At 66.5% G+C, this 57,671-nt stretch carries 46 protein-coding genes and 1 pseudogene (2 of these 47 cut by a window edge); 4 read left to right on the top strand and 43 right to left on the bottom strand.

Going from position 1 to position 57,671, the window contains the following annotated elements:
• A protein-coding gene (locus tag ACERLL_RS09060) for a hydrolase 2, exosortase A system-associated (protein WP_373655754.1) crosses the window boundary here: on the bottom strand, positions 1–327 show its 5' end (the start). Its footprint begins 540 nt before the window's first position; 327 of the gene's 867 nt are visible here — the first part of the coding sequence; its start codon is at positions 325–327; its stop codon lies off the left edge, out of view.
• Positions 328–573, bottom strand: a complete 246-nt coding sequence (locus tag ACERLL_RS09055) for an acyl carrier protein (protein ID WP_373655753.1) — start codon at positions 571–573, stop codon at positions 328–330.
• Between the two features lie 416 nt (positions 574–989).
• Here ACERLL_RS09055 and ACERLL_RS09050 point away from each other — a divergent pair, with 416 nt between their 5' ends.
• Complete coding sequence (locus tag ACERLL_RS09050; RefSeq protein ID WP_373655752.1) at positions 990–1,709, top strand: tetratricopeptide repeat protein; 720 nt, start codon at positions 990–992, stop codon at positions 1,707–1,709.
• Positions 1,710–1,789: 80 nt separating this feature from the next.
• Here ACERLL_RS09050 and ACERLL_RS09045 read toward each other — a convergent pair whose 3' ends face one another.
• From ACERLL_RS09045 to ACERLL_RS08930, 24 genes are all read right to left on the bottom strand, one after another.
• A complete protein-coding gene (locus tag ACERLL_RS09045; RefSeq protein ID WP_373655751.1) occupies positions 1,790–2,506 on the bottom strand; it encodes a GNAT family N-acetyltransferase in 717 nt (238 codons plus the stop codon).
• Between the two features lie 27 nt (positions 2,507–2,533).
• Complete coding sequence (locus ACERLL_RS09040; protein WP_373655750.1) at positions 2,534–3,574, bottom strand: polysaccharide deacetylase family protein; 1,041 nt, start codon at positions 3,572–3,574, stop codon at positions 2,534–2,536.
• 1 nt (position 3,575) lies between these two features.
• Positions 3,576–4,925 (bottom strand): putative O-glycosylation ligase, exosortase A system-associated, encoded by a 1,350-nt coding sequence (locus ACERLL_RS09035; RefSeq protein ID WP_373655749.1) that lies wholly within the window; start codon positions 4,923–4,925, stop codon positions 3,576–3,578.
• Complete coding sequence (locus ACERLL_RS09030) at positions 4,918–6,105, bottom strand: glycosyltransferase family 4 protein (protein ID WP_373655748.1); 1,188 nt, start codon at positions 6,103–6,105, stop codon at positions 4,918–4,920. Before ACERLL_RS09030 ends, ACERLL_RS09035 begins: the two co-directional genes overlap by 8 nt.
• Positions 6,106–6,215: 110 nt before the next feature.
• Positions 6,216–7,733, bottom strand: coding sequence for a glycosyltransferase (locus ACERLL_RS09025; RefSeq protein WP_373655747.1), 1,518 nt, complete (start codon positions 7,731–7,733; stop codon positions 6,216–6,218).
• A complete protein-coding gene (locus tag ACERLL_RS09020) occupies positions 7,726–8,490 on the bottom strand; it encodes a class I SAM-dependent methyltransferase (RefSeq protein WP_373655746.1) in 765 nt (254 codons plus the stop codon). The genes ACERLL_RS09025 and ACERLL_RS09020 overlap by 8 nt, the downstream gene beginning before the upstream one ends.
• A gap of 44 nt (positions 8,491–8,534) precedes the next feature.
• A complete protein-coding gene (locus ACERLL_RS09015; protein WP_373655745.1) occupies positions 8,535–9,860 on the bottom strand; it encodes a polysaccharide pyruvyl transferase family protein in 1,326 nt (441 codons plus the stop codon).
• 129 nt (positions 9,861–9,989) lie between these two features.
• Positions 9,990–11,174 carry a glycosyltransferase family 4 protein gene (locus tag ACERLL_RS09010; RefSeq protein WP_373655744.1) on the bottom strand — a complete coding sequence of 395 codons (1,185 nt, stop codon included), beginning with the start codon at positions 11,172–11,174 and terminating at the stop codon, positions 9,990–9,992.
• 96 nt (positions 11,175–11,270) lie between these two features.
• Positions 11,271–12,746, bottom strand: coding sequence for a lipopolysaccharide biosynthesis protein (locus ACERLL_RS09005; protein ID WP_373655743.1), 1,476 nt, complete (start codon positions 12,744–12,746; stop codon positions 11,271–11,273).
• A gap of 72 nt (positions 12,747–12,818) precedes the next feature.
• Positions 12,819–13,730, bottom strand: a complete 912-nt coding sequence (locus tag ACERLL_RS09000) for a sulfotransferase domain-containing protein (protein WP_373655742.1) — start codon at positions 13,728–13,730, stop codon at positions 12,819–12,821.
• A complete protein-coding gene (locus ACERLL_RS08995; protein ID WP_373655796.1) occupies positions 13,730–14,989 on the bottom strand; it encodes a glycosyltransferase in 1,260 nt (419 codons plus the stop codon). The genes ACERLL_RS09000 and ACERLL_RS08995 overlap by 1 nt, the downstream gene beginning before the upstream one ends.
• A gap of 6 nt (positions 14,990–14,995) precedes the next feature.
• Entirely contained in the window at positions 14,996–16,165 is a 1,170-nt protein-coding gene (locus ACERLL_RS08990) for a glycosyltransferase family 4 protein (RefSeq protein WP_373655741.1), read from the bottom strand.
• Positions 16,166–16,203: 38 nt separating this feature from the next.
• Complete coding sequence (locus ACERLL_RS08985) at positions 16,204–18,144, bottom strand: XrtA/PEP-CTERM system amidotransferase (protein ID WP_373655740.1); 1,941 nt, start codon at positions 18,142–18,144, stop codon at positions 16,204–16,206.
• Entirely contained in the window at positions 18,144–19,346 is a 1,203-nt protein-coding gene (locus ACERLL_RS08980) for a TIGR03088 family PEP-CTERM/XrtA system glycosyltransferase (protein WP_373655739.1), read from the bottom strand. The genes ACERLL_RS08985 and ACERLL_RS08980 overlap by 1 nt, the downstream gene beginning before the upstream one ends.
• A complete protein-coding gene (gene xrtA / locus ACERLL_RS08975; RefSeq protein WP_373655738.1) occupies positions 19,343–20,923 on the bottom strand; it encodes an exosortase A in 1,581 nt (526 codons plus the stop codon). Before xrtA ends, ACERLL_RS08980 begins: the two co-directional genes overlap by 4 nt.
• Positions 20,920–22,182, bottom strand: coding sequence for a TIGR03087 family PEP-CTERM/XrtA system glycosyltransferase (locus ACERLL_RS08970; RefSeq protein ID WP_373655737.1), 1,263 nt, complete (start codon positions 22,180–22,182; stop codon positions 20,920–20,922). Before ACERLL_RS08970 ends, xrtA begins: the two co-directional genes overlap by 4 nt.
• On the bottom strand, positions 22,179–23,228 hold the full coding sequence (locus ACERLL_RS08965; RefSeq protein ID WP_373655736.1) for a FemAB family XrtA/PEP-CTERM system-associated protein: 1,050 nt from the start codon (positions 23,226–23,228) through the stop codon (positions 22,179–22,181). Before ACERLL_RS08965 ends, ACERLL_RS08970 begins: the two co-directional genes overlap by 4 nt.
• Entirely contained in the window at positions 23,225–24,082 is an 858-nt protein-coding gene (locus ACERLL_RS08960; protein WP_373655735.1) for an XrtA system polysaccharide deacetylase, read from the bottom strand. Before ACERLL_RS08960 ends, ACERLL_RS08965 begins: the two co-directional genes overlap by 4 nt.
• 6 nt (positions 24,083–24,088) lie before the next feature.
• Complete coding sequence (locus ACERLL_RS08955) at positions 24,089–25,051, bottom strand: XrtA/PEP-CTERM system-associated ATPase (RefSeq protein WP_373655734.1); 963 nt, start codon at positions 25,049–25,051, stop codon at positions 24,089–24,091.
• 9 nt (positions 25,052–25,060) lie between these two features.
• Positions 25,061–26,560, bottom strand: coding sequence for a TIGR03016 family PEP-CTERM system-associated outer membrane protein (locus tag ACERLL_RS08950; RefSeq protein WP_373655795.1), 1,500 nt, complete (start codon positions 26,558–26,560; stop codon positions 25,061–25,063).
• A gap of 88 nt (positions 26,561–26,648) precedes the next feature.
• Positions 26,649–27,509 carry an XrtA-associated tyrosine autokinase gene (locus ACERLL_RS08945; RefSeq protein WP_373655733.1) on the bottom strand — a complete coding sequence of 287 codons (861 nt, stop codon included), beginning with the start codon at positions 27,507–27,509 and terminating at the stop codon, positions 26,649–26,651.
• The gene (locus tag ACERLL_RS08940; RefSeq protein WP_373655732.1) at positions 27,506–29,119 is read right to left on the bottom strand and encodes an XrtA system polysaccharide chain length determinant; all 1,614 of its coding nucleotides are present in this window, start codon (positions 29,117–29,119) and stop codon (positions 27,506–27,508) included. The genes ACERLL_RS08945 and ACERLL_RS08940 overlap by 4 nt, the downstream gene beginning before the upstream one ends.
• Before the next feature lie 29 nt (positions 29,120–29,148).
• Positions 29,149–29,754, bottom strand: coding sequence for an XrtA/PEP-CTERM system exopolysaccharide export protein (locus tag ACERLL_RS08935; RefSeq protein ID WP_373655794.1), 606 nt, complete (start codon positions 29,752–29,754; stop codon positions 29,149–29,151).
• Positions 29,755–30,685: 931 nt separating this feature from the next.
• Positions 30,686–31,402 (bottom strand): PEP-CTERM/exosortase system-associated acyltransferase, encoded by a 717-nt coding sequence (locus tag ACERLL_RS08930; protein WP_373655731.1) that lies wholly within the window; start codon positions 31,400–31,402, stop codon positions 30,686–30,688.
• Positions 31,403–31,923: 521 nt separating this feature from the next.
• On the opposite strand from ACERLL_RS08930, the gene ACERLL_RS08925 reads away from it, so the two are divergent.
• Entirely contained in the window at positions 31,924–32,910 is a 987-nt protein-coding gene (locus ACERLL_RS08925) for a PEP-CTERM sorting domain-containing protein (protein ID WP_373655730.1), read from the top strand.
• A 75-nt stretch (positions 32,911–32,985) separates the two neighbouring features.
• Here the strand turns inward: ACERLL_RS08925 and ACERLL_RS08920 are convergent, their stop codons facing one another.
• The 14 genes and pseudogenes from ACERLL_RS08920 to ACERLL_RS08855 all read right to left on the bottom strand — a co-directional run.
• Positions 32,986–34,980 carry a ThiF family adenylyltransferase gene (locus ACERLL_RS08920; protein WP_373655729.1) on the bottom strand — a complete coding sequence of 665 codons (1,995 nt, stop codon included), beginning with the start codon at positions 34,978–34,980 and terminating at the stop codon, positions 32,986–32,988.
• Positions 34,981–35,013: 33 nt separating this feature from the next.
• Positions 35,014–37,812 (bottom strand): XrtA/PEP-CTERM system TPR-repeat protein PrsT, encoded by a 2,799-nt coding sequence (gene prsT, locus ACERLL_RS08915; RefSeq protein ID WP_373655728.1) that lies wholly within the window; start codon positions 37,810–37,812, stop codon positions 35,014–35,016.
• Positions 37,813–37,857: 45 nt separating this feature from the next.
• Complete coding sequence (prsR, locus tag ACERLL_RS08910) at positions 37,858–39,234, bottom strand: PEP-CTERM-box response regulator transcription factor (RefSeq protein WP_373655727.1); 1,377 nt, start codon at positions 39,232–39,234, stop codon at positions 37,858–37,860.
• A complete protein-coding gene (gene prsK, locus ACERLL_RS08905; protein ID WP_373655726.1) occupies positions 39,231–41,321 on the bottom strand; it encodes an XrtA/PEP-CTERM system histidine kinase PrsK in 2,091 nt (696 codons plus the stop codon). Before prsK ends, prsR begins: the two co-directional genes overlap by 4 nt.
• A 36-nt stretch (positions 41,322–41,357) precedes the next feature.
• Positions 41,358–42,755 (bottom strand): TIGR03013 family XrtA/PEP-CTERM system glycosyltransferase, encoded by a 1,398-nt coding sequence (locus ACERLL_RS08900; protein ID WP_373655725.1) that lies wholly within the window; start codon positions 42,753–42,755, stop codon positions 41,358–41,360.
• A 351-nt stretch (positions 42,756–43,106) separates the two neighbouring features.
• Positions 43,107–44,315: an EAL and HDOD domain-containing protein gene (locus tag ACERLL_RS08895; protein ID WP_373655724.1), complete on the bottom strand. Its 1,209-nt coding sequence runs from the start codon at positions 44,313–44,315 to the stop codon at positions 43,107–43,109.
• A 101-nt stretch (positions 44,316–44,416) separates the two neighbouring features.
• Positions 44,417–46,114 (bottom strand): sensor domain-containing protein, encoded by a 1,698-nt coding sequence (locus ACERLL_RS08890; protein WP_373655723.1) that lies wholly within the window; start codon positions 46,112–46,114, stop codon positions 44,417–44,419.
• Between the two features lie 327 nt (positions 46,115–46,441).
• Positions 46,442–48,433 carry an asparagine synthase (glutamine-hydrolyzing) gene (gene asnB / locus ACERLL_RS08885; protein ID WP_373655722.1) on the bottom strand — a complete coding sequence of 664 codons (1,992 nt, stop codon included), beginning with the start codon at positions 48,431–48,433 and terminating at the stop codon, positions 46,442–46,444.
• A 144-nt stretch (positions 48,434–48,577) separates the two neighbouring features.
• Positions 48,578–48,883 (bottom strand): hypothetical protein, encoded by a 306-nt coding sequence (locus tag ACERLL_RS08880; protein WP_373655721.1) that lies wholly within the window; start codon positions 48,881–48,883, stop codon positions 48,578–48,580.
• Positions 48,856–49,047 (bottom strand): hypothetical protein, encoded by a 192-nt coding sequence (locus tag ACERLL_RS08875; RefSeq protein WP_373655720.1) that lies wholly within the window; start codon positions 49,045–49,047, stop codon positions 48,856–48,858. Before ACERLL_RS08875 ends, ACERLL_RS08880 begins: the two co-directional genes overlap by 28 nt.
• An 80-nt stretch (positions 49,048–49,127) precedes the next feature.
• Positions 49,128–49,457: an ElaB/YgaM/YqjD family protein gene (locus ACERLL_RS08870; RefSeq protein ID WP_373655719.1), complete on the bottom strand. Its 330-nt coding sequence runs from the start codon at positions 49,455–49,457 to the stop codon at positions 49,128–49,130.
• Between the two features lie 234 nt (positions 49,458–49,691).
• Positions 49,692–50,492, bottom strand: a complete 801-nt coding sequence (locus tag ACERLL_RS08865) for an Fpg/Nei family DNA glycosylase (protein WP_373655718.1) — start codon at positions 50,490–50,492, stop codon at positions 49,692–49,694.
• Between the two features lie 20 nt (positions 50,493–50,512).
• On the bottom strand, positions 50,513–52,246 hold the full coding sequence (gene polX / locus ACERLL_RS08860; protein ID WP_373655717.1) for a DNA polymerase/3'-5' exonuclease PolX: 1,734 nt from the start codon (positions 52,244–52,246) through the stop codon (positions 50,513–50,515).
• A gap of 337 nt (positions 52,247–52,583) precedes the next feature.
• Positions 52,584–52,992: pseudogene (locus ACERLL_RS08855) on the bottom strand (NAD-dependent DNA ligase LigA); the annotation flags it as partial.
• Here ACERLL_RS08855 and ACERLL_RS08850 point away from each other — a divergent pair.
• Positions 52,948–53,361, top strand: coding sequence for a hypothetical protein (locus ACERLL_RS08850; protein ID WP_373655716.1), 414 nt, complete (start codon positions 52,948–52,950; stop codon positions 53,359–53,361). The pseudogene ACERLL_RS08855 and the gene ACERLL_RS08850 overlap by 45 nt on opposite strands.
• 250 nt (positions 53,362–53,611) lie before the next feature.
• Entirely contained in the window at positions 53,612–53,866 is a 255-nt protein-coding gene (locus tag ACERLL_RS08845) for a hypothetical protein (protein ID WP_373655715.1), read from the top strand.
• 202 nt (positions 53,867–54,068) lie between these two features.
• Here the strand turns inward: ACERLL_RS08845 and ACERLL_RS08840 are convergent, their stop codons facing one another.
• The 3 genes in view from ACERLL_RS08840 to ACERLL_RS08830 are tightly spaced (at most 39 nt apart) and all read right to left on the bottom strand, a layout consistent with a single transcriptional unit that may run on beyond the window.
• Positions 54,069–54,311 carry a sulfurtransferase TusA family protein gene (locus ACERLL_RS08840; RefSeq protein WP_373655714.1) on the bottom strand — a complete coding sequence of 81 codons (243 nt, stop codon included), beginning with the start codon at positions 54,309–54,311 and terminating at the stop codon, positions 54,069–54,071.
• A gap of 39 nt (positions 54,312–54,350) precedes the next feature.
• Positions 54,351–56,063, bottom strand: a complete 1,713-nt coding sequence (gene cysI / locus ACERLL_RS08835) for an assimilatory sulfite reductase (NADPH) hemoprotein subunit (protein WP_373655713.1) — start codon at positions 56,061–56,063, stop codon at positions 54,351–54,353.
• Positions 56,064–56,080: 17 nt separating this feature from the next.
• On the bottom strand, positions 56,081–57,671 hold the 3' portion of the coding sequence (locus tag ACERLL_RS08830) for an assimilatory sulfite reductase (NADPH) flavoprotein subunit (protein ID WP_373655712.1). 242 nt of this gene lie beyond the right edge of the window; only the last 1,591 of its 1,833 coding nucleotides appear in the window; its start codon lies beyond the right edge, outside the window — the gene reads right to left on this strand; its stop codon occupies positions 56,081–56,083.

Below are 57,671 nucleotides of genomic sequence, written 5' to 3'. Positions count from 1 at the left end.
GTAGACCGGGCCGCCGCACCACTCCCGCAGCCAGGCCCGGGCATCCGCCGCGTTCCGTAGCCAGATGGGCCACCGGGCCTCGCTGAAGTCCCCGTGGCTGTCCCCGGTACCGAACAGATCCGGGACCAGGGTGGTGAACCCCGACTCGGCCAGCGCGTGGCCAAGCCGCGCCATCATGCGCCGGGCCTTGTTCGCCTCCTCCGCCCAGGGGGGAAGGAAGAGCAGGCCCGGTCCGGGGCCGGGCCGGGGTCCGGAATGGAAGGCCGTGCAGAATATTCGGCCACCGGCACTGTCCAGGAAGAAGGGAGTGATCATGGGAGCGCGCATCTAAAGCTTGCTGTTTACGAAGTCCACCAGGCTTCCCACCGTTTCGAAGGTCTCGGCGGTGATCTCGTCGTCCTCGATGACCACACCGAATTGGTCCTCGATGGAAGTAATCACGGATACCACCGCCATGGAATCGAATTCCGGAATATTCCCGATCAGGGGAGTGTCCCGCTCGAGGGAGGTGGTCCGGTTCCCCAGCTGAAGGACTTCACCCACCACCTGACGGACATCCTCGACACTAGCCATGCTGTCTCCCTATGCGCCCGGTCTGCGTAGGAGCGGGACCGGACCTTTATCTAGAAATGGTTTTATCCTATTTGCTTGCTGCTTCGGGGACCGGGGCGCAGCCCGGAAAGCACTACCAAACCAAAGTATTATCAATCCGGCGCGCTTCCAAGGAATCCCACCGGGCGGGGTCAAGAGCACTCTGAAAAGCTGCGCATAACCTGCATTGAATGTGTCAAAAAATATTACTTTTTCAGGCTCACTAACCCTGTTATCGGATTTAAAACTATATGTTTTAGAAGATTGATCTGATATCAATCAAGTGACCGCCTATTTCCAGCAGCACCCGCTGCCCGTACCCGTGCGGGAAGTTACTATGGATTCAGGGGTGGACACCCCCGCCCGGCAGTAAACTTTCCCCGTAGAGGTGAACCCGCATGCATCTCCCAAGCGCCTATCGATCCCGAAGCCTCCGGCTGACCCTCCTCGGCTCCTTGTTCCTGGGCATGGGTCTGGCCTCCCAGGCCCATGCCCAGCAGAAAGCGGCTCCCTATGTCGGCCAAGCCTTGGACGGGCGTCCGTGCTCCAGTTTTCAGGGAACCACCCAGGGCTACGGGCCCTATGATTACCGGAAATACCGTTCCAAGGACCGCAAGCTGAAGATCGTGGAGGGCCACCACTTCACCACCGAGGTGAAGCGGTTGAAGGACGGAGAGAGCAGCGAGACGCCGGTGGGGGACCTGAACTACACACTCATGGCCTTTCCCAACCACCACCGGGCCCTGTATGCCATGATCCAGCTTCATACCGGCGGGGCCCGGGAAAAGTGGTCCTCGTTCAAGCAGTTCTCGGCCAGACCGACGCCCGAGTGCTTCCTGCAGCGGGCCGCCGCCTTCACCCCCGAGGACGCGGACGTATACCTCCTGTACGGCATCTACCTGCACCGGCTGGAAAAACCCCGCAAGGCCATCGAGAAATACCGGAAGGCCCTGGAGATCCGGCCGAAGTTCTCGGAAGCCTGGTACAACCTGGGCCTGGCCTACCTGGATGTGGGCAAACCGAAAGAAGCCCGGAAAGCCGCCCACAAGGCCTACGAACGGGGTTATCCCCTCCCGGGCCTCCGTAAGAAGCTCGCCGAGGCGGGATACGGACTGTAAGCCGCCACGCCCGCCGGCTCCTTGCCCACCCAGCCTCCCGCGCCGGGAGGCTTTCTTTTGGCCGGGCCGGCCACCGGAAATTAGGAGCCGTTCCGCTGTTCCACGGCGGGCGTGCCCTCCTCCTCGGATTCGGGCAGGGCGAGCCGGAAGATCGGCTCCCGGGAAAGGCTCAGGTGCAGATGGGGCCGATAGGAAGAGAGGGCGAGCTGCAGGCGCCCCAGGGCCAGAAAGGTCACCGAGCCGAGCTTGCGCCCGCCCAGGCGATACTGCGATGCCAGAGAAGCGGTATTGAAGGCGGAAATCCGGCTGAATGACCCCCGTACCCCCGCCCTGCGGAACCGGGCGGCGGCCTCGTCCCAGAGCTGGGCGAATACCGGGCTCAGGCGCCGGGCGGGATCCACATAGACGTCGTAATCCCAGACCGCCTCCCCACCGTCCGGCAGCCGGTAGGTGCACCGGGCCTCGTCTTCCCGATAGGCCTCCTCCGCATACCAGAGGAAGCCCGCCAGCTCCTCGCCCCGGAAGGCCCCGAGGCACCGGTCCCCGGAGCTCAGGCGCCGTTCCAGCACCTCCGCGGGCCGGGGCATCTGCTCCAGCGCCGGATCCCCCCGCCCGATGGGCCGCACCTCGAAGCGGCCCTTCCGCCCCGGGGGTGTGAGCTCCGCTTGCGGGGTGGGCTGCCAGAAGAGGTAATAGCGGATGAGCCGGGCCCGGTCTCCGGTCAGCCCGCCGAGTCCCCTGGAGAGCAAGTACAGGCCCCCCTCCAGGGGACCCAGCTGATCTCGAATGGAGCGCATCCGTTTCAGCATGCTTCCTCAGCTGGCTCAGTGACCCGGGGACCGGGTATCCTCCGCGGATCCCCGGACGGCCGGACCGGACGCCCCTGAGGCCACCGGCCCGGTTCCCCGCAGCAGATTGCGCAACAGCCCCAGGTAGAAGCCCTTGGGCGTCTCGTTCCAGGGGGTGAAACGGGGCAGCTGGTAGGGGCACGTCCTCCGGCCCGCCGCGCCCCATTGGGTGGATACGGCGGCCTCGAACCCGAGCTCCCGGACCATGCGCACGTGCTCCGCTCCGTAATCCCGCCCCGGGCATCCGTTGGGATAGGCGAACAGCCGGCAAGGTCCCCCCACCAAATCCTCCAGAGCGGCCCTGCTCCCGGCGATCTCCTCCCGGGCCGTGCCCGGTTCCAAGTTGGACAGGATCGGATGGCTGCGCGTGTGGGCGCCGATTTCCATGCCTGCACCAGCCAGCGCGCGCACCTCGTGGGGCGCCATCATCAGTCGGGGCTCTTGGGAGACATCAAGCATCTCCCACAGGGCTTTCACGTTCCGTTCCCGATCGTCGAAGGGGAGATACCGCAAGGCGTTGATGAGCCCCAGCCGGGCATCCCGGCGGGAACCGTCGTCCGCGAGTGACCAGTTCCCCAGCCCCATGGGCGTAAGGTCCATCCGAGAATTCGGCCAGCGGCGCACCGTCTCGGTGATCAGGTCGTTCCACATCCAGCGGCCGTGGAGATAATCCGTGGCGATGAAAAAAGTGGCGGGAAGTCCCCATTTCTCGAGCACGGGGAGTGCCACCGAGTAATTGTCCCGGTAGCCGTCGTCGAAGGTGATCGCAACCGCCCGCGGGGGCAGGGATCCCCGGACCAGCCCGCGAACCCCCTCCAGAAGGGAGACCGGGTGGAATTCCTCCGCCAGCAGGCCCATCTGCCAGTCGAAGCTGGCTTGGTCCGGGATATCGGGATCGAGCGGGTCCCGTTCCGGAAGCACCCTGTGATAGATCAGGATGGCCAGCCGGGCCTTGCCGCTGCCCGGCGAAGCCAGGGTGGTGAGGCCGCGCAATCCCAGGAGCTCGGGACGCTTCATGTCAGCCCTCCCGTGCCATCTGCGCGGGTGCTGGAGCGATCGGGCGGGTGGGGGCCCCCGGCGCGACCTTCTTGCTTCCCTCTGCCTGGGATGCGGCGGTATCCGTGGCCTCGGCGATCTCCCGGCGCATGATCCCCGCCAGGATCACGAACGTGTAGAACAGATCGAAATAGGCCAGGCTCAGGAAGGCCCCCGATATGGCGTAGGCCACGAGTCCAACTTGGAGCCCGTCGGCGTATTTCCGCATCCAGCCCAGCCCCACCCCGGGTGCCTGCTTCTTGATCTTGCGCAGGCTGTCAAAGGTGAAAAACAGCAACAGAAGGTACAGCCCAAGCCCCAGGAATCCGTGCTCGCCCAGCATCTGGAAGTAGTTGGAATGGGCGGCCCGGGAGCTGTCGAAATGCTCGTCCTGCCAGTTCGCGTATCTGAGCCACAGATCATTCGGGGCCCGCTCCAGCTTGAACCCGGCACCTACGAGCGGCCGTTCCACGGCGACGTTCCACCCCACACCCCAGGCCTGGATACGCTGCATGGCGGAGCGGTCCTGCTGGTAGTTTTCCATGGTCTCGGCCCGCTCGATGAGCTTGGTGGGGATCAGGTCCGGGGCCTTCACGGCAACCGGGATCATGAACAGGAACAGCAGGAGCTTCTTGTTCGCCTTGATGAGCATGAGCGGGATCACCACGGCCAGCCCTAGCAGGGCGCCCCGGGAGTAGGTGAAAACCGTGGCCACCACGGTCAGCGCCATGACCCCATAGATGGCCATGCGCGCCCATTTCCTTTCCACCTCCTGGGCCAACGCCGCCAAAACCGGAATCACCATGAGCATGGCCAGCCCGAGCGATGTATTGGCCCCGATAAAGGAATGCTCGGGCCCCTTGACCCGATACTGGCCCGCCGTTTCCACCACGAACGCGGCCCCCTTCACCCCGTAGAAAGCGATGGAGCCGGCCATGACCGCCATCAGGGCAACGATCCGCTTCTTGCCGTAGATGAGCATGCCGGTCACCAGAGCGAAGCCCAGGATCTTTATAACCTTTTCCCATTGAGGCCAAGCCGCGCTGGGTACCCATGCTGTGAAGGTGGTGACCGTGAAAAGGATCATCATAAGGACGATCAGGACCGTTTCCCGGGTGAGTGGCACCAGCTTGCGGTCCGACTGGAACCACATGGCCACCAGGGTCAGGGAGCCGAAGACCATGGCCACCGGAAGCTGGTCGGCTATGCCCCAGCCCAGGCGGTGGGGGTTCATGAAACCTATCCAGGACCAGACCAGGACCCCCGTCCAGGGCCGTACCAGAACCATAGGGATCAGGCTGGCGAAAATGATGATCAGTGCGACGTCACGCATACGCGCTTCGCTTTTCGTCCTTGGCAGCCACTTCCAGCATCACGGCTTCCAGCTCCCTGCCCTTCTGGTCCCAGGTATAGTGGCTAAGCACCGTTTGCCGGCCTTCCCGGCCGAGGGCCGCGCGCTTCCGCGGATCCCTGAGGAGTCGCACCACGGAGGCCGCCAGCTCGCTGGGCCCGTCCGCCACCAGCGCGTTCTCGCCCTCGCGGACCTGGAGACCGCCAAAGCTCAACCGGGTCCCCACCACCGGACGACCCATGGCCCAGGCCTGCAAAACCTTGTTCTTGATTCCGGCCCCCTTGCGCAGGGGCGACACGAAGACCGCCCCCTGCCGGATATAGGGACGCAGATCATCCACGAAACCGGTCACCTCCACTTCCGGTCCCTCCAGGCGCCGGATCTCCTCCGCGGGATCCTTGCCCACCACCAGGAACCGGGCCTCGGGAACCTCCTGCCGGATTCGGGGCAGGACCTTCCGGGCGAAGAAAAGCACGGCATCCACGTTGGGCGGGAAGGACATGTTCCCCTCGAAAACCAGGACGGGGTCCCTGGACTCGCCTTCCCGGGGGGCGAAGTACTCGGGATCCACGCCGTTCTTCACCACCCGCACCGGCATCCAGGGACAGATGCGGCTGAACATGCGGGCATCCGGCTCGGCAACCACCAGGCAGCCGTCCCCCTGACCGTAATACCGGCGTTCGAGCTGGAAGTGCATGAACGCCCGTTTAAGCGCCTGAAGACGGCGGCGGAGCGGCACGGAGCTCTTCGCCTCGCGCAGGAGGGTGAGCACGTTGTCGTCCACCAAGTCCATTAGGACAGGAATACGACGGAAAGGGACACTGGGGATCACCCGCTCCCCGGTCATCCAGATCAAGTCATAGTCGATTTCCGTCAGGAATTGTTGCAGACGGTCCGTAATGCGCTGATCCTCGGGAAGCATTTCCTCCAGGGCGAACCGCTCCCGCCAACCCCGCTTTGCGGACCGCGCCGGTTCCGTTGGCGGGATAGTTTCGATCCGTCGAAAGATCTCCTTCACCGGCTGCGGCAACGGACGGTCGTCCAGACACAGAAGATCGAATTCGTGGCGCTCGCCTAGCGTCCGGACATAGTGAAAGATGCGCAGGTGCTGACCGTGCGAAAGGGGATACGGCATCGCGTCCGCCAGTACCAGGATCCTCATGGCCGCTTCACCGGGAAGTTATCGAGCTGCATGCCGAGCCCTTTTTCGGAAATTGAGGGGCAGGATTTCATGGGTGATAAGCTGGCCGCAGACCGGCGCACCCGGCCGCATCAGCCATCGGCGCCCGTCACGGTGTCCAGCAGGCGGGCCAATTTCGCCGACAGCGCCCGCCGATCGAACTGCCGGATGTATTCCCAATTCGGATTCACCCGGGGCGATCCGGAGCCCCTTGCCAGCCACCCCAGGATTCCCTGGACCCCATCCGTATCTCGGTAATCGAAGATCCAGGCCATGTTCGCCGACCGGAGAAGCTGGGCCTGGATACCCGTTTCCGGGAGCATGGCGAGGACGGGCTTACCGGAGCGCATGTATTCAAAGGATTTTCCGGTGATGGTGTGCTGATGGCAGGGCGCGCTGAAGAGCAGTAGGACGTCCGCTTCCGCCTGCTCTTCCAGGCACCGCTCGTGGCTCTGCGGGCCGGATATCGCCACCTGCTCCTGAAGACCGTATTCCCGAACGATGGCGGCGAGCCGGTCTTTTTCGCTCTCCCCGTGGCCGATCAAGCGCACCTCGAAGCGCGCGACCGCCTCGGGGCTGCGCTGCTTGAACAGGCCGAGGGCCTCCAGGAAGGGCGCCGGGGACACCGAGGAATCCATGGCGCCCGTGTAGACGAACCGGATACCCGCCCCCGCGCCCCGCCTCTCCCGGCCCTTGTTCGGGACGCGGCTGAATGGATCCTTGGCAGGATCGTAGCCATTGGATACCCAGACCATCTTCTTCCGGACCCAGTCGCCGTAGCGCCGGACGAGCTCTTCCTCCCAGGCGGGGGAGGCTACGACCACTCCGTCCGCCTCCTGCAGCACCAGGGCCTCGAGGCGCCGGTCCCGGAGGGCATGGAACCGGGTTCGCAGCTCCCGGCCCGGCCGGTTGACCCAGAGATCACGGAAGTCCACCACCCAGGGGACCCCCGTACGCCGCTTCACCTTCAAACCGGCCACATGGCTGGAGTAGCTCGGACAGCTCGTAAGCAGCGCGTCCGGGGCCTCCTCCGCAATCACCCCCCTCGCCCGGTGGACCGCCGCGTCCGCCCAGGGGCGCGTGGAGTCCGGGATGTACCAACCGTAATCCAGGGCCATGAAGAGCAGACCGCTGATCACGCGCCGGCCCAAGGGGATCAAGCCGCGTGCGGATTTCCCCTCGTGCGGCCCATTCCCCGGATCCGGGCGATGGGCCTCGGCGGCATGGATATCCAACGGCCGCATACCCAGCCGCCTGCGGCGTACCGCGAAGGGATCGGGGCTTGGTACCCGGTCGACGATCACGGATTCGGGGATGTGCTCGAGCTCCCCGGAATCGATCCAGCCCATGTCCTCCACGGCCTGGGTAACCACCCGGCAGTTCCAGCCGAAGTCCGGAAGATGGCGCACGAAGCTCTGCACCCGCTGGGTATTGGTGCCGGTGAGCGGCGGGAAGTCCGATGCGATCACCAGGAGCCCTTTCGATGCCGACGGTCGGGCACCTTGCTCTTCGGGGAGCCGGGCGCCTCGCAGTTCGCCAGTACCGCTGTCCTCCGGACAGCCGGCATAATCGCGCCGGTGGGCCCGCGCGATATTCAGGTCCCTACCCATGGGGGGCTTCCCCCTTGAGGACGAACGCGTGGCAGACCAGGGCACCGAGGAAAGGCGTGCGGTCCAGGACGCGGCCCACCCAGTACCGGTTGAAGAAACGCTGAAGCCGATGCCACCCGGAGGGGAAAACCGGCACCCAGTACAGCTCGACCCTTTCGGCCCCGGCCCGCCGAAGCTCCTCCGCCAGACCCCGTGGCGACTCGAAACGCACGTTTTCCTCCTCGCCCCGCATCTTGCGGAGCGCTCGGGCCCAGAAATCCAAGGCGCACCCCCGGTTCAGCCCGTCGACCCAGACCTCGCCACCGCCCCGGACCACCCGGTTCAGCTCGGACACCAGGGGCCCGGATTCGGACAGGGCCTGGGTTACGCCGAAGCAGAGCACGCCGTCGAGGCTATTCCGCCGGAGGGGAAGCCGGGAGGCATCCCCCAGGGCCCAGTGGGCGCCGCCCCCCACCCTGGCCCGGGCCTTCTTCAAGGTGGGGAGAGAGTAATCCAGGGCCAGCACCTCCTTGCCGTTCTCACGCATATACCGGGTGTAGGTTCCGGCGCCACAGCCCACATCCAGCCAGAAGCCTCCCGGGGCTCCGGGACGCCAATGGTTCCTGAAATGGGAAAATCGGGCATCGAGGCCGTTCTCGCTCCAGCCGGCGATTCCGGCGTCATCCTCGTTGTCGGCGAAGCGCTCGAAGCGTTTCCGCCACTGACGCTCGAAATCCCGCGCAACCGGCTCCGTGCCGGATTCATCCGTCCGCCCCAACCGTTTGATTCTTTCCCACGACCTGTACACCGGCGTCCGACCTTCTAGGAGGATGCGAAAATTTGTGGAAACCGCCCTCCGGCAAGGTCCTCGCGGACCATATACGCGGGCATCCTGGCCCGGGCCGATTCCTCACGCGCGAAATCGAGCATGGTCCGCCGCAATGCGGGCAGCCTCTCGATGAACCGGTCGACCCGGCCGCAAAACGCGTCGTCCATATCCTCGATCCCGGTAACCCACTCGCCGAGCCCCATCCTTTCGAACAGCTGCGCGGTCTTGTATTCGTAGGCCACCGGGAGAACGGGGACTTCCATGGTCAGCGCCAGAATGGCCATGTGGAGCCGGGTGGCGATGACGAAATCACAGTCCGACAGCATCTCCCTGATTCCCTGCGCCGCAATGAAATCCGCATGCACGGACACCTGCCTCCGCTCTCGCTCTCCCAGCATGAGGACGATCTCCGTCGCCAGCTTCGCGTCATCGGTAGCGTACTGGGGCACACCCTGACAGGTGGACAGGAACAGCACTTCCGCCCCATGGTCAGTCACCAGGTGCGAAACCGCGTCCCGGATCGCCTTTTTATAGTTCTCCATTCCGGCCTCGCTGCCCAGGTGGGAGAAATTGCCCCATTCCCTTACCGAGACAACCACCTTGAAGCGGCCCGGTGGCGAAGGGGCTCGCTCCCCGGGCAACGGCGCCTGCTCCCGGAGCACGAAGGCGGCGTCTGCCGCCTGGACAAGCGGGGTTTCCAGCTTCCCCAGGCTTCTCACATGCTCCAGGGAGACCGGATCCCGGAGAAAGATGAGCCGGGCGTGCCGGAATGCCGCATACAGCTTTTTCCGGTTCCACGGGGACCGGAAGGGACCCATGGATTGCGTGAACAAATACAGGGGCTTGCCAAGGCGTATCGCGAGCCGGTAATCGAACAGCTGCGGCGCCATGGAGTAGCTTTCCACCAGATAGGTTCCCCCGGCGCTCACCACGGCGTCGGAATCGAGATAGGCCTCTAGGCTCCGCCGGAGCGCCGGGCCCGGCATCCAATGCGGAGCCCCGCCCCCGAAGATCCGCACCTTCCAGACGGAGGCCCAGAAGCCCGCCTTTCTCAGCCGTCTCAATAGGCCGGTCACGAACCGCTGCACTTTCCAGCTGGGGATCACCGCGGCCCAGGCAGGCTCGCGCTCCAGAAGGAAATACGGGGACTCCCGGAATTCCATGTCCGGAAACAGAACGGCCGAAACCTCCGGATTCTTGTCGAATACCGTGATGCGCACCTCCGGCCCGAAGGCCTCCCTGAACATCTCGTGCATGCCGGTGAGGATGGCCGCGTCCCCGCCGTTCAGAGCGACAGCATTGGTGATGGAAATTTTCACCGTAAACGCGGAGCCCTTTTGTCGACGGGGTACCGGAGGGGCTTAGCCCCCGGAAGCCGGCCTCCCGGCCTTCCAAAGGCGCACGGAGCATCGGTCCCCGGGCGACTGTCCCGATCGCACGCAGCGGGCCTACCGGGACCGGCTGTCTTGCCACATTCCTGCCAGCTTGCCGCCCTGGACGCGGAGACTGAGATTCGATACCGCATGTCGCCGCCCCTCCGAGCCCAATCTGTCCGCGACACCCGGATTTTCGAGTAAATAGCCGATCTTTTCGGCCAGGGCCCGCCCGCTGCGTGGCGGTACGAGAAAACCCGTTTTCCCATCCAATACCAGTTCCGGGACGCCCTGAACATCCGTACCTACCACCGCCACCCCTACGGACATGGCCTCCATATAGGAAATAGGGGCGCCTTCGGACAGGCTCGGCAGCACAAAGACCCGGGACTCCCGTAGGTGACGGCGGACGTCGGCGCTGTTTCCCGGTCCCACCAGCTTTACCCGGCCCTGCAGCTCCCTGTCGCGGATCGCGTCCTCCACGGCCTCCTTCTGCGGTCCGCCCCCCAGAACGATCCACTCGAAATCGTGTCCCTGTGTCCGGAGCTGGTGCGCGGCCTCAACCAGGTAAAATAGGCCCTTCTCCTCCGCCAGGCGGGCCACCGTTAGGATTTTCCCCGACCGCACTTCCACCCGGGCCGCCGGCGAGAAATACTGCGTGTCCACTCCGCAGGGCAGGACCTCGATCTTTTCGCCCCTGAGCCCCAGACGCTCGGTCATGAACCGCTTATTGAAGTCCGAAACCGTTACCCAGAAGTCCACGCCTTCTTCCACCGCCCGCAGCTCCGGGAGTGGCCGGGAAAACAGGTCATAGCGGTGCAGGGTGGCGGACAGCGGTATTCCGCTTTCCCGGGCCATGAGCACCGCCCACCGCAGGGCGGGTCCCCCGAAATGCACATGGATCCGCGAGATGCCCAATGCCTGGAGACGCTTGGCCACGGGAGCGGTCGCGCGATGCAGCCACGGATACGGAGGGCCCAGGGCCCGCGCCCAGCGCTCCGTCCTCATCCATCCCCCGGGCCTAGTCAGAAGGGCGCCGGAAGCTTCCAGCAGCCCGGTCCACCCTCCCGCCCGCGGGCCCAGATACGCCGTACGGGGGAGAACCTCGTCGACACCCGGGTGGCTAACCCCTTGCTCGCCTTCGTCGAGTGCGAACACCCAGGGCTCGAGCCCCCGGCGCTGCATCTCCAGCAGTTCGTTCAGCACGAAGGTTTCCGACCAGGCCGGAAACGCATCCAGGACATAGGCAATACGCGTCATCCATGTTCCTCCCCCCCTTTGCCCACTTATCCGCGCGACCCTCCGAAGCCTTCCCGGTTTCCGGAATGAATCGAGGGCCGGCCCCACCCCATCGGGTCAGCCGAACCGGACCCGACCCGGCAGGAGCCCGCGTAGCTGGTGCATCACGAACTCCTCTCCGCCTTCCGGACGTCCCGCCAGTCTCCAGAGGCCCAGCACCATGGCCGAGAAAACCACCACACCGGCCGTGATCTGGCCCGGCAGACGGACGGCTACCGGGGCATCGCCGAGATAGAGGCCCATGCCGTAGACGGCCGCCGCCATGACCAGCGTGGCGGTGATCGGACGCCACAAGGCCTCAGCGATCCCCCGCCCCCGGAGCGCCAGGGAGCGCTTGACCACCCAGATGCGTGTGGGCGCCAGCAGGAGGTTCACGCACAGATAGGCCCAGGCGGCGCCGATGGCCCCCCAATGGAAAACCGCGTAGATCATGGACGGGATCAGCAGCAGCACCTTCACGCCGTTGAAAACGGTGGTAAGGTGCGGCTGATTAATGGCCAAGTGGATGCTCATGTTCACGATGGCCAGGGCCTGGGCGATGCCCGCGACGGCAAGCACCTGCATCACCGGAATGGCCTGTTCCCATTGCTCACCCAATAACAGGGGGATCAGGCCAGGGGCGGTAATGGCCAGTCCCGTTGCCGTCGGGAACACCACCAGGGAAACCAGGGACAGGGACTTCAGGTAATAGCGGCGCAGGGTGCCGGGCTCGTTCTTGACCTTGGAGTAGCCGGGGAACAGGGCCTGGTTCAAGGGCTTTACCAGCTCCACGGCGGGGATATGGGCGATGTTCTGGGACACGCTGAAGATGCCGATGGAGGAGGCCCCGGCGAGCTTGCCGATGATGATCGAACCGGATTTCCTGTCCCCGTAGGAAAGGATGTTCGTGAGGAACAGCCACCTGGAAAACACGAAGAGCTCCTGGAACCTCGCCAGGGAAAAACGCGGCCGGAACGGGGTGATCAGGAAGGAGGTAACGGAGAAAGCGACAGTTCCGATGGCCATTCCGGCCACGAGCGCCCAATAGCTCTCGTACAGATACGCCAGCGTGACCGTGGTGAAAAACGCCACCACCTTCTCGACCACTTGAAGCTGGAAGATCTTTTGCATCTCCAGCTCCTTGCGCAGGGCCTCCACGCCGATGTTGTGGGCCTGATCGATGAAGGCGGTCAGGGCCAGGACATAGATGATCAGCTCCAGGCGCGGCTCATCGAAGAAGCCCGCCACCGGCCCCGCCATCAGGGCCATTGCGGTTGCCGCCAGCACGCCGAAGGCGAGATTCAGGGTCCAGGCGGTGTCGTAGTGGCTGCGGTCGGTATCGTGCCGCTGGATGATGGCCTCCCCGAACCCGAAGGCCCCCAGGAACTCCACCAAGGCATATATGGAAGTGGCCAGGGCCACCAGCCCGAAATCCGCGGGGGAAAGCAACCGGGCCACGATGATTGTGCTCAGGAGACCGATGCTTCTGACCACCAGCCGCATGGACACCATCCATGCCGCCCCAGACGCGATTTTCCCCCCTAGATAGGTCATGTTTCCTCTCGGGCCCTCCGATACAGGTGGAGATTCTTCAATGCCTTTACGCCTCGATCCCGCATGGGCGGCTCAGCCTTCTTCCCGCACGGGCCCGTTCGCCCCGGAACCGGCGGTTTCCTCACGCAGGTCTCCGGGCTCCTTGTACCCTGTCTCCACCCCGGTAAGCTCCCGGAATCTTTCATTCTTGGCGGCGAAAAGCTCCTCCAGCCGGGCCCGCTGCCACGGGCGGATGGGTGGGATTTCCTTGGTCAAAGCGCGGCCCAGGGCTTTATAGGCGCTATCGGGCAGGATTTTCTTCGCCAGATCCGAGGCCCTCTTCAGGTTGCTGTCGCTGTTCAAGAGCCCGAAGACATAGCGGCCCAGTCCGTTGTAGGCGTATGATTTGTTCTTGTGCAGGGAAGGCAGGGAGGCCTCCTCCATTGCTTCCAGCCCCATGAAAGCGAAGCATTTGTTGGCCACTTCCAAATTATCCTTCCACAGCGCTTCCGCGGTAAGAATCAGGAATCTGTCCGGATCAAAATACGGTAAGTATTTTTCCAGCTGGGCCGCGTAGTCGCTGGTGGCCAGATAGGTGGGGTCCTCGGTGATGGCCTCCCAGAAGGGGAGCCGCTCGTACCCGAGCCGTACATCGTGCCAATAGGCCGAGTAGGTCCTGGCCACGGGCTCGCGCACCACGTAGATGAACCGGGCGTCCGGATTCACCTGCCGGATTCGCTCCGGAACACCCGAAAGCGGGCTTTCCGCAACCGTCCCCAGAGGATCGGCGGCGTAGCTCGTGGAGGCGTCCACCAGCATCCCCCCCACTCCGGCCGGGAAGCGCGCCCGGTACCAGTCCAGGTCCCGGTCCCAGTTCTGGGTGAAGTAGTGGGGCTCCTTGGGAGTGGAAACCGTTACCTCCGGATGGGTCTCCAGGATCTCCGCCAGCGTGGTGGTGCCGGCCTTTGGGGCTCCGATCAGATATACGTCCGGCGGGAACGACATCAGCTACCTTTCCTAGCCGAGGAAACGAGACTGGTGAGCTCATCAACCACGGTGGCGATCCGCGCATCCCAGCCGTTCCGGACCGCGTATTCGCGGATTGCCCGGTGATCCCAGGAAGTGGCGAGGGCTTCCCGCAGTCCCGCCTCCAGGGCCTCCGGGCTTCCGAAGGGAACGATCCTTCCCACGGTCGACTCCGAGACCACCTCCCGATTGCCGCCCACGTCGGTAGTAACCACCGGCAGACCGCAGGCCATGGCCTCCAGGAAGACGTTCGCCCAGCCCTCGTGGCTGGTGGCCAATACGAACAGGTCGGCCGCGGACAGAGGCCGGCACAGCGCCTCCGGGGCCATGGGGCCGAGGAAATGCACGGTGTCCTCCAGCCCGAGGCTCTGGACGCGTTCCCGCAGGTAAGCGCCCATATCCCCCTCCGGTCCCGGACCGCCGACGATGAGGTAGCGCAGGCCCGGGAAGTGCTCCCTGAGGGCCGGCAGGACCTCCATGACCCGATGGAACCCCTTGCGCTCCACCAGGGCCCCCACGGAGACGATCACCGGGGCCGTCTCGGGGATGCCCAGGTCACGGCGGGCCGTGCCCCGGTCAATGGGCTGGAACTTTTCGGTGTCCACGCCGTTGGGAATTACCCGGGTCCGCTCCCGGGACGCTCCCATTCGCCGGGCCAGGGCCTGCAGGGAGGCGGATACGGAAAAGATGCGGTCGGCCCGCTTCAGGACACCCCGGAGCAGGACCCGCCCAAACCGGGTTCGCGCCAGCGGCGGCTCCGTGCCGCGCAGGGTCACGGTTACGGGGAGCCCGAGCCAGCGCCCGAGACGCCCGGCGGCATAGCCGTCCGGGTAGGCGAAATGGGCATCGATGATCTCCGCCCCCCAGTCGCGACGCAGCCTGCGCAGCAGGCGCAGGGCCCCCAGGGCTTCGAACAGGCCGTCCAGGCTCTTGCCGAACCCGGGAACGGAGAAATAGCGGGGGAAATAGACGTCCACACCGCCCTGCTGCTCGTGATACGGCGCGGGTGGCCGGAAGTTGGGCCGGAAACGCCGCAAAATGCCCTGGAACGGGAACCAGGGAACCGGGCTTACCACCACCAGTGGGATGTGCCGGGCCACCCGGAACATGCGCTCGCGGATGAACAGCCCCGCCCCCGGGTCGCCGGAATGGGGGAACAGGTGGCTCAGCACCACCACCCGGGGCGCCTCCTCGCGCGGGACCGCCCGGGCGGCCGCGCTGCGCGGGCTCCGCTCCATCAGCATTCAGGCCTCCCCCACGGCGCGGGGCTCCACGGCGCCAAGCACCCGCCGGGCGTTCGCCTCCCAGAAAAAGCCCCGCTCTTCCACGGTATTCGCCGCCTTGCGGGCCAGCTCCCGGCGCAAGTCGCCGTCGAGCGCCAGCCGGGAAAGCTGTCCGGCCAGCTGCTCCACGTTCCCCGGCTGGAATAGCAGCCCTTCGCGCCCCTCCCGAACCACCTCGGTGATGTTGGGCCGGTTCGGGGCCACCACGGCACGCCCGGCCGCCAGGTACTCGAAGAGCTTGATGGGGGAGGCATAGCTGGTGACGTTCGGCTGAACCGCCACGTCCATGGCCCCCACGTACCCGGGAACGGCTTCCCGGGCTACCGCGCCGGTGAATATCACCTGTTCCGCGAGGCCCAGCGCCTCCGCCCGTTCCCGCAGCTCCGGCACCGCCGGCCCATCCCCCACCAGGAGCAGGACCGCCTCGGGCTTTTTCCGCACCAGCAGGGCGAAGGCCTCCAGCAGGTCCGCCACCCCGTGCCAGGGCCGGATCCAGCCCACGAAGCCCACCGTGAACCGCGCCCCCAGCCCCAGCTCTCGGCGCACGGGGGCCCCGTCGACGCCGGGATGGAAGCGCGCCCGGTCCACGGCGTTGGGGATGACCAGGAAACGCTCCTCCGGGAGTCCGCGCCGGGTGAACACCTCGCGCATGGCCGAAGAAACCACCACCGTCCGGGTGGCACTCCTGCACAGCCAGTTCTCCGTCCGCCGCGCCAGACCGCGGAGCACTAGGCCGCCGTGCTCCTGCATCTCCTCGCTGAGGGGCGCGTTCACCTCCAGGATGAAGGGAACGCGGAATAACGCCGCCGCGAGCCGGCCCGACACGTTGAACAGGGCGTAGCGCTCGTACACCACATCCGGGCGCTGGCGAAGCATTTGCCCCACCAGGAGGAAAAAGGCGGGCACGTTGTAGCCCAGCGCGAGCACCTCGTAGAGCCAATGGGGCATGGCCCGGCCGAACAGGGTGGCGTTGTCGCGCGATCCGCTTCGCTCCCCGCCGTTCCCCGAGGGCGTCGCGGGCCCCACCAGGTTCACCTCGTGCCCCAGATGCTCGAAGGCCCGGCACAGGGCCTCGATGTGGACCCCCTGGGCATCCTCCGCCCGGGTCCGGTGGTGATACAGAATCCGCATTCCGCGGGCTCCCGTGCGTGACGAACTGTCCCGGCCGCTCATGGCGTCGCGTAATCCCCGTGGAGCTCCTCCCTGGCGACCACCGGCTCCTTCTCCAGCTGACGCAGGAAGGCAGCGAACATCAGGAGCGACCAGAGGACGGCGCTGTGGTCCCATTTCCCCGATTGGTGCTGCTCCAGCAGGCCCTCCAGGGCTTCGCGTCGGAAGATCCCCGTATCCTGGAGAATCGGGCCGAGCAGGGCCTCGCGCACCTTGTCCCGCAAGGGCCCCCGGAACCACTCATCGAGGGGGACCGCGAAGCCCATCTTGCGCCGGTACAGCACCTCGTCCGGCAGGTGGGGTCGCATGGCCTTCTTGAAGAGGTACTTGCCCTCCCCCCTGTGGTACTTGAGCTCCGGCGGAAGGCCCGCCGCCCATTCCACGAAGTGGTGATCGAGCACCGGGACCCGCACCTCCAGGGAATTGGCCATGCTGGCCCGGTCCACCTTGGTCAGGATGTCGCCCGGCAGATAGGTCTTCATGTCCAGGTATTGGACTTGGGAGAGCGGATGCTCCGGGGCATTCTCGGCGTGACCGCGCAGCACCTCCGCGGCGTGATAGCCCTGGAGCGCCTGCCGGAACCGGGGGGTGAACAGCCGGGCGCGGATGCTGTCGGGCACCACGCCCATGTTGTCCAGGTAGGCCTCCAGGCTCGGCCGGGAAACGGATTCCAGGGTGGCCTTGGCCCGAAAGATGCGCGGCGCCCGGTTGAGCTTGGGATAAACGGCTGCAAGGCTGCCGAACAGCGGACCGCGCAGGGCTTGCGGGACGTGCCGGCGCACCCCTTCCTCGTGCAGGTGCCACCGATAGCGCCGGTAGCCGGCGAAGTTCTCGTCGCCGCCGTCCCCGGACAGGGCCACGGTGACCCGCTTCCGGGCTTGCTCGCAGACCCGGTAGGTGGGCATGGCCGAGCTGTCGGCGAAGGGCTCGTCGTAGATCCCCGCCAGGCGGTCCACGAGGTCGAAATCCTGGGGATTCACCTCCTGGACGCTATGATCGGTGCCGTAGCGCTCGGCCACATGGGCGGCGTGGGACGCCTCGTTGAAGCGGGGGTCGCCGAAGGAAATGGAGCAGGTGCGCACCGGCTCGTCGTCCGCCTGCGCAAGCATGGCCACCACGGCGCTCGAATCCACGCCTCCGGAGAGGAAGGCCCCCACCGGCACGTCGGCTATCCGCCGGATGGAAACCGCCTCGGCCAGGTACCCGCCGAGCTCCTCCCCCGCGGCCCTTTCATCCGGCGCGGTGCCGCCGTCCGAGAACGGCACGTCCCAGTAGGGCTCCGGCGCGGGAACGGGCGCCCCGCGACGGACCGTCAGCCGGTGACCCGGCGGGAGCTTGTGCACCCCCTTCAGGATGGTTTTCGGGTCCGGGATGTAGCCGTAGGCGAAGTATTCCTCCACGGCCCGGTAATCCAGCTCGCGGGACAGCCCGGGATGGAGGAGCAGGGCCTTCAGCTCCGAGGCGAAAGCCAGGGTGCCGTCCTCCAGCACGGCGTAGTGGAGGGGCTTGATGCCGATCCGATCCCGGGCCAGAAAGACCGTCCGGTGCGCCCGGTCCCAGACGGCGAAAGCGAACATGCCCCGGAAGCGGTGCACGCAATCCTTCCCCCATTCCCGCCAGGCATGGACGATCACCTCGGTGTCGCAGCGGGTCCGGAAACGGTAGCCCCGGTTACGCAGCTGCTCCGCCAGCTCCCGGAAATTGTAGATCTCGCCGTTGTAGACCACGGCCACGGAGCCATCCTCGCTGAACAGGGGCTGGTCCCCGCCGTCCAGGTCGATGATGGCGAGCCGCCGATGGCCGAGCCCGAGCCCCGGCTCCAGATGGGTGCCCGAGCCGTCGGGACCCCGGTGATACAGCCGATCGTTCATGGCCTCCAGGAGGGCGCGGCCCACCGGCCGTTCCTCCCGGGTATCGAACAAGCCCACCAGACCGCACATCAGCGCGCCTCCCCTTCCGGCATGGTCCGACCGGCCAGGGAGTCGGGACCCTGGCCGAGTACCCGGCGATAGACGTCCAGATAGGCCGCCACCATGGCATCGATGCTGTATCGGGCCTCCGCCCGCCTCCGGGCCGCCGACCCCATGCGGACCAGGCGGTCCGGCTCCCCCAGCAGCCCGGCCAGGGCCCCGGCCAGGGCTTCGGGATCACCGGGAGGCACCAGGTCGCCGGTCTCCCCCTCCACCACCAGCTCGGGATTGCCGCCCACCCGGGTGACAACCACCGGAACCCCCGAGGCCATGGCCTCGAGCACGGTATTGGAGATCCCTTCGGCCAAGGAGGGCAGCACGAAGAGGTCCAGCGCGCGGTAGATCCCGGCGAGGTCCTCGCGCTCTCCGGGAAGCCAGGCCCGGTCCAGCAGGCCGGCCTCTTCCAGCTCCGCGCGCACCCGGGGATAGAGGGATCCGCCGCCGATCATCACCAGTCGCGCGGCCCGTGCAGCCTCGCCAGCCTCCTCCACCAGGCGGATGAAGGCCCGCACCAGCCCCAGGGGGTCCTTCTCCCCTTCCATGCGTCCGGCCCAGCCGATGATGCGCGCCTCCGGAGGGAATCCCGCCTCTTCGGGGAGCCGCTCCCGTTCCTTCCCGGGATGGAAGTGCTGGACGTCCACACCGTTGCAGATCCGGGTCATGCGGTGCTCCCGTACTCCCACCCCCCGGGCCAGGTAGTCCTCCAGGTCACCGGAAAGGGGAATGAAGTGATGGACCAGGGGACGCAGCATCCGCCGCAGGCGCCGATACCGCCGGTTCGCCCCGGACAGGTCCGCCATGTCCCAGCCGTGCTCGCCGTGCACCCGATGCCGCACCCCGGCCAGGGTGGCCGGAAGATGGGCCTCGATGGCTGCGAGGTTGCGGGTGTGGACCAGATCCGGCCGCAGCTCGCGGAGCAGGCGCCAGAGGCGCAGGTAGAGCCCGGGATCCTTTCCGGGCCGTTTGTTGAGGGCGTACAGCTCCACGGGCGGGTCGATGCGGCGGGCGAACTCCGTGTATTCCGCCAGGCAGATGACCACATGGCGCAGCTCCCGGTGCGGGGTCCGGTTGATGAGGTTCACCAGGCCGTTCTCCATGCCGCCCACACCCAGGGAATGCACCACATGGGCCACCACGGGGGCATCGGTCCGGGGGCTTCTTGCCGGCGTCATGAGCCCTCCCCCTGCATGGCGCGAACCAACCGTCCCCCCCGGGTCATGGCGGGGAACGCGCCCAGGAACCGCGACAGCCGCTTCCGGGCCGGCCCCAGCCGGCCTTCATAATCGGTAGCCACGGCGATCAGGGTGGCGTCCGGACGGCCGCTCCGGATCTCCTCCCAGGCCGCCCAGAGCTTGGCCGCTATGGGACGGGAGGTGACGTGGCCGCCGATGTCGTACCACTGCCAGACCAAGCGCCGCCCTCCGGGGCCCTTGAGCAGGAGCTCCCGTACGCCGAAGCCGTCCGTGGAACCGGGCAGATCGGCGGTCTCCCGCCCTTCCCCGGTCCGCACCCAATGCTTTCCGTTATGCAAGCTGTTTCCGGAGGAAATCAGTTCCGCTCCCTGTTGCTGGTTCCGGTAATGAATGAGCAGTACGCGAACCGTCCCTTCGCCGCCGCGGTACGCCCGATGCACCATCCGATCCGCGCCCCTATAGCGCGGGTGCCAGGTGCCCTCGACGGGGGCGGGGCCCCGCCAGCCGGCCTTACCGGGCGGAAGGTCCAGCGTGGTGGCCGAGAAGCCGCTGGCACTCCGGTTAAGCCAGGCGGCCCCGGCCGGACCGGCCCCCGCGACGGCCAGCACCAGCGCCCCGACCAGGGCCAGACCAGCGTTGCTGGCGCCCCTCCCGATCCGGCCCGGCTCCTCCTGCGCCGGCTCCTCCGGAACGCCGGACCGGGCATCCCGCCAGAAGCCGCCCAGCCAGAAAAGCAGCACCATAACCACGCCGAAGAACACCCAGCCGTAGATAATGTGGTCCACCCCGGTGGCCAGCCGCATATCACTGAGGTGCGCCAGCACCACGATGCCGTAGGCCCGGACGCCGTTGGCCAGGACCGGCACCGCCGCGGCCGCCGCGATGAAGGCCAAGCGCCGCCACAGGGAACGGTAGTTCAGGTAGGCGAACAGGGTGCCGATGGCCAGAGAGGCGATGAGGTAGCGGATGCCGCTGCAGGCGTCGGCCACCAGGAAGCGTCCCTCGGGAATGGAGATGTAGTGGCCCTCCCGGTACACCGGTATTCCCGTGATCTGCAGTGCCGAGACGCTGAAGGTCGCCGTGAAATCCCGGAGCAGGGGCACCAGGCCCTCCCCAAGGGGAACGGCGAAGATCAGGAATCCCAGGGGAAACGCCGCGGCCCGCACGAAGCGGGCGCCGAGCAGCGCCCAGAGCCCCGCGGGAATCATGGCCACCAGGGCAAGATGCTGCATGAACAGCACCTCCGCCCGCTGCGCCAGGAACCAGGTACCGGTCAAGGCACCCAGGGCCACCAGGCCCCGCGCGTCGGGACCCAGGGGTAGCGAGGCGAGGAGACGGCGGCGGCGCCACAGGAAATAGGCGGATACGGGCAGCACCAGCACCCCGTGGGCATAGGTCTGGGAGCGCCACCAGATGGCGGCCATGGACAGGGCCGTTTCGTGATAGACGGCCACCAGGCCCGCCAGGTAGAGCAGCGCCAGAACCAGGGGGCGCGCCTCCGTCCAGCCCCGCACCGGATCGGGCAATCGGAGCTCTTCATGTCCCTGCACGGTCATCCGGCCTCCTCCATGGACCGGTCGCGCTCGGTCTCGGCCAGGCACTCCGGCCACGGCTCCCCTTCCAGCAGGGCCCGGAAGCGTTCGAGATGCGCTTCCCAGGTGTAATGCGCCTGCACCCAGGCGCGCAGGTCCGCCCCGGATACCGGACAATCGCCGGAGAGCACGGCCGCGGCGGCCCGGGCCAGGGACTCCGGCTCTTCGCCCTGCAGCGGGTAGCCCTCCAGCGCCTCCAGGCCGTCCAGGGCCGCGCCCGTGGCCACAACGGGACGCGCCATGGCCATGGCCTCCAGCACCTTGTTCTGTATTCCGCGGGCCACCCGCAGGGGCGCCACGGCGCCGTGGGCATGGGCCAGATAGGGCCGGATATCGGGGACGGAGCCGGTCACGTGGATGCCCGGCTGATTGTCGAGACTCCGCACTGGCTCCGTGGGCCGGGCCCCGACGATATAGAACAGCGCCTCGGGGATTTGCTCGCGCAGAAGCGGCCAGACCTCGGAAGCGAACCAGGTGACCGCGTCCACGTTGGCCCAATAGTCCATGGCCCCGGTGAACGCCAGCACCGGTCGGTCCTTGGGATAGGGGCTGCGGAATTGCGGCGAGGGGGCGAAGTACTCCACGTCCACCCCGTTCCCCACGCAGGCGAGCCGCTGGCGGGATTCCGGCGCCGCCTCGGCGAACAGCTGCAGCTCGGGCCTGGTCACCAGGACCGTGGTATCGAAATCGGCCGCGGCCTTGCGCTCCTGCTCCCGCAGGCGCTGCCCTTCCCGGCGGAACACCCAGCGCATGGGACCGCTCTGCATGCGGCCGTACTGGGTCCACTTGGCGGAGTCCACATCCACCATGTCGAGGACCCGGCGTGCCCCGGGGGCCAGCTCCCGGGGCACGTACTGGGCCATGGAGGAGGAGAACACCACCACCCGGCCGGGCCGTACCCTGCGCAGCGTGCTCCGGACCCAGGCCTCCATGCGCCGGTCCTGATAGAACGGCAGGGAAAGCGGGTCGCCCGAGACCAGGCCGCGCAGGCTCCGTACCCGGGCCAGCCCGCGATCCAGGGGGACCAGCTTGATGCGGGTGCAGTACCGGCCCACCTCATCGGCGTAGCGCCAATCGGCCACGTCGTCCACGAAGGCGCCCAAGTGCACCTCGTAGTGGCGGGACAGATACTCCAGCAGATGAAAGGAGCGGATCTTGTCCCCCTTGTTGGGGGGATAGGGGATCCGGTGGGCGAGAAAGAGCAGTGGTTCCTTGTGGCTCATCCGAGATTCCGCGCGATCATGGGACCGAGGACCCGGCTCACCGGGAGGGGAAGTCGCTTCCAGCCATCCACGAACAGGCGATAGCGGGGATTGGCCGGGCTCACGTCAGGGACATCCCGGGCTTTCACCAGGTGGTACTCGTAGTGCAGGGGCTCCGGCTCGAACCCCCAGTGCTTCTTGAACTTATAGGAGCCGGTGTCCCGCTTGCTGCGCCCGAAGTCGAAGACGCCGTAGCCGCGCTCCGTGGCTCGCCGCATGAGGTCCCAGTACATGAAATCGTTAGCCTTGTACTCCCGTGCCCCGGGGCCACCTCCGCCGTAATAGGGCAGCACCTCGTCTCGGAAGTAGAAGCTGAGCACGCTGCTTATGGGTCTCCCCCGGTGCTCGATGGTCAGGACCTCGCAGTCATCGCCGAACACCTCCCGCAGCTTCTGCAGGTACCGCTTAGGGAAGACCGGGGTGCCGAGGTTACGGACGCTCTCCGCATACAGCGGGTAGAACCGCTCCAGGTCGTCGTCGATCACCCCTTCCAGGCCGGCTTCCATGCCTTTCCGGACCATGGCGCGCTGCTTGCGCGGGATCGCCTTGAGGTTGGCGTCCGGGTCGGGATCCAGCCGGCGGCGGAAATTGACGTAGCGTTCGCTCTGGGTGGGCCACCCGGGGTTGCGCGGACGCTCCTGGCGCAGCTCCAGGTGGTCCACCCCCAACCGGTCGGCCAGCTCGCAGGCCGACCGCTCCAGGGCGGAACGGACTTCCTCGCTGCGTCCCACCACGCCCGCCCGCACACAGAACGGCAGCGAGATCAGGGAATCGCCGAACAGGCGGCTGCGGATCCGGCCCAGCGGCAGGACCCCGTCCACCTCTCCGTCCCGCTCGGCGAACAGGAAATGGGCACGGTGACCGAGGCCCTCCTCCAGCACCCGTTTCCAGCCCGCCCGGTGAAAGAAGGTCGCCTCGGGCTCCGCATCGACGAAGGCGTCCCAGCGGTCCGCGTCGCCGGCGCTCATCTCGCGGATGACGGGATCCGTTACCCCGGTTACAGTCATGCGTGCTCCTCTTCCCCCAGGAAAATTCGGTCCATGCGGTCCCACCGGAAATCGCCGAGCAGGCGCTTCAGCCGATCCTCGGTCCGGTGGAGATTGACGTAGTGGCGGAAGCGCGTCCGCCAGCCGATGCCGCGCTGCCTGGGCTGATCCGGGTCGATCTCCCAGGGATGGAAGTAAAAGACCCCCGGCTGGCCCTCCATGTGGTTGATGCGCCGCATCCCCCAACGGAAATAGGGATAGGGAAGCAGGCGGAAGAACCCGCCCCCCCCACAGGGGTTGTTGCGTCCGGCCAGCGGAACCGTGGAGATGGGCACCTCGATCAGCCCCTGCGCATTGGCGGTGAAGGCGAAACGCGGCGCGTCGGGCATGCCATAGAGGTCGTGGCGGATGGGGTTGACGCTCGAGCTGTAGCGGTATCCCTCCTCTTGCAGCACGTCGAAGGCCCACGCGTTGTCGCGCCCGATGGAAAAGCTGGCCGCGCGGTAGCCCTTCACCGGCTGCCCGGAGACCTCCTCGAGCAGCCGCCTGGTGGTCCGCACATCGGCCCGGAACGCCTCGGGAGCATGGTCGGTTACGCGGATGTGGCTGTAGCCGTGGCTCGCCACCTCGTGGCCGTTGTCGGCCACGCGCCGCACCAGGTCCGGGTAGCGCTCCGCCACCCAGCCGAGCACGAAGAAGGTGGCCCGAGCGCCCTTATCCGCGAAAAGCTGAAGGATCCGGTCGGTATTCCGCTCCACGCGGTGCGGCAGCCGGTCCCAGTCCTCCCGGCGGATGTGGCCCTCGAAGGCCGAGACCTGGAAATAGTCCTCCACGTCCACGGTCAGGGCATTGCTGATGACGGGATCCGATTCCATTCCGGACTACCCGTACCGCTCGGCCAGGGCCTGATTGAGGCCGTCGCGCGTGGCGCTCAGGGCCTCCTCCAGAAGCTCGATGCGCCGCTCCAGGCGCGCCATGCGGGATTGGCCGTCCGTGGAGCCGGCCTCCCCGTCCTCCCCTTCCTCGCTTTCAAGCTCCACGTTGAGCTCCTGGGCCACCGATTCCACCGTCTCCACGTCGAGCTGGTGGAGCCCTTCCAGGTAGCCGAACAGCAGCAACCGGTCGCAGAAGGTATTGATGGAGCGGGGCACCCCGCGGGTGTACTGATGTATGGCCTGGAAGGCCTCCTCGCTGATGTCGGGGTCGTCCTTCCAGCCGACATTGCGCAGGCGGTGCTCGATGTAACTGCGGGTCTCCTCCTCCTCGAAGGAGGTCAGGTGGCAGCTGGCGATGACCCGCTGTCGCATCTGCTCCAGGCGCGGCGAGGACAGGGTGTCCCGGAACTCCGCCTGGCCGAGCAGGAAGCTCTGGATGAGCGGCTGCTCGCCGTCGAGGAAGTTGGAGAGCATACGCAGCGATTCCAGGCTGCGGGCGGGGAGGTTCTGCGCCTCGTCCAGGAGCAGCAGCACCCGCTTGCCCTCGCGGCGCTGCTTGCGGAGATAGGATTCGAACTTGCGCAGCAGCGCCGCCTTGCTCAGGCCCTCGTTCTCCAGCCCGAGGGCACCGGCCACCATGCGCAGCAGATCGTCCGGATCGAGCTGCGTCATCACCAGCTGGGCGGCTACCACGTTCCGCTGTCGCTTCAGCTCGGCGAGCAGCATCTGCACCAGGGTGCTCTTCCCGGTGCCCACGCCGCCGGTCACCACCACGAAGCCGTCGCCCTGCCCAAGCCCGTAGCGCAGATAGGCCAGGGCCCGGCGGTGGCCGCGGCTGCCGAAGAAGAACCGCGGATCCGGGCTGAGCTGGAAGGGCTTCGCTTCAAGGTTGTAAAAGGACTCGTACATTGCGGCTTCCTAAAAAACCTTGGTGAGCAGGAGGCTCACCGAGTTTTGCCGGTACTCTACGCCGGGCTGGTTGGAATCCCGGCGCAGGTATTGGTAATCCAGGGACGCGGTCAGCTTGCGCCGCAGCTCCCGGGCAAGACGCACCCCCAGCCGCCAGATGTCGTCATTCCTGTCACCGAGGAAGGCGAGGTCGTGGCGGTCCCAGGAGATCCGGCCGATGGCCCGGGTGCGGGGGGCGATGCGCCAGTTCATCCCTGCACCGGCCCCGTAGCCTTCCTCCTCCACGCCGGTTCGCTGGTACTCGCGGCTTTCGCCGTACCCGGAAACCCGGATCTGGGCCTTGGCGGTATGGGCGGTTACCTCCCCGTACAGGCGCTTCCGGAGGAACACGTCCTGGATCTGCAGCGAGAACGGCACCTCGACGATGACCGGATTGCCCTGTTCATCCGTGATGGTGTTCCCGGAGGAATCGGTCAGGCGGAACTGGAGCTGATCGTCCTGCACCTGCGTGGTGGTCTCGACGGTCTCCGTATAGCGGAGGAACCACTCCGAATCGGGCGCCCGATGGCGGAGGTTGACCCGCCAGGTATTACCGAAATAGCGCTCGCCGAAGGCGCCCTCCAGGGAGGTCCGCCGGGTCGGGTGGTAGCGCAGCCCCCCTTCCCAGAAGTCACTGCTGAGGTCCGTTCCCTGCTGCCGCGTTTCATAGTCGTTGTCCTCGTAGCCGCCGACCCCGAAAATTTCGGTCTTGGCCCCCAGCCGGTAGCTGAGCTCCCCCGAATAGCGCTCGAAGGTTCGGTCCGGCAGCTCCTCGAGCTGCTCCTTCTCGCGGTAATACCGCAGGCTCCATCCCAGCTCGTTAAACCGGCGCCCGCTGTTCAGGGAGCCGCTTATGGCGTTGCTCTCCGTATCGAACAGCCCGCCGCTGGCGTACTGCGTCCGGTCGTAGGTATAGCGGACCTGGCCGTTGGCGAAGCTGCCGAATTCCTGCACCGCATAGGGACTCACGCGGAAATTGGCCACGTCCGTGCGGTTCGCCGTGGGCACCAAGTTGGAGGTCGGCACCGTTCCCGCCGGCGAGATCAGCTGCTGGGTATAGGCGGCACTCGCGTCCAGGAACAGATGGTTGCGAAGGAGCTCACCGGTACCGTTGGCGTCGAGCTGATGGAATACCCCGTTGGTGTCGGGATTCCGGACGTAGAAGAGACTCTGGGCCTGATAGTCCAGGTAGGCCTGCACCCGCCTCCCCTCGCCCTCGATACCGATCCCGGGCGTGATCTGCGAGACCAAATCCCATTCCTCCTCGCCGGGAGGAGCCAGGCTGTAGTTGTCGGTGATGGTTTCGCCGAGCGTGAGCCGCGGCTCCACCACCCACTGCCCCCGGCGCTGCTCCTCTTCTCCCTCCCCGGAATCGAGCGCATCCCCCAGGGGCGTCTCCCCGAAGAGGGAGCCCCGGCCCCCGCCGGAGAAGGTTTGCCCGTGGGCGGGACCGGGGACGGCGAAAGCCACGAGAACCAACAGGGCCACTCCCTTGCTTCGCGGTTGCAGAGGCCGATGGGCAGGGCTGCGGACACAAGACCGGGGACGACGAGCGCACTCAGCCGTACTGGCCATAGTAGCCGCCGTAATAGGAGCCGCTGGAAAACCGCTCACCCTTGTTGAGGATGGAGCCCACCCACTGGCTCTCGGTGTCGAGCAAACCCATGGCCTCGTGCACCAGGTGCTGCGGCGTGCGGCCGGATTCCACAACTAGGAGCACCTGCCCCATGGCCCCGGCGAGCACCGTGGACTGGCTGGTCACCAGCAGCGGTGGCGAATCGAACAGGATGATCCGGTCCGGATACCGCTGCGAGATCTCCTCCGTTACCTGAGCCATCTGGCCGCTGGCCAGGAGCTCGGTGGCCTGAGGGTGGCGCTTTCCGGCGGGGATCAGGCTGAGGCGTGGCATGTCCGTCCGCAGCAGCGCCTCGCTCACGTCCCGGTCCGGATCTTCCAGCAGGTCCGAAAACCCGGTCATGTCCCGGCGCGCCAGCCAGCGGGTCAGGGAAGCCTCCTCCAGGTCGCCATCCACCAGGAGCACGGTGTAATCCAGCTCCATGGCCATGCTCACGGCCAAGTTGAAGGCGGTGAAGGATTTGCCTTCCCCCTGCAGGGCGCTGGTGATCATGACCATATTGCCCCGGGGCAGCGCCTGCTGCGCCTCCCGGAAGGCGTTCAGAAGCAGAGGCCGCTTGATGAGCCGGTATTCCTCCGCCAGCCGGCTCTCCGAATCGGAGGGGGTCAGCAGCCCGCGGCGACGGAGGCGCTTGTAGGGCAGCTCGATGTCCACGTCCTCCGGCGGGCGTTCATGCCGGCCGGATCGGGGCTTCTGCTCCTGGACGTCCTCAGTCTGGGCGGGGTCCATTTCCAGCGGCGGACCGCTGCCCAGCTGGTCCATTGCCTTCTCGATACTATTCATAGGGATATTCCCCACGCGCTGAGCCATGTCTCGATGGGGCCCGTTCCCCAGAAGGCAATGGCCATGGCCACCCCGTACGCGAGCAGCAGCAGGACCATCCCAACCAGGTACAGCAGGGCTTCAGTTCGTTTACGGGCCGACGTGGCCCGGTTGTTCACCTGGGATACCGTTCCCACCACCGGCAGACCGGTGGCCTCGAACAGGCTCCGACGGGAATCGAAAACGGGCCGGATCTGGGCCATGAGCACCCCGAGCACCAGACCGGCGCCCACGCTGCCGAAGAGGCCGCCGCTGACGAGCAGCGGTCGGTTGGGTGCCACCGGCTCCACCGGAACCTGCGGGGGATCCACCACCTGGAACTTCACGTCGTCGGTGCTGCGGCCCACCTCCTCGGAGATCCGCGCACTCTGCAGGCGGGCAAGCAGCTTCTCGTAGTTCTTCTTGTTGACCCGGTAGGAGCGGTTGAGCTGGGCCAGCTTGGCTTCCACCTGCGGAATGGTGTCCACCTTTTGCTTCAGGGTCTCCACCTGTTTCTCGTACTGGGAAGCCTGGCTCTTCAGCTCCGCCACCTCGGCCTTGGCCTCGGCCAGGGAGGTTCGCAGGCTCTGGTAGTAATCGTTGGTGGCCAGATTGGAGCCGGTGCTTCCCCGGCTCGCGGTCCGGCTACTGGCTGGGGCCTGCTGCGGCTGCTGGCTCTGGCGCTGCTGCTTCAGGTTCTCGATGGTGGCCACCAGATTCTGAACGTCGGGGTGCTTGTTGGTGTACTGGAGGCGCAGCTGGTCGAGCTCCTGCTGCAGCTTGGAGATGCGCTGATCCAGCTGGCTCGGGCCCGATGAGCCGGCCGCGGGCTGCACGGTGCGCTCCATGACCCCGTAGGTGGGCTTCTCTCCGGCAAGCTGCTTCTGCAGGGCATCCCGGCGCTGCTGGGCGCTCTCCAGCTTCATCCGGGTCCGCTCCAGCTTGGCCATCTTGCTTTGCAGCCGCTGGTAGTAGTCCCCCTGCTCGTTGGGCATCTCCCCGGTGTGCTTGCGCTTGAACTCCATCAGGCGCTGCTCGGCCTTCTCCAGGCGCTGCTCGTACTCCTTGAGCTTGCTTTTCAGGAAGTCCTGGGCGGCCGCGTTGTCCTCGCGGCTCTCGCCGAGGCTCTTCTCCACGAACAGGGTCAGCAGGGACTGAACCACCTGCTTCGCCTGCTTGGGGTCCGTGTCCTGATAGGAGATCTCGTAGAGATTGAGCTTGCCCGTGGCCTCCAGCCTGATCCGCTCCCGGAGCTTGTCGATCAGCGCCTCCATCTCGACCCGGTTGTCCACCGCCAGGTCCATATCGGTCATCCGGGCCACCTTCTCCAGATTGGGCCGGCTGAGGAGGGTCTTGGACATGAGGCGAAGCCGCTGCTGGGTGTTGGTTTCCACCACCATGCCCTCCAGCAGGGGCTTGAGAATGGAATGAGTATCCACATGGACCCGGGCGTTGGCCTCGTACTGGTCGGGGATGTAATACACCAGGCTCCAGGCGCCCAGCGCCACGAACCACGCCATGAGCAGGGCGGTCCAGCGGAATCGCCATACCCCACGGAGATAGGATAGAAGCTGCGAAATTGCTTCATGCATGATCGGTTACCAATCCGCCTGTAATCGAGCTAGAAATAGGCTTCGGGGATGAAAAGGATGTCCCCGGGAAGCATGTCCACGTTGGCGCTGATGTCCCCTTCACGGACCAGGTCGTCGAGGCGGACGTTGTACTGCTTGCGCTTCCCGTCGACGGTCCGCACCAATTTCGCCCGATTTCCGGCGGCAAACTCGGTGAGTCCGCCCACTTGGATCATTACGTCAAGGAGGGAAAGATTGTCTTCAAAGGGAATGGCCTGCGGCTCGGTGGCCTCTCCGACCACCCGAATCTGTCGGGTGGGGAGACCCTGGAACTGATTGACCATGACGGTCACTTCCGGCTGCTTGATGTAGGTGCTAAGCCGGTTTTCCATGACCCGGGCCAGCTGCGTGGGGGTCCGGCCGCTGGCGGTTACGTCCTCCACCAGCGGCGTGGTTATGCGCCCGTCGGGCCGAACGGGGACGGTTACGGAAAGCTCGGGATTCCGCCAGACAAATATGTTGACGGTATCTCCGGGACCGATCAGGTAGTACGGGCTCTCGTCCACCTTTTCCAAATTTTTCGGGGTGCCTTCCGGAACCCCCGGTCCGCCGCAACCGGCCACGCCCATCACGCCCAGTGGCACGAATATCCACATGAGAGTGCGGGGCACTCCAAGGCATACCTTCAAGGTTTTTCCCCTCCCCGGCCCGCAGGGCCTTTATGCAAATTTCCTTTCTTTTGGACAGTAATAACGTAAAAGACACCAACATACTCTTGGGGCGAACCCCTATCAGGCGCCATACCGGCTTTGAAACTGTAAAAATAGTTTTACAAGATCCTGAATTATTTATTCAAAAACAACTACTTGAATATTATTTTATTTTTAATAACCGCAAATTACCCCTTTTCGCACATGTCCTCATCCGCTGCAAAGAGGAACAACCGAAAAAAAGCAAATTCCGGCCCGTCGGCGCCCGGTCCGGACACCCATTCGCGCAGTACGGATGCCCGCGCCCTGCCCGGCCTTTGGGCGCAATGATGCTCCCCGGGGGCTGCCACGTGGCGGCGCGCGCCTTCGGGATGCCGGTAAAAGATTCGGAAGGGGGGAGATGTGGTGAGGCAGGCGAACCCGGGTCTGGAGATCCGGCCGCTACCCGGACCCGTCCGCAGGGACCTTTCATCGTGGCGGGAGCGCTCGGCAGGTCCGGAATGCGGGCCGAAGTAGGGGTACCATGTCCGCCAGCGGTTATCTGTCACCGCCAACAGCGGTACGGCGGCGACCGGGCGATTTTTTCTAGGTAGCCTCCCCAGCGGGTCATCCCGGCTTCAGCTACCGGAGCCCCCGTCATCCTTGCACGCGCCACGGCGCTCCCCTGAAGACCCGGCGCCGCCATCGGCGGACCTGCGGGGGAGAACGCGGATACCACAGGCAGACGTCCGGAGAGGCGGGGGGGGTATGCCCCGGGCCCATTCCGGCCGCGTACCGCATCACGAAAGCCCCGGGCACAGGCCGGGGCTATTGCGTCCGAACGAAGCCTTTCTCGCCTCCCTATGGCGGCTCCGATTTTTCCGGCGATGACCCGCGCTCAGTAGCGCGCTTCACCCGGCTTCCGGGACTCCCCCGTCAGGGGCCACATCCTTCCGCAATCGGTAATCACCTCCCAGACCTCCGGCCGCTCCTGGTGGATACCCGCCAATATCCTGTCAGCCAGCCCCCGAGTCGGTCGCCTGCGGCCGTGGTACGCCACCATGCCGCCAATGGGCTGGAAACGGATGCCGAACCGGGTGAGCAGGCGCAGCAAGGCCGGCTCCATGACCGCATACCAGTCGGTAATGCCCTGCCGAACGCTCATCTGCACGATCCCGGCGAACAGTCCGATGGTGATGTGCGGAACCCGTGTAAACCTCCTGGAAATGGCGAAGCGGGATATCTCCGCCGTGGCGTGGCGCGGCAGCTCCCAGCGCATGGAAGGACGGTGGAAGACGTCCAGGCAATGCTCCTCGATGGGGAACGGGGCATCCCGATTCTGCGGATGCGACAGAACCAGACGAACGGAACCGGCAAACTGCCCGGTTCGGCGACAGCGCACCAGGGCGTGCACGGAGCGGCCGTCGTACGGATCCCGTTCCCGCTCGTCGGGATGGGCTTCGGGCCTTTCGAAGCCTTGCTCCAGGCAATAGACCTGGTACCGCAGTGCCTGGGAAATAGCTATTCGCTCCGCCGTATCCGCCGGGACCACCTCGAACAGGGAATGAAACACCTCATAGAGCTCGTGATTCGGTACTGGACCGGACGTATGCACGTTTTACCCCCCCTTCCGGAAACCGTGAGTGCGGAATTCCGGACCTTGGAAAGCACCCGTGTTGCCATGCAACGACAGGGAAACTTATATTTTTCGAGATTTTTAATAGGAAGACTTCCGATTCACGATAAATTCCTATGAACTGTATGCAACCTACACTTTGACAAAAAGCAAAATTTACAAACCTAATTCGTTCAGTCCGGGGACCGCTCATCGCTCCTGCCTATTCGGGGCCGTAACAAATGGCCGCGACCCGCAATGATCCTTTACACTTTACACTCATGAAACGTTACCAACATTTCCTGTATTTCAATAATTTATAGAATAATTATTAATTTTATAAAACCCGGGATCCGTCATTACCATTTACACAAATCGCCGCCCTGCCAGCAGAGACCCCACTAGCGTTCTGAATTTTTGGTTTTTTGCGGCTTGGCACAGTACTGGCTACATCCGGGGCGAGGCGGGTGCCAACCAATACGGCCCCCAGTTAAGACCTGACACGATTTGGAGGAACCAGAATGAGGATCCGTAACCCTTTGCTGCATGCCGCCCTGGCCGGGCTGACCACCTTCGGTCTGACCACGGCGGGCGCGGCCCAGGCACAATCGTCCGCCCTGGATTCCATCATGCCTTCCGGGGAGGTGCTCCTGACCGACGACAGCGGGGAAAACGTCTACCGCGACGGCCAGGAGATCCAGGGCAACATTCAAGAAGGCGATGTCATGCGGGGTGCCATCGATATCACCAAGATCGAGGACGGTGGTCAGGGCACCTTCGTGAATACCACCGGCCGGCAATTCACCGCCCTCTTCCAGATGGAGGTGGCGGGTATATCGGATACCGGCCAAACCGCCGAGTACAGCGGCAATACCTATGAGGTCTGGGATTTCGAGCTCCAGAGCGCCGGCGCCGGTGCCTGGGATCCCTATATCAGCGATGCTACGGCCGATTCCCTGGGCATCGACAAGGGCCAGCTGAGCGCGCTGTTCTACGATGACTCCCTGTCCAACACCACCTTCGACCGGACTTCGGGGGATGCGGAGCAGGAGCTGATGGACGCCAGCGACGGCCAGCTGCGGGCAGCGGCGGGCTTGGTGGACTCGGATGACTTCTGGATCGCCCGGGGTCCGGGAGACCTCCAGGCCTTCCAGGACGCCGACCTGAACGAGGATGTCGGGGACTTCTTCTTCGGCGCCAGCTGGATGTACGAGAACTTCGACCGGGACTTCAGCGAGTTCAGCCAGAACCTCGGTTCCTCCGAGATCCAGAACATCGCCTTCGCCCCGGGAGGCTCCGCCAACGTCGGCCTGTACGGCGACGGTGACCTGTTCGGCCCCTCCGCGGAAAGCGGATTCGGCGTCTATAACAAGGCCAACATCAACGTGGGCCCGGAAGAGGACCAGCAGATTCCGGAGCCGGCCACGGCCGCGCTCACCGGTCTGGGCCTCATGCTCATGGCCGCCTTTGGCCGGCGGCGGCCCAGCCGCACCACCGCGGGCTGCTGAGCCCGCCGGCACTCGCCTCGTATCGAAGGCCGCCCATGGGGCGGCCTTTTTTTCGGTCCGCGCTCCGTTTCCGCTTCAGTCCGACTGCGGGCGCACCAGTTCCCACCAAGCATGCCGAACGGAGCGTCCAGGCGCCGTCCGCCTTCGCGGCCAGCCGATCCGGCCGAGGAATACGACCGAGTCCGGATCCCGGTCCGGGGCGAGCGCCTGCACGCGATCCGCCAGGGCGCGTGCCCGGGCCGGAGCCCGGGAATCCTCGGTGAAGACCGTGCCGTGGCGGCCATAATGGGCGAAGCACAGCGGCGCGAGGTTGGGATGCAGCACCAGCCCACTCCGGGTGGCTGTAAGCCAGAGGCGCTGCAGGTCAGCCCCCAGCCGCAGGAGCTGCTCGGTCTCCGCACGGCCGTTCCCCGAAGAATGGCGGCGCAGCACCAGGAAATGGGCACCGGTGAAGAGACCGGGGATCAGATCCATTTCCAGCCTCGGAATCAGAGTGCTTCCGGGCAGCCGGCTCATCCACCGCATACGGCGCCATCCCCCCAGGGCCCAGCGCATGAGCGCCGCCGTCAGGGGGTCCAGGCCGACGCTATGAGCGGGTATTCCGTCGGCACTGTTGGCCTCCGTCCAGTCCAGGACCGCCTGATGCACCCGGAAGGCTTCCGGAATCCGCAACCGGATGTCGGTGGCAAGCGCCTGGATCCGGGCGACCTCCCAGCGCTCACCAGGGGCGGCGAGCCAGCGCACCTCGAATTCCTCCCCCAGGCAGGAGGCCAGCTCCGTTTGCAGGTCCGCTCCCAGGGGGAAACGCCGGTGGGCCCGTCGATCCACGGAGCGGACCGGCAGGAAAGGCGCCAGGGGATCGGGCGCCACGCTGGCCTCTTTTGGCGCCTCGGCCTCTACCATGAGGGCGCCGCCGCTCAAGGGCCGGGAGGACCAGCGGAAGTCCCGTCCCAGCTCGGAAGCTGCCAGCCGCAAGCTTTCCAGAAGAAACCCAAGGGTCATCCGGTTCGGCAGGCTGGCGAAGTCGTAAACGGTTCCCTCCCCTTTCTCCTCCAGATATATCCGGAGGGTATCGGGCTCCTCCAGCTCGAACCGCCACGGCTGCTGGTTGTCCCCGCTGGGCGCCCAACGGGCCCGGTCCACCATGCGCTGGAGGTCCGTACGCGCCTCGGGACCGGGAACGGGGGCCGTCCTCCGCGCCTGGCGGGCAAACCGCGAAAAGACCCGATACCCGGCCCGGAGCCGTAGCTGTTGCAGGGGATTGCGGTTCCCGCCGGGGAGCCAGCCCCGGATCCACCTTCCTCGGTAAGCGTCGAAATGGAAATAGTGCGGAGCCCCCCGGACCCGTCCCCGGTCCAGGAACAGCTTGAGGGCCTCCGTTGCCGCGGCCCCGGCGCACAGATCGATGGCCATGGGGGTCGAAGGCCCCCGACCGCGCTCGAAATCCACCTGGCGCGGGTCCCTGAGATAGGTGCGATGGGGGCCGCGTGGGCTGAGGCCCGCCAGGAAGTTGACCTGCCTGCGCTCGGGCGGCTTGCCCGACAGCCGGAAGTAGTCCTCGAAGCCCATGCCGCCGGGAAGGAAGGTGAGCAGGGCGGCGCCCATGCCCAGGGGCGCGGCGGTGATCGCCGGGATGCCGAGCGCCGCGCAGCGCTGGAAAGCCCGGGCCCGGATCTCGAGGACGAAAAAATCCAGACCGTCAATGAAGAGGTCCACCCCCGCGAGGAAATCGGCGAGATTGTCCTCGGTCAGCCCCTCGGGGAAGCCCTCTATGCGCACCTCGGGATTGATGTCCCGGGCCACCTCGGTCATGACGCCCAGCTTGTCGCGCCCCAGGCGGGACATGGTGGCGCCGGCCTGGCGGTTGAAATTGGCAAGCTCGAAATGGTCCGGATCGGCGAGGTGGAAGCCCCCGACGCCCAACCGCGTCAGGGTGACCAGATGGCTGCCCCCTACCCCGCCGAGCCCGGCGATGGCCACGGTGCGGTCCCGAAGGAGCTGCTGCTCCCATTCCGTGACCCATCCGAGGTTACGGCAAAAGGCCTGCTCATAGCGGAACCCGGCACGCATCCCGGTGGCTCGTCCCTTTCGGCGCCGCCCGGCCTAGGGCTGGGCGGCGAGCTCTTTCAGCATGCCCTTCGCCTCGGCCCGGCGGGCGAACTGCTTCCCGTCCGCGAGCAGGTTCTCCAGCAGGGCGCGGGCCTCCTGCGCACGGCCCTGCGCCCGCAAAGCCCGGGCGAGGTGGACCTGGAATACCGGGCGCTTCGGGGCACGATCGGCGGCGTCGCGCAGAAGGCGGACCGCCTCGTCCACTTTCCCCAGTGCGAGCTTCACCAGGCCGGCAGTATCCAGAACCATCGGAGAGCCGGGTGCCAAATTCAGGGCCCGCTCGGCATGGCGCTCCGCCTCGTCCGGACTGCGGTCCTTGAGGATCCAGGCGAGGTTGTTCCGGGCCGCTACATTGTTCGGATGCGCATCCACCACATGCCGGAATGCCGCCACGGCCGCATCGGACTTGCCCCGCTCCAGCTGCAGGTTGCCCAGCTCCATGCGGGCTTTGGCGTCCTGCGGATGGTCCGCCAGCCATTCCCGTAGCGTCGCCAGGGCCTTTTCCGGACGCCCGGCGCGGCGCTGCAGGGCCGCCAGGCTGCGGGTCCATTTGGAGCTGGCGTGCCGATCCAGGGCCTTCCGGTAGGCGGTTATGGCGTCCTCCGGGCGGCCCTCGCTGGCCGCCAGCCGGGCGGCGCGCACGGCCACCTCCGGATGCCCCTGGTGCGCCTCCCGCAGTTTCCGAACCTGTTCACCCGCGGCGTCCAGCTGACCGGTCTCGATCAGCAATTCGGCCAGCACCAGGCGGGCTTGGAAATACTCCTCGTCCTTTTCCAGGGCGGCGCGGAGCTGGTCCTCCACCTTCCGGGGTGCACCCATCCGGGCATAGGCCTTGGCGGTGAGGAACCGCGCCCGGGCGGAGTCGGCGGCTTCCTCCGTCAGGCGCTTGAAGGTGGACAGGGCGGCGGATTCCTTGCTCAGGGCAAGCTGGGCCTGGCCGATCTCCGCCAGGAGGTTGGGCTCGGGCGGCACTTCATCCAGTCCCTGCCGGGCCGCCGACAGGGCCTTTCGGTGCTCACCCGCGTGTCTATGGAAACGGGCCAACAGGACCCGGGGCTCGGTGGCCCCGGGGTTGGCCTCGCGGGCCTTGCGCAGCGTGGAGATGGCCTCCGCGCGGTTGCCGCGCCCCGCCTCCAGCCGGGCAAGCGAGAGCAGCGTCTCCAGGTGGCCGGGATTATGCTCCAGGATCTGCCGATAGTAGCCGCGGGCCTCGTCATACCGCTCCGCCTTGGCGGCGAGCCGGGCCAGGTTGTTGCCCGCGGCGGGACTCCCCGGCTTCTGTGCCAGGGCCTCGCGGAACGCCTCCCGCGCCTTTCCGGGCTGGTCCTTGCCCAGGTAGGCCAGCCCCATGTAGAGCTCGGGCCGGATGCTCTCCGGCCGGTTTTCCTTGAACCGCTTGGCGGCCGCCAGCGCCTTGTCGAATTCCCGGGCCGCGAAATGCTGCTGGATCAGCAACATCTCCGGTAGCTTGGCCCCCGGCGCCAGGTCGATGGCCTTTTCCAGCGCCCTGGTCCCTTCGTTTCGCGCTCCCTTGTAGAGCAGTCCCAGGGCCAGGGTAGTCTGCGCCGCCGGATCTTCCGGGGCATTCTTCACCAGGCGACGCAGGTACCGGATGCCCTCCTCGGTCCGTCCGGCGCCCAGGGAGGCCCGCCCCAGGAGGGTCAGTGCCGTCTGGTCCCCGGGATTGTGCTCCACCACGCGCTTCAGGACCCGGGAGGCGGCATCGTATTCCTCCCAGCGCAGATAGATCGATCCCAGCACCTTGGCCGCCTGTTTCTGCTGCGGCGCCCGCTCCAGGAGCCGGGAAAGCTGCACTTCGGCCTGGTTGTAGTTCTCCTGGAGATAATGGGATACACCCAGGTAGAACCGCGCCGGCACATGCCCCGGGGCAGCCCGCACGGCCTCCTGGAAATCGGTGCGGGCGGCGCTCAGGTCGCCCTCCTGGAATCGGACCAGGCCCCGCCCGTAGGCGAGCCCGGGGTGATCGGGCGCAACCTCCTCGAGAACATCCAGATCGGTTCGGGCGGCCTTCGTTTCCCCATTCGCGATCCGGATCAGGGCGCGTTTCAGATGATCACCCGCGCTGTTGGTGCGATGCTCGATGGCCTGACTGTAGGCCTTCTCGGCGGCCTCCAGACGTCCCTGCCGGCGATGAATATCGCCCAGAAGGCTCCAGGCGGCGCCGGGCGCCTCTTCGGTGTCCAGGGCCCGTTCCGCCCATTCCGAGGCGGCTTCGGGATCCCCGGTGGCGGCCTCCAGCTGGGCCTTGGCCAGGCGCACCTTCCCCGAGCTCCCATCCAGGGAGAGCGCCTCCTCCACCAGGGAGGCGGCCTTTTCCGGCTCCCCCAGAGCCAGATGGGCCCGGGACCGGAAAGCGAGTACCGCGGCCCGTTCCGGCTTCGCGCTCACCTCCCCGGGCTGGACCTCCTCCAGGAGCTTGCGGGGCTGGCCCTTCAGGAGCAGCGCCTCGGCGAGCGGCATGGCCACCTTCCGCTCGGCCATGCCCAGATCCGCGGCCCGTCGCAGCTCTTTCACCGCGGATACGCCGTCTCCCAGGGCCACGTAGGTCCGGCCCAGCCGGAGCCGCGCCTCGGCGTTTTCCGGCTTTTGCTGGAGGGCGTTCTTGAGCTCGATCACCGCGGCCCGCTGGTCCCCTTCCTTCCGGTAGTGTGCCGCCCGCTCCAGGTGCTCCGCGGCGCTCATGCCGTCACCCCCGCAGCCGGCGATCAACGCGGCGGCCAGTGCTCCCGCCAGGGAGGTCCCCCGGCGCCCCTTTCGAACATACGATTCCATAGCCTCCGCTCCCCTGGATGGCGAATGCTTTCTGTTATCGCGGCATCAGGCGTTCTTGCTGGCCCGCCCGCTGCGCATCTGGTGCTTGTCCAGCAGGGCGTAGAGGGTGGGGCGCGTGACCCCGAGCACCTCCGCCGCCCGCGAGAGGTTGTTGTTGGTGTGGTTCAGGGCCCGATGGAGGGCGGTCCGCTCGGCCTTCTCGCGGATCTGGCGCAGATTGAAGGGGAGCGGCTCGGTCTCCGGGGAATCCAGCTCCAGATCCTCGGGGGTGATCCGGCCACCCTCGCACATGATGGTGGCGCGCTTGATCCGGTTCTCCAGCTCCCGGACGTTTCCCGGCCAGCTGTGGGCCTCGATGGCGTGTACCGCCTCCTGGGTCAGGCGCGGCACGGGGCGGGACTGCTCCCGGGCGGTGTGCTCCAAAAGGGAGCGGGCGATCACCGCGGCATCGCCCTCCCGAGACCGCAGGGCCGGAATGCGGATGGTCACCTCCGTGATGCGGTAATAGAGATCCTCGCGGAAATCGCCCCGGGCGAGCTGCTCCTCCAGATCCTGATTGGTGGCGCAGATGACGCGGAGATCCACCGGTATCTCCTCGCGGCCGCCCACGCGCTCCACCACTCGCTCCTGGAGGAAGCGCAGCAGCTTGGCCTGGAGGGCGAGGGGCAGATCCCCCACCTCGTCCAGGAACAGGGTCCCGCCGTGGGCGTGCTCGATCTTGCCCCGGGTCTGCCGGTTGGCGCCTGTGAAGGCGCCCTTCTCGTAACCGAACAGCTCGCTCTCCAGGAGATTCTCCGGGATGGCGGCGCAGTTTATGGCCACGAAGCGGTTGTCCGCCCGGGCGCTGAGCTGGTGGAGGCCCCGAGCCAGCAGCTCCTTGCCGGTCCCGCTCTCCCCGAGGAGGCAGACCGTCGCCTCGGAGGGGGCCACCTTCTCGATCATCTGGCAGACATGCTCCATCTGCGGGCTGGCGGCCACCACCCCGGCCAGGGGGGTATCGTGGCGGCTGCGGCTCAGCTTCCGGTTCTCCTCCTCCAGCTCGTAGACCTTGAAGGCGCGATCGACGATGACACCGAGCAGCTCCGGGTCCAGGGGCTTCTCGTAGAAGTCATAGGCCCCCATCGCAATGGCCCGCACGGCGTTCTCCCGGTCGTTGTTGCCGGTGATGACCACCACCTTGGTCCGGGGATCCAGGGCCAGGATCTCGCGCAGGGCGCGCAGACCCTCCTCCACCCCGCCCGGATCGGGGGGCAGGCCCAGGTCCAGGCTCACCACCTGGGGCTCGTACCTGCGGAGCTGGGCAAGGGCGCTCTGGCGGTCCTCGGCGATGAGCGGCTCCACCTCATCGAAGGACCAGCGCAGCTGCCGCTGGACGCCGGGATCGTCTTCCACCACTAATAGTCGGCGCTCCTTGCCACTCATCGGCCCACCTCCCTGGCCATTTCTCTGGATTCCGCGATCAATGCCTGTCCGGGGAACCGGAACCGGAAGCGGGTTCCCATGCCGGGGGCGCTGGCCACTTCCACCTCGCCCCCGAGGTCCCGTACGAACTCCCGGGCCTCGTAGGCCCCGATACCCATTCCGGTGCTCCCCTTGCTGGTATCGAAAGGCTTGAAGAGGCGGTTCCGGATAAAGTCGGAATCCATGCCGGTTCCATCGTCCTCTATGTCCAACACCAGATCTTCCTTGTCCTTATCCAAACGAACGGTGACGGTACCCTGGTCATCCGCGGCGTCCTGGGCGTTCTGGACGATGTGCCCGATGACCGCCACCAGGCGACCCCGATCCGCCACCACCCGCCCCTCGCCGCCCGGGCGCTCGTCCAGCACGGGCACGGGCCGCCGGTCGGCATGGGCCCGTACCGCCTCCCGAGCGCATTCGGCCACGTCAAGGGCCACGGGCTGATTCAGGTTGCGGCCCCCCCGGAGCTGCTCCATAAGGCGCTGCATGCGCTCCACGGAGTGCTCGATGGTCATGACGGCGTCATCGACGAACTCCGGGTTGTGCTTGTGCTTGGAGGCGTTCTGGGCCAGCAGGGAGAGCTGCCCCATGACGTTCTTCAGGTCGTGCAGCACGAAGGCGGAGAGCCGGTGGTAGGTCTCGAACTGCTGTGCCTCCCCCAGGGCTTCCGCCGCCTCCTCCTGGGCGATGTAGCTGGCCGCTTGGCGGCCGGCGGTCTTGATAAGGTCGTAGTCCTCCCAGTTCAGTGTCCGGGTGCCTGCCCGCGGCTCGCTCAGGGCCACGAACCCGATCAGGGACTCCCGATAAACGAGCGGCACCAGGAGCCAAGCCTCCGGCAGGGCGCGAAACCATTCCGGCACGGCGATCTCGCGGTACTGCTCGGGGCGCCGCTGCCACTCGCCCACCTCCAGCACCCAGCCGGATTCCTGGAGGAAACGCGGCAAGGGATCCTCGTAGGGGACGGGATCCGTGTCCGGGCGAGCCACGTGCCAGGCGGCGGTGGCCCGGAACCCCTCCTCCTCGTCGCGCTGCCAGAGCACCCCACCGCGACTCTCGACGATCTTGGCCAGGGCCCGGATCACCCGCTCCTTCAGGGGCCCGTTGTCCTCGTCGGAAAGCGTGGCGGCGAAGCGCAGCCACTCCTCGCGGTAGTCGTACTTGTAGTTGAAGAAGTGCTTGCTGAGGAATACCCGCGCCTGAGCCCGAAGCTGGCCGGAGAACAGCAGGGTCGCCAGCAGGATCCCGCCCCCGAACAGGAAAACCGCCTGGACGGTCCCGCTCCACATGCCGCCGTAGACCCGGATGGAATAGCCGACGCCGGCCATGACCAGCATATAGAGCCCGGCCCCCACCAGCGTCGCGGTATGCAGGACCATGCGGCGCGAAACGTACACATCCAGGGACCAGTCTGGGTTGCGGGCCGCGGAAACCGCCACCAGGGGCACCACCAGTGCGTTCACGCCCCCGCGCGCGGCCCAGAGGTCCAGGTCCGTGTGCTGGACCAGGAGGCCATCGGCGAACAGGAAGAAGTCGTAGGCGAAAATGGCCCCCACACCCAGGCAGAGGTACTTCACCGCCCAGCGGCTATCCGTTCCCGTATTGCGCAGGATCTGCTCGATCAGCAGCAGGCCGAACACCGCCAGCAGGATGCCGGTCAGCAGGGACAGGCTGGAAAAGGCCTCCATCCCGGCCCACTGCCAGAGCCAGGGTCCCCAGGCCCCGCCGGCGAGATGAAGCAGAGGCAGGCCGGCGGCCGCGATCGCCAGCCCCCGAAACAGGCGGACCCCCGCGACCCCCTTCAGGAGCCCCACCAGAAAGGCGAACCAGAGGCCGTAACGCAGGGAGTCGGCGAATACCACGGCGGCCGGCCCGGCCGAAGCCTCCCAGGCGGACCAGGCCATGAGGGCGGCCCACAGGGTATTGCCCGCGGAGGCGGTCAACAGCAGGGTCCCGGCTGGGCGCCCCCGCCAGCCGATGGCCAGGACCACGGTCAGGGCCAGGAAGGCCGCCGCGCCCGTCAGATAGCTCAGGGCCGCGATACTAGCCATGCCGGAAAGCCCCGGTGCTGCGGTGATCCAGTAGCCTCATCTCGCCCCCTTGCCCCAAAGGACCACCTCCGCGGTGTGAATGAGGATCATCAAATCCAGGAACAGGCTGAAATTCTTGACGTAATAGAGGTCATACTGGAGCTTCTCCAGGGCATCCTCCCGGGAAGCGCCGTAGGGGTAGCAGATCTGCGCCCAGCCGGTGAGTCCGGGCTTCACCCGGTGCCGTTCCGCGTAGTAGGGGAGCTTCTCCAGCAGGTCCTCCTCGAATTCCGGACGCTCCGGCCGGGGACCGACGAAGCTCATGTCCCCCCGCAGGATGTTGAGCACCTGGGGCAGCTCATCGATCCGATATTTCCGGATGACCGCGCCGACCCGGGTCACGCGGGGGTCGTTCTCGGCGGCCCATTGCGGAACCCCTAGCTTCTCAGCATCGGTCCGCATGCTGCGGAACTTGATCAGGCGGAAGGGCCGGCCGTCCTCCCCGGCCCGGGTCTGCCGGTAGAAGATCGGCCCCCGGTCCTCCAGCCAGATGGCCAGGGCGGTGATCGCCATGACCGGCGCGGCCAGCACCAGGAAGGTCAGCGCTCCCACCAGGTCGATGGCGCGCTTGAAGAAGCGATGGAAAAGCCCCCGGTAGAAGAAGCCGGGGGAATAGGTGAACCAGCTGGGCTGCGCCAAATCCACCTTCACCTTGCCCGTTTCCCGTTCGAGGAAGGTCAGCAGGTCCACCACCTCGATGCCGCGGATCCGGCATTCGAGGAGCTCGCGAACCGGCAGGACATTGCGGCGCTCATCGACAGCCACCACGATCTCGTCCACGTTCCGCAGGGCGTAGGGAGACAGTCCATTGGGAAGCTCGACCAGCTGGTCCGCCTCTACCCGGGGTGCCTCCTCACCCATGGGGACATAGCCGACGATATCCTTCCCCAGCCGATCGGTTTCCCGACGGAAGCGGCTCAGTACCTCCGCCGCCTGCCCGGCTCCGAGCACCAGGACCCGGCGCCGGATTCCCTGGGTTCGCATCAGGGAGAAGAAGATCACCCGTGTCGCGAGCAGGGAAGGGAAGGCAATCACCAGGGAGATACCGAGAATGCCCCGACCGAGGTACAGCTCGGGGAGGGAATAGAACGCCATGGTCAGGAAGATGAGGCTGATCATGAAGGCGATCAGCAGACGTCGGCTGATGCCTCCGTAACCGTCCCGGAGATGCCGCTGGTACAGCCCGGTGGCCACCATGCTCACCTGCAGCACCAGGGCGGCGAACAGGGCCTTGGGCAGCAGAGGACCGGCATTCTCGGCCACCGCCAGGGCATCCCATTGGAATCGGGCATAGGCCGCGGTAGCCACGGAAACCACGAGGACCATCAGCTCCACCAGCCCCAAGACCAGGAACCCTGTCTTGATGTGGTGCTGAAACAGGGGGATGGTCCGCATCTCCTTCTCCTCTATTCGGCGCCGCGGCGCCCGCGCGATGTTCGTTGACCGGACAAAATTGCACAGGAATGCGCTTTCGGCGCTCCCCATGTCCGGTGCCATTTTTTATCCCCCCTTTCACGATTATTAGTACGTCTGCTGCCAAAAAACAAAACAAAATTCACATCTGTCAGGCTGTTTTACAGGCCTCTACAAGTATTTTGTTTTACTATTTTTTCATTAAAAAATGGATGGGGTAAGTCATGTAGGGAGGTTCCCTAATTTTTATGAACAAGAATAATAAAAATAGAACAAAAAAAGCCCCGCGACACGGCCGCGGGGCGAAGGGAAGGAGACGTTCTGTAAGACGATTTAACCTATGCCGTACTCCAGGCTGGCTTGCTCCTCAAAACTGAACCAATCTTGATCTCGGAAGGTTATACCGCCAACGGCCAGCTTCGGTTCGGGCGCCTTTTCCTCCCGCAATTTCGCCACCGTGTCCAGCAGGTGGCCGAGCACGCCTTTCCGCTCCACGAGGGCCAGGGCGATGCCGCGATCCAGCTGAAGGTCCTGGGCGATCTGCCGGAGCGGCCGCATGAGGAGGGCCTGGATGACGGAAAAAATGCCGGTGAGGAAGGCGCCCCCGGTAAAGGCGTCGCTGTCCTGGATACGGGAGGCGGCCATCTCCATGATCCGGCCCCGGATGACCGCCTCCTCATAGAGCGGGTTGGGCCCCTCGCCATCCCCGCCGGTGAACAGGAGCAGAGCCACCCACTTCCGCAGGTTGTTCTGTCCAAGCAGGACCAGGGACTGCCGAATGGAATAGATGGGCTCCTTCCGCCGCATGGCGGCGGAATTGAGCAGCTCCAGAAGCTGGAAGCTCAGGTCGGGATAGGCCTTGAAGGTGGCCTCGATCTCCGGAAACTCGGCGCCGGCGCTGAGCTGCTGGAACACCTCCACCAGCGCCATCTGACGGGCGCTCAGCCCGTCCTTGCTGAATAGCAGCGGCTGGGTGAAGAACTGGCCGGTGAACAGGCCGAACCCCAGCTCCAGACACCGCTCGAAGTCCGAATGGCTGTGAACGTTGCGGGCGATCCACGGCACCGGCGTGGCCCGGAACGGCTCGGTGGCGGCCGATAGGCCGTCCCCTTCCCCGAGCCGGGCGAGATCGAAGCGCAGGAAGTCCAGCTCGGCAACCACCTCGGACGGCGGCGCCGGGCCCGCGGCGTCGATATCGAAGCCCACCCGGACTCCCTCCGCCCGACGCGCCCGTATGGCCTCCACCAGCCCCGTATCCTCCGCGGTCTGCGGTGCCATGAGGATGATCCGGCCCGGCGGGAGCATTTCCTCGTAGTCGTGAAAGAGAAAAGCCCCCGGGAAGCTCAGGAATACCGGCTGGCTTTCCACGAGCTTCGCCAGATCCGAGGAGTTGATCAGGTTGATCAGGAGCCGGGCGCTCTCCGCCGTGGGATGCCTGTGAGCGCCTTCCCGGCCATCCTTTTCCCACACCTGGAGGTCATAGCCGGCCAACCCCCGTTGTGCATTCAGAATCGACTGCCGGACCAGGTGGCGTTTTTCCACCCCCTCCTCCTGAATCCGAGCCCCCTCCGATCGGTTCCCGAGGGACAGGGGCGGATCGGTTGGTTGGAAACGGGCCCGCCTGGTCCGAGGCTGCCGGGACCCTACTCGGGTGCGAGGGACAAAAATCCCCCTTGCCAGGCCAGACGGGAAATGTCTTCGGCCGACACCGGAGGACTGAAGCCAAACCCCTGTGCCTCCGGGCAGCCCAGCCACCGCAGGAATTCCGCCTGTTCGGAGCGCTCCACGCCCTCCGCGACGGTTCGGATCCTGAGGGTATCGGCCAGATGGATGATGCCGCGCACCAGGGCGGTATCTTCCACTACGCGGGGGATATCGGCAAGGAAGGATCGATCGATCTTCAGGCTGTGAAAGGGGAGACGGCGCAGGTAATTGAGGGCGCTGAACCCGGTACCGAAATCATCCAGCGCCAGCCGGAAGCCCCGGTCGTTCAACCGGCTCAGGATCTCGGAGGCCTCGGGCAGGTCGCGCAGGAACAGGCTCTCCGTGATCTCCAGCCGGATCTGCCCGGGCCCCACGCCGCTCTCTCGCAGGGCCCCCTCGAGGATGCTCTCCAGCTGGCGGTCGGCGAACTGCCGAGGGGACAGATTGATGCTGAGATCCAACGGCCCCACGCCGGCGTCCTGCCAAGCGCGCAGCTGTTGGCAGGCCTCCTGGAGAACCCACTGCCCCACCGCGACGATCATTCCCGTTTCCTCCAGCAGGGGGATGAAGACCCCAGGACTCACCGGACCCAGCTCCGGATGGGCCCAGCGGAGCAGGGCCTCCACGCCGATCATGCGGTGAGAGGCGAGATCGACGATGGGCTGATAGACGAGATGGAACTCCTGGCGCTCCAGGGCGCGGCTGAGCCTGGCCTCCAGCTCCAGGCGCTCCCATGCCTTGGTGTCCAGGTCCGGGGCGAAGAAGGCCCAATTGTTCTGAACGGTATCCTCCGCCCGGGTTCGGGCCATGTCCGCCCGCTGGAGCAGGTCCTCAGAGGTTGTTCCGTCGTCGGGAAAGACGCTCACTCCCGCCGAAGCGGTGACGAACAGCTCATAGCCCTGGACCTGGAAGGGATCGGAAAAGGAATCCATCAACCGGGCCACCAGGGGGGGAATGTGCTCCACCTCGCCGAGATCGTTGAGGAATACCGCGAACTGGTCACCCCCCTGGCGGCCCACGGTATCCCCCGGGCGCAGGTGGGATTGTAGACGCCGTCCCACCTGGGTCAGCAGCCTGTCCCCGCCCGCCTGTCCCAGGGAGCTGTTGATAAGACGGAAACGATTGAGATCGATGAGGATGACCGCGGCGTTGCGGCCGTGGTGCTCGAGGCGCTTGAGGCTCTGATCCACGAGCTCGGGAAACAGAATCCGGTTCGGCAGGGCCGTCAGGCCGTCCGTTTTTCCCTGATCCGGTTGCGGACCCTGCTCGGCGGCCATGGAATGGCTGCGCAGGACGAGCACGACGCTGCTTTCCGCCCGGCCGCTCTGCAGCATGCAGAGGGTGGCATCCAGGGCCACCTCCTCCCCGTCCTGACGGACTCCGAACAGATTGAGCCTGCGGCTGACCCGGCCAGTCTCGGGGGCTTCCTCGCGAAGCTCCCCCAGGCCGTCATACAGCACGCTTACAAACCGCTCGGGGAACAGCGACACCAGATCCCGGCCGAGCACCTCCCGGGCCGGGCAGCCGAATACGGCCTCGGCGCCGGTATTGAAGCCGATGATTTGGAGGCTGGAATCTGCGGCTACGACGGGGTCCGGGACAGGCCCTAGAGGGGCATTGATTGGCGCGCAGCTCACGGGCACCTCCGGCTGGAACAAATGCGCAAGACAGTCCGGGACAGACGGCAAGCTAGCAAGGGCTGGACCCGAAATGCTCGGGTGAGGCTTCCGCGGCCGTTAAGCCGGGCTCGGGGGCCGTACCGGATTCGGGCTCCCGGAGAATCCAGGCCATATATCCGCTCCCAGGACATGGGCGACGAGCTGGAAAGAATCCCACCGTATCTAATTGGGCTTGTCGTTGCCGGGCACGCAAACTTTAGGCAGGAGAGGAACTTTTTTGTCCGGGGAATCCGGACAGTACGTGCATCCGCACTCCCGCAACGATTCGGCGGTTCCCGGTCCGGATCATCCGCCCACGGCGGGGCGGGCCTCCGGTTCGGGGCGGTCGGAGGGGCTTCCGGTAGCGGGCCGTTCCCGAAGCCAAGCCTGGAACATGAGGACATCCCACAGGTGGTAATTCCACCGTCGGGCTCCGGAGAGGTGCTCCTGCCACATCCGACGGACGGGGGCGGGATGGAAGAACCCCTCCTCGCGCAGCCGCCGCTCGTCGAGGAGGTCCTCGGCCCATTCCCGCAGGGGGCCCCGGAGCCAATGCTCCACGGGAACCTCGAAGCCCATCTTGGGCCGGTCCATGAGGCTTTCCGGCACGTAGCGGTAGAGCACCTGGCGGAGGAGCCACTTGCCCTTGCCGTTCCGGAACTTGAGGCTGGTGGGCACCCGCCAGGCGAGCTCCACCAGCCGATGGTCCAGCATGGGCACGCGGGCCTCCAGGCTGACGGCCATGGTTGCCCGGTCCGTCTTGGCCAGGATGTCCCCCGGTAGGTAGGTAAGGGCGTCCAGATACATCATGCGCTCGCGCAGCCCCGGCAGCCGGGGCCAGCGCCCGGTGTCCGTGAACAGGGTATCCGGCTCCCCGGCGCCCCGGACCACCGCGGCGGGCTCTTTCCAGTGGGAAACCAGGGCCCGGTAGAATGCCTCCCCGGTTTCGGGGGAGAGCACCTCGGCCAGCTTGAGCAGGCGGTCCCCGCTGAACCGTGTCCGCATGTCCCTGGGCAGCCTCCGGGAGAGGCTATCCAGATTGTCCGCCGGGATCCGCTGCAGGAGGGAGGCCAGGCGTTGGCGCAGCGCCAGCGGCAACCAGCGCAGCTTCTCCCAGAGCCGGCAGCCGAAGGCGTATTGATGGTAGCCGCAGAAGAGCTCGTCACCGCCGTCCCCGGACAGGCTCACGGTCACATGGCGGCGGGCCAGTCGGCTTACCAGATAGGTGGGGATCTGCGAGGAATCGGCGAAGGGCTCGTCCCAGATCGTGGGCAGCTCGGGGATGACCGATCGGGCCTCCTCCGGGGTGACATAGAGCTCGGTGTGATCGGTGCCCAAATGCCCGGCAACGGCCCGGGCATGCTCGGCCTCGTTGTAGGCCGCCTCCTGGAAGCCTATGGAAAAGGTCTTCACCGGCCGGTCGCTCTGGGCCTGCATGAGGGCGGCGACGGTGGTGGAATCATAGCCTCCGGACAGGAAAGCCCCCAGCGGCACGTCGGCGTCCATGCGCCTTCCCACGGCATCGGCGAGCAGCGCCTCCAGCTCGTCGGTGAGCGTTTCCGGCTCCTCCGCCGCGCGCGCGGTCCCCTCCGCCGCCACGGCCCCGAGGTCCCAGTAGCAGTGGGGCTCGGAAACCGCCCTCCCCTCGTCGCCGATCACCACGTAGTGGGCGGGGAGCAGCTTGCCGATGCCCTGGTAGATGCTCCAGGGCTCGGGAATATAGTTGTGGCGCAGGTAGAGGGTCAGCGCCTCGCGGTCCACCGCCCCGCGCCATTCCGGGTGGGCCGCCAGGGCCTTCAGCTCCGAGCCGAACAGGAAGGCGCCGCCGCTACGGCCAAAGTAGAGCGGCTTTTCCCCCATCCGGTCGCGGGCCAGGAAGAGCCGCCGCTCCGCGGCGTCCCAGAGGGCGAACGCGAACATACCGTTGAGGCGGCGCAGCGCCCCTTCCAACCCCCAATGCCGGAGTGCGGCGAGCAGGGTCTCCGTGTCCGAGTGGCCGCGCCAGGCGAAATGCCCCCCCGCTTTCTCCAGCTCGCCGCGCAGCTCGCGGTGGTTGTAGATCTCTCCGTTGTAGACCAGGGTGTACCGGCCACAGGGTGTGGTCATGGGCTGGTGGCCGGCGGGGGAGAGGTCGATCACGGCCAGACGGCGGTGCGCGAGGGCGATGCCCGCTTCCTCGTCCGTCCAGACTCCCCGGTCATCCGGGCCCCGGGAGTGCAGGCGGTCGCCCATGGCGCCGGCCACCTCCCGGGGCGCCCCGCGCATTTCCTTGGCCCAAAAACCCGCGATGCCGCACATTGGGTCGGTTCTCTCCCTTTGCAGAACGATCGAGCTTGTGGAAGGCCCCGTGATCCGGTCGGGCCTCCCGCGCTGGATAGCCGGGAATGTTCAGCGGGAAACGGGCAGTTCAGGGAAACGGCCAGCGGGAACCACCGGCACGGCTCAGAGGTGGCGCAGCAGCATGCCCAGCAGGCTTCCCCTGAGGGTCTTGCGCATTCCGCGCGGGAAGCTGCCCATGGCCATACCTCCGGTAAGCGCCGCCAGCAGGGCCCCGAGCGGATGACGTCCCACCCAGGCGGTGGGTCCGGCCTGCTCGGCGGTGCTCCGTACCCGCTCCTTTACCTCGCCCAGGGAGGGCGGACCCGCCCGCCCGGCTGCTGGAGGGCCATGCCGCCAACGGAGGTGCCCGCCGCGCAGGCGCTCCTTGGACTCGGCCAGACTCAGCGGGTCATGCGGCTCGCTATCCATACCAGCACTCCCGCCGCGATCAGGGACGCCACCCCCGTAACCAGGGTGCCCAGAATGGGATTGAGCATTCCCGCCGAATATTGATAGAGCCCCCAGAGGAAGAGCGCCACCGCTGCGGCGACGAGCAGGGCGGCCACCACCACCAGGGCGATTCCTCCCACCACGCGAACCGCCCCGCGCCGTAAGGCGCGGCCTTCCGCCTCCGCCAGGTCGGCCAGGGCAATGATGAAATCGGCCAGGTAATTCAGCGCCGGCCTCCCATGTCCATGATCTTGGCGATCAGGAAGCCCACCCCGAAGGCGGTGGCCAAGCTGGTCCAGGGGTGCTCGCTCACGTTGCGCTCGAAGTCCTCTTCCGCTTGGCGGCCACGATCCCGGGCGACGCCCAGGGCACGCATGAGCTCGTCCCGCCGCTCGCTCCATTCATCCTGCATGGAAGAGCGCCAGTCATTGGCCTTGTCCCGCCCCATGTCGCGCATAGTGCTGGCCAGCTCGGAGACGTCACTCCGCAAGGCCGCAAGATCCGCCTTGAGCGCCTGGATCTCCTCGTCGAGCTCCTTCTTTTCCTCGGCCATCGTACCCCTTACCTTTCAATCGGATTCGCTGCCTGCTCGCCAGTGGGCTCCATCCGTCCTTCAGTCCACGGTAGGACATGGCAGAGACCCTGGCAAATGGAAATACCTTTCCCAGTGACAGCGGAATTTCCATGCCTCCACTGTCCATTTTTCCGGTTTCACTCAAAATATAGGGGATAACGGTAATATTTTACGGGGTTACCCGCATTCCCGGCAGGGCTCCGGGCCGGACGGTCAGCCGCCTCCGAAGGTTCCCGGTTGGCATTTGGGGCAAAAATACGCAGTGCGGCCACAGGCCTTCACGGTATCCAGAGCCGCTCCGCAGCGGGGGCATTCGCCTCCCGGCTCGCGGTGGGGAACAAGGAAGTCCGCCGGTATGCCCTTCGTGTGCATCGCCGCGTCCACCGCGTCGTCCACCACCCGCCGCAGGCTTCCGTGCAAATTCAGGAGCGCGGAATCGGAAAGCGCTTTCACCGGCTGTTTGGGATGGATGCCGGCCTGGAACAGGATCTCGTCCGAATAGACGTTGCCGATGCCCGCCATCTTCCCCTGGTCCATGAGCCAGCACTTGGCCTGACCCCGCTGCTTTTTCGCCAGCTCCAGGAATGCGTCGGGATCCAGGCCGTAGGCATCCGGCCCTAGGCCCTGCTCCTTCAGGCGGGCGTCCAGATCGGCGATCAGGGCCAGATGGCCCAATTTTCGGGAATCCACGAAGCCCAGATAGCGGCCGTTCTCCAGCCGGAGCAGGACCTTCGTGTAGGGGGGCGCATCATCGGGGTCGGCCACGTAGGCCAGGCTGCCCGTCATGCCGAAATGCAGCTCCAGCCATTCGCCGCCGCTCATGCCGGCGAACAGCCGCTTGCCGTGCCGGTGGGAGCTTTCGAAGGAGCGTCCCTGCAGCCGCCGCTCCAGATCCCCGGGGCCGTGATACGCCAGCACCCCCGAATCCCGGACTTCCAGGCCGCCGACGGTCTGGTGGAGGGCAGTCTCGTCGAAACGACGCTTGAAAACCTCCACATCGGGCAGCTCGGGCATGGTTTCGCAACCTTACAGTCTCAGCCGCGGCGCAGCAGGGCGCGCAGATCCTCCAGGCCCCGGGTGTTGATCACGTCGCCGGCCTCGGCCCACCCCCTTCGGGCCTGGTCCACCGCGTAGCCCAGTAGCCCCAGGTTGTAGGTATTGTGCGCATCGGTGGAGAGGACCAGCTTGGCACCGCGCTCCCGGGCCAGCATGCAATCCATATCCCGGAGGTCCAGCCGCGCGGGCTGGGCGTTCACCTCCAGGGCGCAATGGCGCTCCGCCGCCGCCTCCACCAGGCGCTCCATGTCCAGCTCGAAGGGCTCCCGCTCGTTGATCGCGCGGCCGCTGGGATGGCCGAGGATGCGGAAGTGGGGGTTGTCCATGGCCCGGATGATGCGGTCCGTCTGCTTGTCGCGGGGCAGATTGAACCGGTAGTGGATGGAGCACACGGTGACATCCAGTCCCGCCAGGACATCGTCGGGCAGGTCGAGCCTGCCGTCCTCCAGGATGTCCACCTCGCTTCCCTTCAGCAGGGTGATGCCGTTCAGCTCCTCATTGAGCCGATCGATCTCCTCGCCCTGGCGCCGCAGCCGGTCGGCGTCCAGGCCGTGGGCCATGGAAACCCGTTTGGAGTGGTCGGTAATGGCCAGGTACTCGTGACCCGCCTCCGCCGCCGCCCGGGCCATGTCCCGCAGGGAATCGGCGCCGTCCGTGGCGTTGGTATGGGCGTGCAGATCCCCCCGCAGCGCCTTCCTGGTAACCAGCCGCGGGAGCGCTCCTTTCTCGGCCGCCTGGATCTCCCCGCGGTCCTCGCGCAGCTCGGGCGGTATCCAGGGCAGGTCCACCCGGCCGTAGACCTCCTCCTCGGTGGCGCCGGCCACCGGCTCCTCGTCCCGGTCATGGGCGAAGATCCCGTACTCGTTGACCTTGTATCCCCGCTCCAGCCCCCTTTGCCGTACGGCGATGTTATGCGCCTGCGACCCCGTGAAATAGTGCAGCGCCGCCCCGTAGCTGCGTCCGTGGATGGCCCGCAGGTCCACATCCATCCCCGAGCTCAGACGCACCGTGGAGCGCGTGCTGCCCCGGGATACCACCTCCGTCACATCCTCGTGGGTCACGAAGCGCTCCATTACCGGTCCGCTGTCCCCGCAGGAAGCCAGGATATCCAGGTCGCCGACGGTCTCCTTGCGCCGACGGAAGCTCCCGGCCACCTCGATGGCCTCCACCCCCTCCGCTTCCGCCAGGTACGCCACCAGGGGCCGGGCCACCTCCTCGGCATCCGCCAGACGGGTACGTTTCTTGCCGCCGCTGCGGATCTTCTCGATCTCCTCGAGGATGGCCTTCTCGGTCTTTTCCCCGAATCGCTCCACCTCGTGGATCCTGCCCGCCCGGGCGGCCTCCTCCAGGTCCTCCAGACTGTCGACGTTCAGCTTCTTGTAGAGGGCCCGCACGCCCTTGGGTCCCAGCCCCTCGATGACCATGAGGTCCGAAAGCTCGGTGGGAACCCGTTCCTCCGTTTCCGTCAGGTCGGGCAGCTCGCCCGAGCGCACCAGCGTTCGGATCTTCGCGGCAAGGTCCTTGCCGATGCCCGGATAGCGGGTCAGGTCCTGCTCCTCGGACACCAGATCGGCGATATTGGCCGAGAGCCCGCCGATGGTCCGGGCGGCGTTCCGGTACGCCCGCACCCGGTAGGGGTTCTCCCCCTCGATCTCCAGGAGGTTGGCCAAACGGGTGAAGCGTTCGGCGATCTCGTGATTGTGAACGGGCATGAGCTGCCTCCGACACGTTGCGCTCCACGGTCAGCCCCGCGACGCCGCTTCCTGAACCAGCGCCTCGAAATCCGCCTCGCCCAGCACCGTGACCGCTTCCCGCCGGGCCTCCTCGAGCTTGGAGCCGGGATCGGCGCCGGCCACCACATAGCAGGCGCTCGGGCCCCTGCACCCCGCGGACGGTGACCCCGGAGTCCAGGAGTCTCCGCAGCACCTCGCGATTGCTCCCGTCGGCGAAGAAGTGCGTCACGGAGGCGGCGATCTCCGGGACCGCCTCGATTTCCGCCTCCCTGGCATGGCGCAGGATCTCGTAGAAATAGATATCCATGGGCTTATCGGCCGCGTAACGGGGATCGTACTGCCGCATGGCTCCCGCCGCGGCATTGCGCGGATTGGCGAAGGGCTCGGCGCCCCGCTCGACGCGCTCCCGGTTGAGGGCCCGGAAATCCGCCCGGGGCATGAACACCTCGGCGCGCACGGACAGGTAGGTGGGCGGCTCCTCGGCGTGCAGCCGCAATGGCAGCGAGCCCACGGTCTTGAGGTTGTGGGTGATTCTCCCCGACGCGCCCGTTGCCCCGGGTGGCCCCGTACTGAAGCGTTCCCTCGGCATAGGCCACCTCCACGGAGGGTCCGTCGAACTTGGGCTCCAGGTCGTAGCGGACCGCCCGGCCCTCCCCTTGTCCGCGCATGGACCGGTCGAAATGCGCGATCTCGGCCTCCTGGAACAGCGCCTGCAAGCTCAGCATGGTGCCGGCATGCTCCACATTGGAGAGCTCGCTGACCGGCTCGGCGCCCACCCGCTGCGTGGGGGAATCCTCCCGGCGCAGTCCGGTGAAGGCCTCCTCGAGGTCCTCGAGCCATCGCAGGAGCCGGTAGTAGACCGAATCCGAGATCACCGGTTCGCTGCGAACGTAATATTGGTGGTCGTGGTAGCGGATCCCCGCCCGCAGTGCTTCGGCCTCCTCTTCGGCCTGCCGGCGGGAAAGCTGATCAACGGGGCGGAAATCGGTACGGGGATTCCTCTTGAAGTCCATGGCGTTCCCTCGATCCGGGAAGACCTCCCCGAAGGCGTGGAGATCGGAGCCGGCCCGCTCCCCACCCTTCTTCGAATGTAAAACGGGGTGAAAGGCCGCGCACAAGGGCTGCGAGGTGCTACGGCCATAGGGCTTCCCCCAGTGGACGGGGGAGCCGGCGGAAAACGCGGCTAGCGGATCCAGGTGAAGAGGCACCCCCACGAAGGACCGGGGCTTGTCCTCGGGTGCTCGATAGTTCTCGGAAGCCACGGGCTCCAGGGTCCCACCGGGCCCGAGCCGCTCCCGCAGGAACGGGGGATTCGGTCCATGCTCGTGGGCGATCCGGACGGAGGTGGCCGCCGAGAGTGCGGAGGACCTCTTCGACGGCACGGAGATCGACGAGATGCTCTCCCTGCGCATCCTGACCCTGTCCGAGGCGGAGGAACCGCACCCCGCGGAAACGGCCGGACTGCCCGGCCTCCATTCCCCGGACCCCGGACGGTCCTGTGCTTGGGCGGGACCGCTCCGCCCCTCCTGCTGCCGGGATGCGCGCCCCGGAACGAACCCTGTCCACGCCGGGGTCAGAAAACGAAGGGAGTGCCGGTGATGGCTAGAACAGCAGGCGGGAACCGGATGGGATGGGTGGGGAGGGGGCTCGGCGCGCTGCTGATTATCGGGGTGCTGGCCAATCTTCGGGATATAAGGCGCTATATCCGCATCCGCCGCATGTGGGTCACGGCTTGCGGGCCGGCGCCCCCTGCCGGAGCCCCGCCCGCTTCCCGGCCGGTCCGGGTCCGGCGGAAGGTACCCTACTCGTAGGGCACCTTCCGCCGGATGCGCAGGCGATAGACCCCCTCGTCCTCCGCGGACACTTCCTCCAGGTGATGGCCGGCCTTGCCCAGCCACGCGCGGACATCCTTCTCCACGGCCGGGTCCGTGCTGAGCAGCTCCAGGGACTGTCCGGGCTCCACCTGGCGGATCTCGGCGATCAGGGTCTGCAGGGGCTCGGGGCAGGACACCCCGCGCACGTCCACCTTGTGCGTTGCTGTCATTGTCTCGCTCCTTTGGCCGGGAGATTATAGCGGCAAATTTCAATCATGAAAGGCGCGTCCCGCCTTCACCTCCCGGACATATTCCTTGCGGATGACGAAATCCCCGAAGGGCTCGCCCGGCTCCCGCTCCTCGGCGTAGTGACGGATGATGGGCGGGACCTCCTCCAGGATCTGGTCGGTGGTGATGTTCTCCCGGTACAGCCTGTTCAGGCGCTGCCCCGCGTATCCGGCACCCAGATAGAGGTTGTAGCGGCCGAGGGCCTTGCCCACCAGGCCGATCTCGCCCAGATAGGGCCGGGCGCAGCCGTTCGGGCATCCGGTCATGCGTACCCGGATAGTGTCCTCGCGGAGTCCCACCTCCTCCAGCGTCGCCTCCAACGCACCGATAAGCTCCGGCAGATAGCGCTCGCTCTCGGCCATGGCCAGGCCGCAGGTGGGGAACGCCACGCAGGCCATGGAGCCGAGCCGCATGCCGGAATGCCCGCCCAGGGCACGGTCCAGACCGTGCTCCCGGAGGAGGTCCTCCACGAGGGGACGCTCCGCGTCGGGGATATTGCTGAGTATGACGTTCTGGTTGGGGGTCAGGCGGATCTCCCCCGACAGGTTGCGGGCCACCTCCCGAAGCCCCGTCATCAGGGGATAGTCCGCGCTGTCCTTGATACGGCCGTTCTCGATGAACAGGGTGGCGTGCCAGTTGCCGTCCTCGCCCTGGTGCCAGCCGTAACGGTCGTCGTTGTCCTCGAAGTGGAACGGGCGGGCCTGCTCCAGCGCCCAGCCCAGGCGCGCCTCCACCGCTTCCCGGAACGCCGCCGGGCCCATGTCCTCGATGGTGTACTTGAGGCGCGCGTGCTTGCGGTCCACCCGGTCGCCGTTGTCCCGCTGCACCGCCAGGACCTGCTCCGCCACCTCCACGGCCCGCTCCGGCGCGCAGAACCCCAGGACATCTGCCAACCGGGGAAAGGTGGCGGGCTCGCCGTGGGTCATGCCCATGCCACCGCCCACCGTGACGTTGAAGCCCCGCAGCTCGCCGTCCTCGACGATGGCGATGAAGCCCAGATCGTGGGCATAGACGTCCACGTCGTTGCTGGGCGGAACCGCCATGGCGATCTTGAACTTGCGGGGCAGATAGGTGGGCCCGTACAGGGGCTCGGAATCCGTCCCCGGCGTCCCGGCCACCCGCTCCCCGTCCAGCCAGATCTCGTGGTAGGCCCGGGTATTGGGCAGCAGGTGCTCGCTGATGCGCCGCGCCCAATCGTAGGTCTGCCGGTGGATCTCCGAGCGGTCCGGATTGGGGTGGCACATGACGTTGCGATTCACGTCGCCGCAGGCGGCGATGGTGTCCAGCAGGCTCGCGTTGATTCCCTGGATCGTAGGCTTCAGGTCGCCCTTCAGGATGCCGTGGAACTGGAAGGTCTGGCGCGTGGTGAGGCGCAGGGTGCCGTTGGCGTACTGGCTCGCCAGCCGGTCCAGTGCCAGCCACTGCTCGGGGGTGCACACCCCGCCCGGCATCCGCACCCGGATCATGAAGGAGTAGGCGGGCTCAAGCTTCTGCCGGCGCCGTTCGTCCCGGAGGTCGCGGTCGTCCTGCATGTAGCTGCCGTGGAACTTCAGGAGCTGGGTGTCGCTCTCGGCGATGGCCCCGGTGATGGGATCGGCCAGCCCCTGCTCGATGGTCCCGCGAAGATAGTCGCTGTCGGCCTTGAGGCGCTCGTTGGGGTGCAGCCCCTCGGTCGACGGTTTTTCGTCACGCATGAGAAATTCCTGATGGCTCAGTAGACGTCGCGCTGATAGCGCCCGGCCTTCTGCAGATCCTTGAGGTACTGGGCCGCCTCCTCGGGACCGTGGCCCCCTTCCTCCCGGATGACCGCTTCCATGGCGCCGTGCACGGCCGGCGCCATGCCCACGGCGTCGCCGCAGACATAGACGTGGGCGCCCTCCTCCAGCCATTGGTAGAGCTCCCGTGCCCGCTCCCGGAGGCGGTCCTGGACGTACACCCGTTCCGCCTGGTCCCGGGAGAAGGCCACGTCCATGCGCGTGAGGACCCCTTCCCGCCGCCAGCGCTGCCAATCCAGCTGATAGAGGAAATCGGTCCGGAAGTGCTGCTCGCCGAAGAACAGCCAGTTCGCGCCGCCGGCCCCCGTCTCCTCGCGCTCCTCCAGGAAGGCGCGGAAGGGCGCCACCCCCGTACCCGGCCCGATCATGATGATCGGCGCGTCCGGATCCTCGGGAAGCCGGAAGTTGGGATTCCGGTGCACGTACACCGGCAGCTCGTCCCCCTCCTCCACCACGTCCGCCAGCCAGTTGGAGGCCACACCGTAGCGGTCGCGCCCGTGGCTCCAGTAACGCACCAGACCCACGGTGAGATGGGCCTCGTCCGGGCTGGCGCTGGGTCCGGAGGCGATGGAGTACAGCCGCGCCTGGAGCGGGCGCAGCGCGCCGACGAAATTCCCCGCGGAGACGCCGCCCACGGGATAATCCCGCACCAGGTCGATAAGCTCGCGGCCGTGGAGGTACTCCCGCAGGGCGGCCCGGTTGTCCTCCGCCGCCAGCGCGCCGAGCGCCTCCGAGCCGGCCAGCTCCGCCCACGCCTCCACCACCGGGGGGGCCAGCAGGCGGATCTCGTAATGGCGCCGCAGGGCCTCCTCCAGGGCCACCTCTTCCCCCTTGGGGGTGGGGACCGGCTCCCCGGCCTCCAGGCCCAGCGATTCCAGCAGCTCGGTCACCGCCTCGCGGCGGTTCACCGGAAACACGCCCAGGGAGTCGCCGGGCTCATAGGTGAGGTCCGACCCCTCCAGGGAGAGCTCCAGGTGCCGGGTTCCCTTGTTGGAACCGCGGCCGGTGAGGGCTTGGTTCTCCAGGACCGTGGCCGGGAAGGGATGCTTGCGGGAATAGCGGCTCTCCGCGGTGCCCTTCTTCTCCGTGGCCAGGGGCACCACGTTGCCGGCTCCCGTCCCGGCGGCTCCGGACTCCTGGCCCAGGGCCTCCAGGACCCGGTCGATCCAGGCATCGGCGTCCGCCTCGAAGTCCACGTCGCAGTCCGTACGCTCCGCGAGCCGGACCCCGCCCAGCTCCTCCAGCTTGCCGTCGAAGTCCTTGCCGGTCTGGCAGAAGTGGTCGTAGCTGCGGTCCCCCAGGGACAGTACGGCGAAGCGGGTCCCTTCCAGCTTGGGGGCCTTGCGGCCGTGGAGGAATTCGTGGAGATCCAGGGCGTTGTCCGGCGGCTCTCCCTCGCCGTGGGTGCTGCAGATCACCAGCAGGTAATCCTCGCTGCGGAGCTGCTTGTTCTTGTAGCTCCCCATGTCCTTGACTTCCGCCTCGAACCCGGCTTCCCGGGCCCGCTCGGCGGCCTGCTGGGCCACG

Source organism: Thiohalorhabdus sp. Cl-TMA, assembly GCF_041821045.1.
Classification (GTDB): domain Bacteria; phylum Pseudomonadota; class Gammaproteobacteria; order Thiohalorhabdales; family Thiohalorhabdaceae; genus Thiohalorhabdus; species Thiohalorhabdus methylotropha.
This window is presented reverse-complemented; position numbering and strand designations above follow the sequence as displayed.

Bases quoted from the DNA above. Each gene is read 5' to 3' on its own strand.
- ACERLL_RS09055 (WP_373655753.1), bottom strand. From the start codon at position 573: ATGGCTAGTGTCGAGGATGTCCGTCAGGTGGTGGGTGAAGTCCTTCAG.
- ACERLL_RS09050 (WP_373655752.1), top strand. From the start codon at position 990: ATGCATCTCCCAAGCGCCTATCGATCCCGAAGCCTCCGGCTGACCCTC.
- ACERLL_RS09045 (WP_373655751.1), bottom strand. From the start codon at position 2,506: ATGCGCTCCATTCGAGATCAGCTGGGTCCCCTGGAGGGGGGCCTGTAC.
- ACERLL_RS09040 (WP_373655750.1), bottom strand. From the start codon at position 3,574: ATGAAGCGTCCCGAGCTCCTGGGATTGCGCGGCCTCACCACCCTGGCT.
- ACERLL_RS09035 (WP_373655749.1), bottom strand. From the start codon at position 4,925: ATGCGTGACGTCGCACTGATCATCATTTTCGCCAGCCTGATCCCTATG.
- ACERLL_RS09030 (WP_373655748.1), bottom strand. From the start codon at position 6,105: ATGAGGATCCTGGTACTGGCGGACGCGATGCCGTATCCCCTTTCGCAC.
- ACERLL_RS09025 (WP_373655747.1), bottom strand. From the start codon at position 7,733: ATGGGTAGGGACCTGAATATCGCGCGGGCCCACCGGCGCGATTATGCC.
- ACERLL_RS09010 (WP_373655744.1), bottom strand. From the start codon at position 11,174: ATGACGCGTATTGCCTATGTCCTGGATGCGTTTCCGGCCTGGTCGGAA.
- ACERLL_RS09005 (WP_373655743.1), bottom strand. From the start codon at position 12,746: ATGACCTATCTAGGGGGGAAAATCGCGTCTGGGGCGGCATGGATGGTG.
- ACERLL_RS09000 (WP_373655742.1), bottom strand. From the start codon at position 13,730: ATGTCGTTCCCGCCGGACGTATATCTGATCGGAGCCCCAAAGGCCGGC.
- ACERLL_RS08995 (WP_373655796.1), bottom strand. From the start codon at position 14,989: ATGGAGCGGAGCCCGCGCAGCGCGGCCGCCCGGGCGGTCCCGCGCGAG.
- ACERLL_RS08990 (WP_373655741.1), bottom strand. From the start codon at position 16,165: ATGCGGATTCTGTATCACCACCGGACCCGGGCGGAGGATGCCCAGGGG.
- ACERLL_RS08985 (WP_373655740.1), bottom strand. From the start codon at position 18,144: ATGTGCGGTCTGGTGGGCTTGTTCGATACCCGGGAGGAACGGCCGGTG.
- ACERLL_RS08980 (WP_373655739.1), bottom strand. From the start codon at position 19,346: ATGACGCCGGCAAGAAGCCCCCGGACCGATGCCCCCGTGGTGGCCCAT.
- xrtA (WP_373655738.1), bottom strand. From the start codon at position 20,923: ATGACCGTGCAGGGACATGAAGAGCTCCGATTGCCCGATCCGGTGCGG.
- ACERLL_RS08970 (WP_373655737.1), bottom strand. From the start codon at position 22,182: ATGAGCCACAAGGAACCACTGCTCTTTCTCGCCCACCGGATCCCCTAT.
- ACERLL_RS08965 (WP_373655736.1), bottom strand. From the start codon at position 23,228: ATGACTGTAACCGGGGTAACGGATCCCGTCATCCGCGAGATGAGCGCC.
- ACERLL_RS08960 (WP_373655735.1), bottom strand. From the start codon at position 24,082: ATGGAATCGGATCCCGTCATCAGCAATGCCCTGACCGTGGACGTGGAG.
- ACERLL_RS08955 (WP_373655734.1), bottom strand. From the start codon at position 25,051: ATGTACGAGTCCTTTTACAACCTTGAAGCGAAGCCCTTCCAGCTCAGC.
- ACERLL_RS08945 (WP_373655733.1), bottom strand. From the start codon at position 27,509: ATGAATAGTATCGAGAAGGCAATGGACCAGCTGGGCAGCGGTCCGCCG.
- ACERLL_RS08940 (WP_373655732.1), bottom strand. From the start codon at position 29,119: ATGCATGAAGCAATTTCGCAGCTTCTATCCTATCTCCGTGGGGTATGG.
- ACERLL_RS08935 (WP_373655794.1), bottom strand. From the start codon at position 29,754: ATGTGGATATTCGTGCCACTGGGCGTGATGGGCGTGGCCGGTTGCGGC.
- ACERLL_RS08925 (WP_373655730.1), top strand. From the start codon at position 31,924: ATGAGGATCCGTAACCCTTTGCTGCATGCCGCCCTGGCCGGGCTGACC.
- ACERLL_RS08920 (WP_373655729.1), bottom strand. From the start codon at position 34,980: ATGCGTGCCGGGTTCCGCTATGAGCAGGCCTTTTGCCGTAACCTCGGA.
- prsT (WP_373655728.1), bottom strand. From the start codon at position 37,812: ATGGAATCGTATGTTCGAAAGGGGCGCCGGGGGACCTCCCTGGCGGGA.
- prsR (WP_373655727.1), bottom strand. From the start codon at position 39,234: ATGAGTGGCAAGGAGCGCCGACTATTAGTGGTGGAAGACGATCCCGGC.
- prsK (WP_373655726.1), bottom strand. From the start codon at position 41,321: ATGGCTAGTATCGCGGCCCTGAGCTATCTGACGGGCGCGGCGGCCTTC.
- ACERLL_RS08900 (WP_373655725.1), bottom strand. From the start codon at position 42,755: ATGCGGACCATCCCCCTGTTTCAGCACCACATCAAGACAGGGTTCCTG.
- asnB (WP_373655722.1), bottom strand. From the start codon at position 48,433: ATGTGCGGCATCGCGGGTTTTTGGGCCAAGGAAATGCGCGGGGCGCCC.
- ACERLL_RS08880 (WP_373655721.1), bottom strand. From the start codon at position 48,883: ATGGATAGCGAGCCGCATGACCCGCTGAGTCTGGCCGAGTCCAAGGAG.
- ACERLL_RS08870 (WP_373655719.1), bottom strand. From the start codon at position 49,457: ATGGCCGAGGAAAAGAAGGAGCTCGACGAGGAGATCCAGGCGCTCAAG.
- ACERLL_RS08865 (WP_373655718.1), bottom strand. From the start codon at position 50,492: ATGCCCGAGCTGCCCGATGTGGAGGTTTTCAAGCGTCGTTTCGACGAG.
- polX (WP_373655717.1), bottom strand. From the start codon at position 52,246: ATGCCCGTTCACAATCACGAGATCGCCGAACGCTTCACCCGTTTGGCC.
- ACERLL_RS08850 (WP_373655716.1), top strand. From the start codon at position 52,948: ATGCGCGATCTCGGCCTCCTGGAACAGCGCCTGCAAGCTCAGCATGGT.
- ACERLL_RS08840 (WP_373655714.1), bottom strand. From the start codon at position 54,311: ATGACAGCAACGCACAAGGTGGACGTGCGCGGGGTGTCCTGCCCCGAG.
- cysI (WP_373655713.1), bottom strand. From the start codon at position 56,063: ATGCGTGACGAAAAACCGTCGACCGAGGGGCTGCACCCCAACGAGCGC.